Raw genomic sequence first — 57,671 nt, 5'->3', positions numbered from 1 at the left:
CCTCCTCGCCGAGACCAGATCGGCCCTGGCCGAGCTGGAGCGGGCCAACGAGATCATCAGGGATCACAGCGCGGTCCTGGAGCGCGCCTCCGAGGTCCACGACCGGCTCACCGAACTGGTGCTGCGCGGCGGCGGCGTCCACGACGTGGCGAGCGCGGTGTCCGAAGTCCTGGACGGCACGGTCGAGTTCGCGGACGCCGACTCACCGGCCTTCACCGCGCTCGACCTGACGGGCACGGACGGCCATGCGATACGCAACGGTCGGGACTGGGTGGCCACGGTCTCGGCCGGCGGCGAGTTGCTCGGCGCGCTCGTGCTGCGCGGCCACCCCGGGCTCGACCCGGTCGACCGCCGCACCCTGGAGCGGGCCGCGATGGTCACCTCGCTGCTGCTGCTCGCCCGGCGCTCGGCGGGCGAGGCCGAACAGCGCGTGCGCGGTGAGCTCCTGGACGACCTGCTGGACGCGCCCGGCCGCGACCCGCGTCTGCTGCGGGACCGCGCGGCACGGCTGCGAGCCGACCTGGACGCCCCGCACGTCGTCCTGGCCGCCCGCATGGAAGGGCCCGAGGACGGCACGGCGGAGCGGCAGACGGCCGACCGGCAGCGCATGGGCTCGGCCGCCGCGCATCTGGCGGCGACCCGGCACGGCCTGGCCGCCGCCCGCGACGGCGGCACCGTCCTGCTGCTGCCGCTCGGCCCGGGCGACACACCGGCCGAGGTCGCCCGTCAGCTGGCCAAGCAACTCGGCGCGGCCCTGCGCGAACCCGTCACGGTCGGCGCGTCGGCCCCGGTCGAAGCGCCCGCCGCGCACCCCGGCTCGGTGGCCGAGGGGTACGGGGAGGCGCGCCGGTGTCTGGAGGCGCTGCGGTTGCTCGGGCGGTCCGGCGAGGGCGCGGCCGCCCAGGACCTGGGCTTCCTCGGCCTGCTCCTCGCGGACACCCGCGACATCGACGGCTTCGTCGACCGCACCATCGGCGAGGTCGTGACGTACGACGAGAGGCGCGGCACCGACCTGGTGCGCACGCTCGACGCGTACTTCGCCAGCGGGATGAGCCCGGCGCGCACCAAGGACGACCTGCACGTCCATGTGAACACGGTGGCCCAACGCCTGGAGCGAATAGGCCGGTTGCTCGGGCCGGACTGGCAGTGTCCGGCCCGGGCGCTGGAGATCCAGCTGGCGCTGCGCCTGCACGCGATGTCGACGGCGGTCAGACGCTGACCGAGGCCTGGGCGCGGTCGGCGCGTTCGATGTCGTCCAGGTCGCGATGGCGGGTCTCGTGGGCGCACGCGACGGCGATCACCGTGAGGACGGCGGCCGCGATCACATACAGGGCGATGGGGGTGGAGCTGTCGTAGTCGGAGAGCAGGGCGGTGGCGATGAGCGGCGCGGGCGCTCCGGCGGCGACCGAGGCGAACTGGGCGCCGATGGACGCTCCCGAGTACCGCATCCGGGTCGCGAACATCTCGGTGAAGAAGGCCGCTTGGGGCGCGTACATGGCGCCGTGGAAGACCAGTCCGACGGTGACGGCGAGGACCAGGTTGCCGAAATCCGCCGTATCGATCAACGAGAAGAAGGGGAACATCCAGGCACCGACTCCGACCGCGCCGATCAGATAGACGGGCCGCCGCCCGATCCGGTCGGAGAGCGCACCCCACGCGGGGATCACGGCGAAGTGCACGGCGGAGGCGATGAGTACGGCGTTGAGCGCGGTCTGCTTCGCCATCCCGGCCGACGTCGTCGCGTACACGAGGATGAAGGCGGTGATCACGTAGTAGCTGATGTTCTCCGCCATGCGGGCGCCCATCGCGACCAGGACGTCGCGCCAGTGGTCGCGCAGGACGGCGACGAGGGGCAGCTTCTCGGCGCCGCCCCGCGACCTGTCCGCCGGGTCGGCCTCGCGTGCCTCGGCGCGCGCCAACGCGGCCTTGAACACAGGTGATTCATCGACAGAGAGACGTATCCACAGGCCGACCATCACCAGGACGCCGGACAGCAGGAACGGTACGCGCCACCCCCAGGAGAGGAAGGCGTCGTCGGAGAGGAGTGCGGTGAGCGCGGAGAGCACCCCGGTCGCGAGCAACTGTCCGGCCGGAGCGCCGGTCTGCGGCCACGAGGCCCAGAACCCGCGGCGCCGGGCGTCACCGTGCTCCGACACCAGCAGTACGGCCCCACCCCACTCGCCCCCGAGCGCAAACCCCTGCACCAGCCGCAACGCGGTGAGCAGAACGGGCGCGGCGGACCCGACCGTGGCGTGCGTCGGCAGCAGCCCGATCGCGAACGTCGCCCCGCCCATCATGACGAGACTGAGCACCAGCAGCTTCTTGCGTCCGATCCGGTCCCCGAAGTGCCCGAACACCAGGGCACCCAGCGGCCGGGCGGCGAACCCCACGGCGTAGGTGAGGAAGGACAGCAGCGTCCCGACGAGCGGATCGGACCCGGGAAAGAACAGCTTGTTGAAGACCAGCGCGGCGGCGGACCCGTACAAGAAGAAGTCGTACCACTCGATGGTCGTCCCGATGAGGCTGGCGGCGACGATGCGGGGGAGGTGGGAGGGGCGTGGGGGAGAGGTCGCGGGGGAGGACATCAGCACCACTTCCTGGCGGTCGGCGGGGACGGTTGTGTGTTGCCATACCGTAGGAATGTGCAGGTCAGGGGCGTATGTGGTGGGGCACCATAGTTCTGGGGGCGGGGGTGCGTGGTGCCACTATGAGACGGGCATCGGCGCTGGTTCGAGGGCTGTTTGGAGGTCGGCCTCGTGGTCGCTGGGCCAGCGGGCTCGGTTCCAAGGAGGGGATCGCGTCCCCTGGAGGGGGCAGGGGTGTCATGCCTCTGAAGGGCGCCACGATCCGTGGCCATCGTCGTGAGGGTGATCGATGTGCGACGTTATTGGATCGTTCGCTTCTGCATCTGACCGGGTGTGCGAAAACCGGGCTGTACTGGTGAGTTGGCAGAGGCGGGCGGGTTTGCGCGGCCGGGGTGGTCGTCTCCGGCCATAACGCTCCGTGCGCGTGGCGCTGCGCTGGGGAGCGAAGTAGTGTCCGGGTGCCGGTGCGGTGCGCCGGTGGAAAAGACAGTGACCCTGGCGGGGCCTACGAAACCGAGCCAGGGTCTGTCGCTCACACCATGCCGGTCCCCGGCACGAACGACTCCCTCGGAGAGGACTTCGCCATGTCCGTGAACCGTCCAGCCGACCAGAGGCCGTTAGGGCTCCCGGCGCGTGATGGCGAAGCTATCATCCCGCCCCTTCCGAGCCGGGAAACCCGTTGGGGCGATGACTTGACGGTCACCGCGGGCGGCAGCCTGTTCCGCGCGGTCCTGGTGCTGCCCGTCGTCGCCATCAGCGGGGTGCCGGGCGGGTGGAGCGTGCCGCGGGTGACGGCGTTCGTGACGGCTGCCGCACGTCGTACGCATGTCTCCTACCGGCGCGCTCGCCTGAACTGAGCCGATCCGCCGTCACCGTCGGGTGTGGGGCGCTGCCGAGCACGGGCCGGCACCCGACGGGGCGAAGTGACGTGGACGGCCGGCGAATTTGCTGCAAAACCGGCCGTGGACGACCAGCCGCGACCCGTAAACATCTACCCGCATTTCCCCCGGAAGGGGCTCAGTCATGGCAGTTGGCGCGTTCAGGAACGCGACGTGCCCGCAGTGCGGAACACCCTTTCGGCAGGAGCGCAGGCAGGGCCGCCCGTTCACCTACTGCTCCCCGGAGTGCAAGGCGTCGGCGAGCCGCCGGAACAAGGGGTCCGAAGGGCCCGGGAGCAGCCCGTACGACGACGATCTGCAGGCGGTCGGTGAGGACATCGACCAGCTCGCCAACAACCTGCTGGCCGCGATCCACAACGGTGACGGCCCGTATGAACTGCTGTGGATCGTGGCCGAGGTGCAGCGGAGCCTGCAGGACTTCACGGCGCTGAACATCGCACGGGGTCGGGCACGCGGCCAGACCTGGGACCAGCTCGGCGCACCTCTGGGGTTCAGTGGGGAGCGGCTGCGCAAGAAGTGGCCGATGAGCATGATCACGCGTCGGCTGGACAACTACCGGGCCAACCGGGCCGCTCGCCAGGCCGGTCAGCCCGCGGTCTCCCCGGCCGTTCCCTCGCAGCGCCGCCCGCCCGCCGAGGAGGCCGACACGGACAACGACACCGCGACCGCGGCCCCGTTCGCCACCCAGACCCCGCCGCAGCAGCTCGCCGGCGCTCTGTCCTTCCTGCAGCGCCGTACGGGCAAGCCGCTCAGGCAGACCGCCGCCGAGACCGGTATCTCCCCCTCCCACCTTTCCCGCCTGCTCGCCGGTACGCGCCGCCCGTCCTGGCCGGTCGTCAAGAACCTGGTCGCCGCATGCGACGGCAACCCGCACGAAGTTCGCCCCTTGTGGGAGAACGCCCATCGCCCCACCGGCCCCCTGTCCGCACCCACGCAACCAGACGTCGCCTCGGCCGGGGACCCCGGACAGGCCCGCGCCCAGCTGCGCGACGCGCTCCGCGGCCTCTACCTCGCCGCGGACCGGCCCGATCTGTGGCGCATCCGTGCCGCCACCGCCGACACACTGACCATCGGCCACATCGCCCGCGCGCTCACCAGCCCTCACCTGCTGGGCTGGTCCGTCACGAGCCGCCTCGTCTTCGCCCTCGGCGGCCGCCCCGCCGACCTGCGCCCGCTCTGGCACACCGCCACCCGCCCCACCCCGGTGATCCCGTCGTCTCCGCCGCCCACCACGCACCAGCACTTCATGGCCGACGCCTTCGGATAGCCCCGTCGCTCATCCGCGCCTGAAAGGGAGGAACCGTGGGCCTCACCCGCCCCAGCCTGCCGCCGCCCCCGCCCGTCGCCAGCACGCCGATGCTCACGCTCCCTCCCGCCTTCGAAGCCTTCTACGCCACCCACGTCCGCTGCTACCAGGTCTACGCCCGCGCCCACTTCGCCCGCCCCGACACCGCCGACGCCGTGGTCCGCACGGCCTTCGGCGACCTCCTCGCGCACTGGTCGGCCATCGTGGCCGCCCTCAACCCCACCGCCGAGGCGTGGGCCCGTTACACCGCCCACATCCGTCGCCACGCCCGTTCCCTGCCACTGCGGACCGATGCGCCCCTCCAATACCAGGCCATCGTCCTCCACCACATCGTCGGCTGCTCCGTCGACGACGTGGCCGCCACCACCGGCGAGGATCCCAGCAAGATCCGCCACATGCTCCAGACCTGGCCCGGCACCCTGAGCCAACCGCCGCGCGCTCTCGGTTCACCGGGGTGAGGATGGAGACGCGGGGCATTTCGTGTTGCTCGCCGTGCCCAGCCGTACGCAGTCGTGTTCCGCCGGGGCGAGGAGGCCGGACCGTGTACTTCGTGGATCGCCGAGATGCCGGCCGACAGCTGGCAGCCCGCCTGAAGCACCTCAAGGGTTCCGACGTCGTCGTGATCGGGCTGCCCCGCGGAGGGGTCCCGGTGGCCGCGGAGGTCGCCCGCGCCCTCGGCGCACCGCTGGATGTCTGCCTGGTACGCAAACTCGGCGTGCCGTTCCAGCCGGAACTGGGCATGGGTGCCATCGGTGAAGGCGGCGTCCGCGTGATCAACGACGAGGTGGTGCGTACCGCCCGGGTCACCCAGGACGAGCTGGCCGAGGTCGAGGCACGTGAGCGGGAGGTGCTGGAGAGCCGCGCCCGACGCTACCGGGGCGGGCGGGAACCACTCGGGCTGGAAGACCGCGTGGTGCTGGTCGTCGATGACGGGGTGGCCACCGGCTCGACCGCGCGGGCGGCCTGCCGGATCGCCCGCGCACGCGGGGCCGCACGGGTGGTGCTCGCGGTCCCCGTGGCGCCGCACGACTGGACCACACGACTCGGCGCGGACGCGGACGAGCTGGTGTGCCCGCACACTCCCTTGGCCTTCTACGCCGTCGGGCAGTTCTACACCGACTTCTCCCAGACCGAGGACGACGAGGTCGTCGCCTGCCTGGAGGAGGCGCTCGCCCGCCCGGCGAGCACCGGCCGGACCCCGCCGGGCCATGCCCTGCCCGAGGACCGGGAAGCCGATGTGCGAGCGGGTCCGCTGGTACTGCGGGGACAGCTCACCGTCCCCGAGGGCGCGCTCGGGATCGTGGTGTTCGCGCACGGCAGCGGCAGCAGCCGCCACAGCCCGCGCAACCGGTTCGTCGCGGCCGGCCTGAACCGAGCCGGTCTTGGCACCCTGCTGTTCGACCTCCTCACCGAGGAAGAGGGAACCGACCGGTCCAACGTCTTCGACACGGACCTGCTCGCCCACCGGCTCACAGGCGCCACCGCCTGGCTGCGCGAACAGCCCGAGGCCCAGGGGCTGGCCATCGGATACTTCGGCGCGAGCACCGGCGCGGCCGCCGCGTTGTGGTCCGCCGCCGAGCCCGGCACCCGGATCGCCGCGGTCGTCTCGCGCGGTGGCAGGCCCGATCTCGCCGGACCGCGGCTGCCGGCGGTGACGGCGCCCACGCTGCTGATCATCGGGGGCCACGACCACACCGTGCTCGGCCTCAACCGCGCCGCTCAGGCCCGGCTGCGCTGCGAGAACGAGCTCGCCGTCGTCCCCGGTGCCACGCACCTGTTCGAGGAACCAGGAACCCTGGAGAAGGTCACCGACCTGGCCCGCGGCTGGTTCACCGACCACATGGCCCCGGCCGCTCACACAACGGCCCGATTCTGAACGACGGCGTCCCGTCTGACGCGTCACCGCCGGCTTCGTCTGCCGTCACGTCGAGCAGGGTGATGTCCTCGTCCCGGCCCCCCGCCTGATCCGATTCAGCAGCGAACGGACCCTGGACAGCGGCGATGCGGCGGAATGCACCGTGCCCGCCGCCACAAGTGCACCGCGTCATGCGGGACCGGCTCACCGCGCCCGGTGCGCGCCGTGAGCCCTCTGAAGTGGCGTACGGGCGCCGAAGCCACCCATGTGTCGGTAGAGGTTTTCGCTCGGTGCGGTCAAGTTGACATCGGTGTCTGTCAAGAGACGGGAAAGCCGCTTTCCGTTGATTGACCGTGTCACCTCAACTCTGCTTGGCTTCCGCGCAGCGATCGGCGCATCACGTTCCGCATCACGATCCGCGTCACCTTCTGCGTCACTCTTCGCACCTCCGCACCATCCTCGTACCGCGCACAGCACGACGTACCACAGCCAACGCCCGTGCTGCAGCGTGCGGTTGGCTGCGCCGTCCCGTCGGAGTGGGGCGGAGAGGACTCGCGTGGCCGGTGCCGCGCGGGTATCCCCCCTCCCGCCCATGTCGTGCAACTCCGGCCGCTCTTCGCACCACTTGCAACCTGAGCCACCGCTCCGCCCGATGCGTCGCCTCGCTGCCCGCCATCAGGCCGCAGACCGCCCCGCCGAACCGGCATCCGGCGATCTGCACGAGAGAGGATCCCCCTACACATGGGTACCCCCTGCATACGCGGCACAGCACGAAGAGCCCTGACCGGTCTCGCCTCGCTGTCCCTCGTCACCGGCGCCATGGTCGCCGCCACCGCAACCCAGGCGACGGCCGCCCCGGCCCCGGATTCGGCCAACGGCCACTCCGTGTCCAACCCTTACAACCCCGCGTACGGGCACAGCTACCGGCACGGTGCCGTGCCGACCGCGCAGCAGCACGCCAAGATGAAGGCGTGGGACGCCGCCCACCCCACACCGAACGTGGCCACGGGACCGCAGACGCTGTCCTACGGCGGTGGCATCGACGGCATCGGCGTCCAGAGCGGTCACTCCAAGGTCTACCTGGTGTTCTACGGAAACCAGTGGGGCACGCAGAGCACCGACGGCAACGGGAACGCCAAGTTCTCGGGTGACTCGGCGGGCGCCGCCGGCGCCGCCCAACAGATGTTCAAGGGCATCGGCACCGGCAACGAGCTGTGGTCCGCGGACCTGACCCAGTGGTGCGACGGCCCCAACGTGGCCACGGGCGCGACGAGTTGTCCCTCGAACGCGAACTTCATCCCGTACCAGAGCGGCGGTGTGCTCTCCGGTGTGTGGTACGACAACGCGGCCGCGTCACCGAGCGCCGCGTCCGGGCACCAGCTCGGCCAGGAGGCCGTCAACGCGGCCGCCCACTTCGGCAACACCACGGCGGCCTCGAACCGCGACGCCTACTACGTGATCCTGTCGCCGCACGGCACCAACCCGGACAGCTACCAGGGCCAGTACTGCGCCTGGCACGACTACAACGGCGACAGCACGCTGACCGGCGGGGCGGTGAACTCCCCGTACGGCGACGTCGCGTTCAGCAACCAGCCGTACAACATCGACTCGGGCCAGGGCTGTGGCGTGGGCTTCGTCAACTCGCCCGGCACCCTCGACGGCTGGACCATGACGCTCGGCCACGAGTGGCACGAGATGATGTCGGACCAGAACCCGGCGGGCGGCTGGACCAACCACACCGGCAGTTCGTACAACGGCCAGGAGAACTCCGACGAGTGCGCCTGGCTCAACCCCGGCACCGCCGGTGGCGCGGCCAACGTCACCATGGGCACCGGCACCTTCGCCGAGCAGGCCAGCTGGTCCAATGACACCAACTCCTGCGCCATCTCGCACGCGATCGTCGGCGGAACGTCCGGCAACACCGTGACGGTCACCAACCCGGGCAGCCAGAGCACCACCGTCAACACGGCCGTCTCGCTGCAGATCAACGCCTCCGACTCGGCGAGCGGTCAGTCCCTGACCTACTCGGCCACCGGTCTGCCCGCGGGCCTTTCGATCAACTCCACCACCGGGCTGATCAGCGGTACGGTCACCACCACCGGGACCTCGTCGGTCAGCGTGACCGCCAAGGACAGCACCGGTGCCGCCGGCAGCACGTCGTTCGGCTGGACCGTCTCGCCCGCCGGCGCGGGCGGCGTCACCAACGGCGGCTTCGAGACCGGCAGTCTCTCCGGCTGGACCGCCGCCGGTACCGCCACCGCCGCCACCTCGGCCGCCCACAGCGGGAGTTACGGCGCGCTGGTCGGCTCTGCCAGCCCCAGTAACACGTCCTCGATCGCCCAGACCTTCACAGCGCCCAGCGGCAGCTCCAAGGTCTCCTTCTCGTACAACGTCACCTGCCCCGACACCGTGACGTACGACTGGGCGACGGCCACTCTCAAGGACAACACGTCGGGCACCACGACGACCGTCCTCGCCAAGACCTGCACCCAGGGCGCGGGCTGGAAGACGGCCTCCGGCACCCTGACGGCGGGCCACAGCTACACCCTCACGCTCATCAGCAAGGATGACAACTACGCTGGTGACGCCACGTACACCTACTATGACGACGTGACCGTCTCCTGACGCTCACTCACCACCGTGTGACCGCGGGGGCGGGGCCGTCCGGTCCGCCCCCGCGCTCCTCGTTCCCGGAGGCCCCATGGTTTCCCGGCAGGTTCGCCGACGCGGCGGGCGCGTCCTCGGGACGACTCTGGCCGTCATGCTGGGGCTGGTCGCCGCCAATGGGTGCTCCTCGTCCGACGGTTCACACCATCCAAGCGTCTCGCGCTCCGCCACCGTGCCCTCCAAGGCCGTCACCCTCGACGAGCACGCTCGCGGCAAAGTCGTCACAGTGAGCGTCGGCACCGCGGTCCTGGTCCGCCTGCACAGTACGTACTGGTCCGTGCCCGCCAGCTCCGACCCGCAGCTCCTGGCCCCCGTCGGCAAAGGCGGCAGCACGCCCGCGACGACGTGCGAGCCCGGCGCGGGCTGCGGATCGGCGGTCGCCGACTTCACCGCCCGCCGCCCCGGCATCGCGCGCCTGACCGCCCACCGCGACTCCTGCGGCGAGGCGATGCCGTGTCGGCCGGGCGACGGCAGCTATACCGTCACGGTGGAGATCACCTAGATCACCGGGATCACCCGAAGTTCGTCCCTCGCCCGGCAGAGAGTCGACTACCGCAGCCGCCCCGAGCTCTCTACGGTGGCATCCGGTGGCATCGGTGATTCACTCGGGCGTGGGGGAGCCATGGAAGCTGAGCTGACGGCGCTCGCGGTGTCGGGGGCGACCACGATGGTGACGCTCATGGTCTCGGACGCCTGGGCGCAGGCCCGGGGACGGCTGGCGCGGCTGTTCAGCCGCGGGGCCGGGGACGACGACACGGGGCGGCTGGTCGACGAGTTGCAGGCCTCGCGCGAGGAGTTGCTGGCCGCTCGTGCGGCGGGCGACGACGAGGGCGCGGCCGACATCGAGGAGCAGTGGCGGCTGCGCATCCGCCGGATGCTGCGGGCGGATCCCGCCGCCGCGCAGGAGCTGCGGGAGCTCCTGGACGACGTCGGTGCCCCGGCGGGCGGCGTGCGCAACGAGCTGTCGGGCGTGGTGCACGGGCCGAGCGTCCAGGCCGCGCAGATCCACGGCGGTATCACCTTCCACGTACAACCGCCGCCCCTGCCCGGCCGGGACGTCAAGCCGGACGAGGTCCCGCCCCTGGCCGTCGACTTCGTCAACCGTACGAAGGACATCGCGGCTCTCGACGAGTGGTTCGGGGCCCAGCGGAGCGACGCCTTGGCCACCGTGCGGTTGGGGCTCGTCTACGGGATGCGGGGCGTGGGCAAGACGTCGATGGTCTGCCACTGGGCGGAACGCGGACGGGACCTGTTCCCCGACGGCCAGATCTACGTCGACTTCGCGCCGCTGGGGGGACTGGCCGGTGGCGGGGACGTCTCCGACGCCGTGCGCACCTGCCTCATCTCGATCGGCGTCGACGAGTCCGCGATCCCGCAGTCCACGGACGCCCGGATCGCACGGTTCCGCACCCACTCGGCCGGCCGCCGGATGCTGGTCGTTCTCGACAATGTGAGCCACCCCGCCCAGGTCAGGTCGCTGATCCCCAAGGGGCGGGGGAGTGTGCTGCTGGCCACCAGCAATGCCCGGCTCGGCGAACTCGCCATGGCGGGCGCCAAGTTGCTGCCCCTTGAGCCGCTGGACAGGGACGGTGGACTGCATCTGCTCGCCGGGGCGTGCGGCGCCGAGGCGGTGGACGCGGAACGGCCGGCCGCCGAGCGGCTCGTCGAGCTGTGCGGCGGGCTGCCGGTGGCGCTGAGTGTGCTGACGGCCCGGCTGGTCACCACGCAGGGGCTGACCATGACCCGGCTCGCCCGTGAACTGGCTGAGGAGCCCGATCCGTTGGCGGGTATGGCCCTGGGGTCCGCGTTGTCCGTCGGGGAGGAGCGTTCGGTGGCCGCCGTCTTCGATCTCACCTACCGCGAGCTGCCGCCGGAGGCGGCCCGGATGTACCGCCTCCTTTCGCTGCTGCCCGGCCGTACCTTCGACGCGGGCACGGCGGCGGTCGCCGCCGACACCACCACGGCTGCCGCCCGCGCCTGGCTGACCGCCCTGGAGGAGCTGCGCCTGCTCGACGTGGAACCGAAGGACGGCCGGTACCGCTTCCACGCTCTCGTACGTCTGCACGCGCGCCGGTGTGCCGCGCTGGAGGAGGCGGAAGGCGCTCAACTTGCCGTTGTCCAGCGGGTGCTGACGCATTATCTGGCGCTCACCGCCTTCGCCGACCGGGCGATCCGGCAGGACCGGCTGCGGGTGGCCGAGCTCGGCACCCTGCTGCGTGACGCGCCCGATCCGTTCGCGGGCGACGATGGACCGGCGCCGCTGGACTGGCTGGAGGCCGAGCACCACAACATCCTCGACATGCTCCGGGCGGCGGCGCGGCACGGCCTCGCCGATCGGCTGTGGCCGCTGGCCGAGGCGTACACCGTACTGTTCCTGCACCACCGGCACCTGGCGCCCTGGAAGGAATCCCTGGAGCTGGGGGCCGAGGCGGCGGCCGCGTGCATGGAGCCCGCGGCCGAGGCCCGGCTGCGCAGTCTGCTGTCACGGCCGCTGATGGACCTCGGTGAGTACGACGCGGCGCGCGCCCAGCTGGAGGCGGCGGTCGCGTGTGCCGAGGTGTCGGGGCACGCGAAGGTGCGCGCCTCGGTGCAGGAGTTCCTGGGGCGGTACTGGGAGCACTTCGACCTCGACCGCGCCCTGGCGGCGTACCGACGCTCCATCGAACTCAACACGGGAGCACAGGAGTGGCGGGGTGCTGCCATCGCGTCGTACTTCCTCGGCTGCGCCCAGGACGCGCGCGGCGAGCACGCCTTGGCGCTTGACACCCTGAGCGGCGCGCACCGGGCGCTGCTCGACTGCGACGACGCGAGGATGGCGGCGCGCGCGACGATCGCTCTCGCCTTCACCCACGACCATCTCGGCGACACCGACCGGGCGATCGAGGCGCTGACCGAGGCGGCCGCCGCACTGCGCCAACAGCAGGCGGACCACTACGAGGCGCAGGCACTGGTGGCCCTGGCCGGGATCGAGGAGCGGACGGGCCTGGACCCCACGGCCGTCCGCGCCCATCTGACCAGGGCCCTGGAGATCTACGAGTCGCGCGGCAACCCGGAGGCGCCGGCGCTGCGGGAGCGGCTGGCGGGGCTCGACGAAGCAGGGTGAGCGGGGGCGGCGTGCGGCTCGGGTGCGTGAGCTGCTTTACGAGCCGTCGCCCTGGAGCCCCGGCCGCAGCCGCACCACCACGTCCTCCTCGCGTACGTCCCCGATCCGCAGGGTCGCCACCGTGTCGTCCAGGGCGAGCTCGGCCCGCAGGCAGCTGTAGACGACGGCGGCCGCCAGGCCGGGGTCGTCGCCGAGCGAACCGGTGGCCGTCGCCTCCACGACGCGCCCGTCCCGCAGCCCCACCACCGTGGTGCCGCCGCGCACCGGGGCCGCGGTCAACAGGCTGCCGGGGAAGCGGTCGAGGGTGTCGCGCACCCAGCGCACGGCGGCCGACGCGGTGTCCGGCGAGGTCCGCCGGACCAGGACCGACGCGCTCTGGGTGAGGCGTCCGTCGCGTTCCTGGATGTCACAGGCGAGATGGACGTACGTGTCCGGCGCCTCGTCGATGTCGGCGCAGGCGGCGGCGGGGCGCCGCCGCAGCGTCACGATGGGGTGCCCCGTGGCCGACTCGACCACCGAGGTGGTGACCACCCATGAGGTGACCGCCGCCCCCACCGGCTCCGGCAGGGGCGGGGCCAGCACCGGCGGCGGGGAGGCCGTGGGCTCCGGCTGCCCCATCAGCTGGTAGACACAGGCCCGCAGCCGGGTCAGCGCCTCGCCGGGGTCGGCGAACGCACGGTCGGCGATCTCCGCGTACCGGTGCGGTGTGTGCGTGCGCAGGGTCTCCTCGATCTGACCGCGCAGATCGCCGTGCGGATCGAGGTGGGGTGCGCTGCGGCCGAGGTCGGTGACGGCCGTGCCCGGCACGGCGTCGGCCCCGAACGCGCCCAGCAGCACCGGCTTGCCGAGCGCGGCCCCGTACAGCGTGACCGAGCCGTGGTCGCCGATCACCATCGACGCGGCGAGCAGCGCGGAGCGCCACGCGTGCACCGGGGGGATGAGCATCAGCCCGGCGTCGAGCGCGGCCGCCTGGAGCGTACGGATCTGCCAGGCGCCGTGGCCGGACCAGATGTTGGGGTGGAGGATCGCGGCCACGCGGTACTCGTCGCAGGGCAGTGCGGACAGGAGCCGGGCCGGGAGGTGGGGGAGCCGGCCGAGCAGTGAGGTGGCGCCCCAGGTGGAGCTGACCACCACCAGCCGCTGCTCGTCGCCGACGCCCAGCGCACGGCGGTACGCCTCGGCGTCGTCCGCGCCCGCGCGCAGTTCGTCGAAGCAGGGGTCGCCGACGAGCAGCGTGTGCCCGGACGCCTTCGGGTGCGCGGCGAGCAGCTGCTCCTCCTGGCCCGGGTGCGAGACGGTCAGCCAGGCGCGGCCCGCCTCAAGAAGCGGGTCCGGCACGAGCCCCGACAGCCGCTCGCGCGTGGAACGCGAATCCGGCACGAACTTCTGGAACCCGATGCCGTGCGGCAGCACGAGGACCGGGCAGTCGCCGTCCGGGACCTCGATGTTCTCGCTGGCGGAGACGATGAGGTCGGGCGAGATCCGGCTCAGCTGCGCCCAGGGCATGACCCGGCAGCCGGCGTCGTGCAGCAGGTCGAGGACGCCGTCGTTGAAGGCGGACGTGGGGTCGTACGCGAAGACGACGGTCACCTTCTCGTCGCCGCGCAGCAGGGCGGGCAGGCACTCCAGGACGCGTACGGTAGAAGTGACCGTGCGAGCGGCTACGACGAGCGTCTTCTCGCCGTGAAAGGTGCTCCACCGGGCGGCGTCGTGCCCGACCGGGACGCGCAGGGGCTGGCTAGCGTGCATGGCCACCCCGAAAAGCTACGCGCCGACCGCCCCGAAGCCCCTCGCGGCTCGCGGCTCGCGGCTCGCGGCTCGCGGCTCGCGGCTCGCGGCTCGCGGCTCGCGGCTCGCGGCTCGCGGCTCGCGGCTCGCGGCTCATCGTCGGCTTAGCGCACATCGGACGGGGTGACAACCCTTCACGGTTTCAGGAAAGCCAGGGACGGTTCGGTCGGGGGATCTACCGTACCGGGGTCCGCCCGGGCAGGCCGGGCGGACCCCGTCGCCGCGCTAGCGGTCCTGGGACAGCGCGTGCAACTCGCTGAACAGGCCGCCCGAGTGGAGCAGATCCTCGTACGTGCCCTGTTCGGTGATGCGGCCGCGCTCCATCACCACGATGCGGTCGGCCATCCGGGTGTTCTCGATGCGGTGCGTCACGACGATGGTGATGCGGTCGCGCGCGATGCCCTTGAGGACGCTGAACATCCGGTGCTCACCGCGCGCGTCCATCTCCGACGTCGGCTCGTCGAGGATCAGGACCGGCGGACGGCGGTAGAGCGCGCGCGAGCACGCGATGCGCTGCCACTGCCCGCCGGAGAGCTCGCTGCCGCCCCACAGCTCCCGGGCCAGCAACGTGTCCAGGCCGTGCGGCAGTTCCTCCACCGCCTCGCGCATCCCGACCGCGTCGACGGCGTCCCAGACCGGGTCGTCGTGCTGGGTGCGGGGCTGGCCGAGCGTGATGTTCTCCCGTACGGCCAGCGGCCACTGGCCGAAGAACTGCGGGACGAGCCCGGTGCGCCGCCACACCGTCTCCGGGTCGGCGGCGGCCACGTCGACCCCGTCCCAGACCACCCGGCCCTTGTCGGCGAGGTAGAGGCCGGTGATGAGCCGGGTCAGGGTGGACTTGCCCGAGCCGTTCTCGCCGACCACCGCGACGACCTCGCCGCGCCGCAGGGTGAGCGAGACCCGGTTCACGGCGGGCGTCGCCTTGTTCGGATACCGGTAGACGACCTCGTCGAGCCGGATCTCCTTCGGTTCCTCCGGTGCGGCCGACTCGCCGCGTTTCGGGGCGCGTTCGGTCGCGAAGTCCAGGAACGAGCGCATGTCGGCGAGGTACAGACTGGTGTGGAACATCGCCGCGCCGTAGGTGACGACCTGCGACAGCGCCGCGAGCGAGCTCTGTACGGCGACGACGGCGGTCGCGGCCACGCCGAGACCGACCCGGCCGGTCACCGCGAGCCAGGCGAGAGTGGCCCAGGTGGCGAGGAGGAAGGCGCCGCCGAGGACCGAGGTGGCCAGGGAGATGCGGAGCAGCCGGGGCGCCATGGCGAGGGTGCGGCGGTCGATGCGCTCGGACAGCGACCGGTACCAGAACATCAGATAGCCGGTCATCCCGTTCGCCCGCACCTCGTCGGCGAGTTTGGGCGTGGTCGCCCACCAGCGCATCATGCCGCGCACATTGCGGTCGCCGACGTTGGCGTAGTGCGTCTCGTAGTCGACCCGCGCCGACATGACCGCGCCCGCCCCGGCGGGCAGTACGGCGAGCACGAGCAGGCCCAGCATCAGGGGATGCAGCACCGTGAGGACGCCCGCCGCCGCGGTCATACGGATGAGGGCCGCCATGAAGTGCTGGGCGTCCTTCACCATCAAGTTGGTCCGCATCACGCCCATTTCGGCGGCCTCCTGCCGGTCGGCGAACCCTTCCTCGCCGTACGCGGCCGCCTCCACCCGGCACACCGCCTCGACCATGGCGGCGTCGGCGGCCGTCGTCAGCGGCGGGGTGATCCGACCGTCCGCGTACGAGGAGAGGGCGGAGGTCACGCGCGCGACGGCCACGGCGAGGGCGATGACGACCAGGGCCGGTAACGCGGCGTCGAGCCGGTCGGCCGCCCGGCCGTCGCCCAGGATCGGCCGCATCGCCCGCGCCGTCGCGCCGAGCAGCACCGCCGCCGCGATGCCCGTGACGGCCTGGCAGGCCACCAGCAGCACCACCGCGCCCCGGTCGATCCGCCACGCCATCCGGCACGTCTGCCCGAGGACGGACGGCAGCCGCGAACACATATGGCGGAACGACGCCTCCCCGAGCGGGTTCTTGCCGTACGAGCCCGAGAAGGTGATCTCGGTGGGCGGGGGCGGCTCCGGTGGTGCGCTGTTCGAACTGTGGTCGGTCTCGGCGGCGCTGTGGGACGGCTGCATGACGGCTCCTCGGTCGGCTCTCGCGGAACGTGACGTATACCTAACGCTGCTGATCAGCGCGGCGTAACGGCCAGTTCTCGATCGGAAGTTCGACTTTCGGGGCGCGATGCTTGGGGGGACTGGGCGGGGCGGCGGTGATCCGTAGTTCGAATCACTCGTGTGGGGTTGGGTACTCCGATCCGGGGATTGCCGGGCGGGCGTCTGAGGGTCAGTAACCTCCGGGCGCCGAAGCCGACGGCGGCGTCGCGGGCGCGTACGGCGTCGAGGCCCCCGACGGGGACGGCGGCGAGGGCGACGGGGCCTCGGTGGACGGGGAGCCGGCCGCCGAGGACGGCTGCGGTGTCACGGCCGTCGGCGGACAGAGCGGCGACGCCGAGGCGCCGGCCGGGGACGACGGATAGGGAGAGCAGGGCGGGGGAGCGCTCGGCGACTCGTACGACGGGGAGGGCGGAGCGGTCTTCTTGTCGTTGTCTCCCTTGTCGCCCCGGTGGCGCTGGAACCACTCGTCGTGGTCCGGGTCGAACATGACGAAGACGTCGACCACTTGGGCGGCGGGCGCGACCACGGCGACGTTCGACGGCCGGTACGCCGCCCAGGAGTCGCCCGTCGGCTTGGGCGTGCCCCGCTGTGCGACCGGCGGGGTCAGCGGGTTCCCGCAGGCGCAGCGCACCCGGGGCACGCCCCGGTCGTCCACGAGGACGGCCGTGCCCGCCTGGAGTACGGCCTGGTAGGAGGTGGGGGAGCCGTCGCGGTACCCGTGGTTGGTCACCCGGGTGTCGACGCGGAGCTGTACGGGGGTGAGCGCCCGGAGATGGCGGGGTACGTCGCCCGGGCCGATGCCGAGGACCGAGGCGAACGCCTTGGTCTTCGCCGGGTCCGCCCCGAGCGCGGTGATCTGCTTCTCGACGTCGCAGCTCGCCACGTTCCGGGTGCCGCCGTAGAGGCCGGGCGCCGCACCGTCCACGCCGCGCGTCACGTTGGCGGACGCCGACGTCGACGAGTTGGGCAGCGAGGGCGGGCTGGGCGGCGGTGAACCGGTCCGCGCCGTGGAGGGCGTGAAGGGCTCCGGGCCGTCCTTGCCCGCCGCCTGGAGGAAGACCTCGCTGTTGGCCCCCTTGCCGCCGCCGGAGCCGCCGGGGCGGGTGAAGACGATGATCAGGGCCACGGCGGCGACGACCGCGCCGGTCATCAGGGCGATGCGGGGGGCGGAGTGCCACCAGGGGCGGGCGGGGGTGCCGTCGCCCGCGCCCCGGTCCGGGGGGCCTTCGGGGCCGGTGGGGCCACCTGGGCCGGTGGGGCCACCGGGACCTCCTGGGCCACCGGGACCTCCTGGGCCGTCGGGGCCGCCCGGGCCGCCGCCCGAGCCCCGGTCCGGGCCGCCCGGGCCGCTGCCTGAGCCACCTGTTCCGCCCGGGCCGTACGCGCCGCCGCCCGTACCGACCGCGATCGTGTCGTCGTGGCCGCCCTCGGTGTGGGTGCCCCGGCCCGTGTCGCCCCCGCCGGTGCCGCTGGGTGGGCCGGTGGACGGGCTCGGGTGGGGCGGGCCCGAGAGGGGGCCGGACGGGGGGCCGGTGGGGCGGCCGGACGGGGGCGGTTCGTCGTCGCTCACGAGCTCTTCTTCCCGGGTCGGAGGCCCTGCGGGGACGCGGGGCGCGCCACCGGGGCGAACGGGACGCCTCCGTACGGCGACGGGGCGGGAATCACCCGTATCAGGGTGTTGCATCCGGTTCGTCCTCGGCCTGCCCATTGTGTGTGCGGGCCCTGGCTCGCCCGCAAGCCGACGCGGTCGGCCCTCCACGACGGGCGGTACTCCCCGGGGCTGCTTAGCGTGACAGGCGTGAGCCAGGAGACACCGCCGGACACCTCCGCGAAGCCAGGACGCCCCCGCCACGGCTGGGGCGAGGCTCTCGCGGCGGTGCTCGGCGGGCTGATCGCGATGGCCGTCGTCGCCGCGCTCGGCCTGCTCGCGGCCGGTGCGGGGGACCTGCCCGACAATGCGTTCCCGCAGGTCGTGGCCGCCGTCGTGGTGATGGCGGTCGGCGGTTGTGTCGCCGTCAAGGGCGACGCCGGGGTGCTCGCCGACACGAACGCCGGACTGACCGTCCTGCCGCTCTCGGTCACCCTCGTCGGAGCGCTGGTCGTCGCGGCCGGATTCCTGCGGCCCCTGCGCCACCGGGCCGTCGCGGGCGCCCGGGAACTGGCCCTGTGGGCCGCCCGGGTCGCCGTCCTGTGGCTCCTCGCGCTGCTCGGGCTCTCCTTCCTCGCCCGCCACCGGTTCGCCATCGGCATCGGCGGCACGATCGGTGACATCGGCGACCTGCTGGGCGCGACTCCCAAGGTCGGCTTCGAGGCCGAGGTGTGGCCCACGCTGCTGTTCGGGCTGTGCTGGCTCGCGGGCCTGCTCTTCCTGGCCCTGCTGGTCTCGCGCAAGGCCCCGCTCCCCGCCCGGCTGCTGGGCTTCCAGGAGTCGGTACGCCCGGCCGCCTTCGCGATGGTCGTGCTGCTCCTGGCCTACGTCCTGATCGGGGTCGTGGTCGGCCTCATCGTCGCCGTGGCCAGGGGGCACACCGCCGAGACGCTCGCGGTGATCCTGCTCGGCCTGCCGAACCTCGTCTGGCTCGGCCTCACCCTCGGGCTCGGCGCCTCGTGGGAGGGCCGGGTGGACGGGCCGTTCGGGCTGCCCATGCCGCACGTCCTGGACCAGGTGCTGCGTACGCCGGACCTCTCCACCCTGAACCTGCGCACCCTGTCCGACTACGACGGCCGGGTGTGGTGGCTGCTCGTGGTGGCCGCGCTGCTGGTCCTGGGCGCGGGGTTCCTGATGGCCGCCCGGTCCCCGGCCCGCGTACCTCCCTGGCACCACGCCGTGCACCTGGCCATCGCCCTCGCCCTCACGGTCCTGGCCGTGTGCCTGCTGTCCCGGATCTCCGCCCATTACGGCCTGTCGCTCCTGGGAATCGGCGACATCGGCGGCGGCCTTTCGGGCCAGGTGACCTTGCGGCCCCACCTGTGGCGAGCGGTGGGCCTGGCGGCGCTCTGGGGTCTGGTGGCGGGTTTCCTGGGAGGCCTGCTGGCCAGAGGCGTTCGGCGGAGAGGCGAGGTAGAGCCTGTGGTGGACCAGGCCCCTACGTCGGGCGATGTCCTCTAGGAGCGCGGCCGGGGCGCGGAAAACACGGCCCGAGCCCACTCCGGCGGCTCCGGCGGTGGCCCGGGCGCTTCGGCTGCGGCGACGACCCGCATATCGACCCGGGTCGGCGCGTGGCCCCCCGCCGCAGAGCCCACCGCCGCCCCCCGCAACGCGGAGACGAACGCGAGACACGACCCGTACCGGTCCTCCGGACTCTTGGCCAGCGCCTTGGCCATGACGCCGTCCACCGCCCCCGCGAGCCGAGGACGGCTCTCGCTCAGCGGCGGCGGCCGGTCGTACTGATGCGCCCACAGCAGCGCCATGTCGTCGTCCCGCCGGAACGGCGGCGCCCCTGCCAGCGTCTCGTACACCACGCACGCGAGGCTGTAGACATCGCAGCGGCCGTCCACCGGGCGGCCGGAGATCTGTTCCGGGGCCACGTAGTCGAGGGTGCCGACGAACTGGCCGACCGTGGTGAACCCCGTCAGCGACAGCGACTTCTTGGTCAGACCGAAGTCGGTGAGGTAGACGTGCTCGGGGTGCTCGCTGTCGATGCCAGGAGCCACCAGGATGTTGCCGGGTTTCACGTCCCGGTGGACGAGGTCGTGCTCGTGAGCCGCGTCGAGCGCGGACGCCACCTGGGTCGCGATGCGGGCCGCCGTCGGCAGCGGCAGCGGGCCCTCCTGGTCGAGCAGCGCGCGCAGGTCGCGCCCCGAGACGTAGCGCATGGCGATGTACAGCACGCCGTCGGTCTCGCCGGCCTCGAAGATCGGCACGATGTGCGGGTGGTCGATCGCGGCGGCCACGCGGGACTCATGCGTGAAGCGCTTGCGGAAGGTGTCGTTGCGGGCCAGTTCGGGCGCGAGCAGCTTCAGCGCGACCGTGCGGTCGAGCCGCAGGTCACGGGCCCGGTAGACCACGGCCATCCCGCCGCGTCCGATCTCCGCCTCGACCCGGTACCCGGCGATCTTCCGCCCGATGAGGTCGGAGGGCCGTCCGGTGTACACGCCGTCGGGAGCCATCAGATGTCACCGGACCTGTCACCGGACCTCTCACCCGGCGCGACGATCCGGGTGGCGTCCGCCGGACCCGCGGCCGGGCCGCCGCCGTCGGGAGCGAGCCCCGACGGCGGTCCCGTGGTCGCGTACGTACTGAGCCGTATCCCGTCGCAGTACACCCACCGCTCGTGCTCCGCGTCGTAGAGCCACACCGCCTCGCCGTCGACGATCATGCCGACCCGCAGCCCCTGGGTGTGCTGCCGGAACGTCTCGCCGTCGAGGCGGCCCGCGGCCAGCTCCTCCGCCGCGCTGCGGTAGCGGATCAGCATGTCCTGGGCCCGGGCGAGCAGGGGGCGCGGGTCCGCCGTACGGGCCAGGGGCGCGCCCGGCACCGGCGGGTCCTGGGGGACGGCGACCAGCAGGCGGCCGTCCACCCACGCCGACCAGTCGTTGGCGCACACGATGCGCGCCCAGTCGCCGTGCCGCTCGGCCAGCCGTACGGGCAGCAGCGCGTCCAACGGGACCGTCATGCGTTCGGTGTCCGGGCTCTCCCAGGCCGCCAGCCCGCCGGGCGGGACGACGTGGGTGGGGCGGAAGTCCACGGGAGCGGTCATCGCGGCCGCCTACTTCCGCATCACGGACGGCTCGTGGCGCCGCAGCAGCCGTGCGACCGCGAAGCCGAACAGCAGCGAAAGGGCCACCAGCATGCCCATATCGATCAGCCATACGCCCGTGTCGTGCCGGAACAGCGGGTCGCCGGTCAGATCGCCCGGCAGGATCCTGGCGAGCGAGATCGTGCCCGCCATCGCGCCCAGCGCCCAGCGCGACGGCACCAGCCACGCCAGCTGCTCGACGCCCGGTACGCCGTGGAGCTTCAACAGCGCGCCGCAGAAGACCACTTGGACGATGGCGAGCAGTACGAGCAGCGGCATCGTGACCTCCTCCTTGCGCACCAGCGCGGAGACGAGCAGGCCGAGCATCATCGCGGTGAACGCCAGCAGCGCCACCGCCGCCGTGATCTCCACCAGCGGCGGCATGAGCACGCCCTTGCCGCCGGGCGCGTTCAGGCGCACGCCGAACAGGCCGACCAGGGTCAGGACGACGGCCTGGAGCACGGTGACCGCCCCCAGGACCACCACCTTGGACATCAGATACGCGGATCTGGACAGGCCGACCGCCCGTTCGCGCTGATAGATCACCCGCTCCTTGACCAGCTCCCGTACCGCGTTGGCGGCTCCCGTGAGCACGCCGCCGACACACAGGATGAGCAGCGCGTTCATCGCCGTCTCCCGGGTCAGCTCGCCGCCCGCGAGCGCTCGTGCCATGGCGCCCATCACGAACGGCAGCGCGATCATGATGGCGAGGAACGTCCGGTCGGCGCCGAGCGCGGCCGCGTACCGCCGCACCAGGGTGCGCAGCTGGGACCCCCAGCTCTGGGCCTTCGGCGGAGCACCCACGGTCCGGGCGGCCACGGCCCCGCCGAGGTGCGGCTGGGCGCTGGAGGCGACGACATAGCGCTGGTGGAGCGGCGAGCGGCCGTACTCGCCCGCCCAGTCGCGCTCCTGGTCCCGCTCGAAGGCCTCGAACGCCTCCGGCCACTCGGCGAAGCCGAAGAACGGCAGGGTCTCGCGCGGCGGCCCGTAGTACGCGATCCGGCCGCCGGGGGCGAGGACGAGCAGCCGGTCGCAGACGTCGAGGCTGAGCACACTGTGCGTGACCACGATGACGGTGCGGCCGTCGTCGGCCAGGCCCCGCAGCATGTGCATCACCGAGCGGTCCATGCCGGGGTCGAGCCCGGAGGTGGGTTCGTCGAGGAAGAGCAGCGACGGCTTGGTGAGCAGTTCGAGGGCGACGCTGACGCGTTTGCGCTGGCCGCCGGAGAGGCTGTGGATGGGCTGGTTCGCGCGCTGTTCCAGGCCGAGTTCGCCGATCACCTCGTCGACCCGGGCGCGGCGCTCGGCCTTGGCGGTGTCCTGGGGGAAGCGCAGTTCGGCGGCGTAGCCGAGGGCCCGGCGGACGGTCAGCTGGGCGTGCAGGATGTCGTCCTGGGGGACGAGGCCGATGCGCTGGCGCAGCTCGGCGTAGTCCCGGTAGAGGTCGCGGCCGTCGTAGAGGACCGTGCCCCGGTCGGCGGGGCGCTGGCCGGTCAGGGCGTTGAGCAGGGTCGACTTTCCGGCGCCGCTGGGGCCGACGACGGCGAGCAGGCACTTCTCGCCGACCGGGAACGACACGTCGTCGAGCAGCGTCTTGCGGCCCCGGTCCACGGCGACCGTCAGATCCTGTACGTCGAGGGAGACCTCACCGGTGTCGACGTACTCCTGGAGCTCGTCGCCGACCAGGCAGAACGCCGAGTGGCCGACGCCGACGATGTCGCCCGGCGCGACCCGGGCGCGGGCGACGGACTGGCCGTTGAGGAAGGTGCCGTTGTGGCTGCCGAGGTCGACGATCTCGTAGCCGCCGTCCGGGTGCGCGCGCAGTTCGGCGTGGCGGCGCGAGACCACCAGGTCGTCGACGACGAGGTCGTTGTCGGCGGCGCGGCCGATCCGTACGGTCTTCGCGGGCAGCGGGCGCACCGACGTGGGCTGGCGGAAGGCGCCCGTCGCGGACGGCATGGAGACGGCCGAAAGGCGTTCCGGGGCGCGGACGGGCGGGGGCGCGCGGCTCACCAGGACGGCGCGCGGGCCGTCGGCGGGGCTGCCGAACCGGATCTCGCTGCCGGGGCCGACGTCCCACTCGTGGACGCGCCGGCCGTCGGCGTACGTCCCGTTGGTGCTGTCCTCGTCCTCGACGGTCCAGTGGCCGGCCTCGGCGCGCAGCACGGCGTGGTGCCACGACACACGCGCGTCGTCGATGACGATCTCGCTGAGGGGGTCGCGCCCGACGTGGTAGTCCCGGCTCGGACTCATCACCGTGGAGCCGGTGTCGGTCTCCAGGACGAGTTCCGGCGCCGTCGGTACGGCCGACCGCTCTCCCATGGGGTGACCCATGGGGTGAATTCTACCGATCCACACCTTTTCGCGCCTTGCGGTGGCGTGGTCATGGCAGCCCGTGCGCCGCCCTGTACCGCCAGGGTTTACCGGCGGCCGCCTCCCGTCATCCGCCCGCTGGATGTGCGGCCGAAACCCCCGGCCCTAGATTGCGACGCGGACCGCGGCACCGTACCGAATCCGCAAATCGCCAAGACGCCAAATCGCCAAGACGCCAAGAGGGGACCTGAGCATGTTACGGATCCACAGAAAGAGCAGAAGGAGAAGACCCGGCGCGATGCGCGCCCGTGCGGTGGCTCTGGCGACCGTGTTCGCCACCGCGTGCGGCGCGCTCGCCCTGGCGCCGCAGCCCGCCTCGGCCGCGCCCCCCAACTACACCGGCGACCCCGTGCAGTACTGGAACGACGTGCTGCTCGGCGCCATCCGCACCGCCGGTGGCGCCCCCGGGCCGATCTCCCGGGCCGCCGCCATGATGAACACCGCGATCTACGACGCGGAGAGCTCGTACCAGCTGCGCTGGCACACCATGACCTCCGACCCGTATCTCCAGGCGATCGACTATTCGAAGGGCTGGGGGTTCGAGGGGCCGGGCGAGGAGGAGCGGGCGATCGGGCGGACCGCCTACAACGTCCTGCTCAAGCTGTTCCCCGACCAGGCCACCTATCTGGACAACAAGTTCAAGGAGCGGTTCGGCACCAACTCCACGGACTTCGACATCATCGACCTGACGCTGGTCGGCACGATCGTCAAGAACATCCAGAACTTCCGCACGGCCGACGGCTCGGACGACAAGAGCGTGTACACGCCGGACGGCAAGCCGGGCGCCTGGCAGCCCACGAGCTACCCGGACCTGCCGGACCCGGGCTGCGGCCAGGGCAGCCAGGCGGTCACCCCCACCTGGGGCCTGGTCAAGCCGTGGGCGATGACCTCCGGCTCCCAGTTCCGGCCCTCGACCCCGGGGACGTACGCCTCGTACGAGAGCCTGCTGGCGAGTCCCGCCTACGCGAGCCAGGTCGACGCGGTGCGCACGCTCGGTGCCGCCGGATCCACCGCGCGTACGACGGACCAGACCGCGGCCGCGTGGTTCTGGGCCAATGACGCCAACGGCACCTTCAAGCCGCCGGGGCAGCTTCTCGACACGACCGCGCGCGTCGCCAGGGACCACGGTCTGACGCCGTATCAGAACGCCCGGCTCTTCGCGCTGGTGTCGGTCGCCATGGCGGACGCGGCCATCGGGGAGTGGGACGTCAAGTACCGTACGCCCATCGATCTGTGGCGTCCGGTGTCGGCGATCCGCGAGGGCGGCCTCGACGCCGGCTGGAAGCCGCTGTCGGGCACCTCGCCGTGCTTCCCGGCGTGGGCCTCGGGCCACGCCGCCTTCGGCGCCGCCTGGGCGGGGGTCATGCGGCAGTACTTCACCAGCGACAACGTGAGCTTCACCGTGACCACGGACGACCCGAAGTCACCGGTGCGCACGCGCTCGTTCACCAGCTTCAGCCAGGCCGCGCACGAGGACGGCGACAGCAGGGTCTGGCTCGGCGTCCACTACCCGTGGGACGCGAGCGACGGCTACACCCTGGGCGACTCCATCGCCACCTGGGTGTTCACCCACAAGATGAGGGCCGCCGGATCCTGACCCGGTGGCAGCGGGCGGCGCCCGCCCCGAACCGCCGGGGCGGGCGCCGCTCGCACACGAACCGCTTGCGTACCGCGGATCAGTCCTCCGGCGGCAGCTGCGAGGTCGGCCGGTCGGCGGCCGACGGGTCGAGGATGCGGTTGAGGAAGTTCCTCGTCCGCTCCTCCCGAGGGGCGCCGACCACCTGCGCCGCCGGGCCCTGCTCGACGATCACGCCGCCGTCCATGAACACCACCCGGTCGGCGACCTCGCGGGCGAAGCTCATCTCATGGGTGACGACCATCATCGTCATGCCCTCGCCCGCCAGTACCCGCATGACCGCGAGGACGTCCCCGACGAGCTCGGGGTCGAGCGCCGAGGTCGGCTCGTCGAAGAGCATCACCTCGGGGCCCATGGCGAGCGCCCGGGCGATGGCGACCCGCTGCTGCTGGCCGCCGGAGAGCTGGGCCGGGTACGCGTCGGCCTTCTCGGCGAGCCCCACCCGGTCCAGGTTCTCCCGCGCCACGGCCGCCGCCGTCTCCTTGCCCCGCCGCAGCACCCGGCGCTGCGGCAGGATCAGGTTCTCGGTGACCGTGATGTGCGGGAACAGGTTGAACTGCTGGAAGACCATGCCGATACGGCGGCGCACCGCGTCGATGTCGACGTCCAGGTCGGTGACCTCGGTGCCGCCCACGTACACCTGGCCCGCGCTCGGCTCCTCCAGCAGGTTGACGCACCGCAGCAGTGTCGACTTGCCCGAACCGGAGGGGCCGATGACGCACACCACCTCGCCCCGGGCGACCTCCAGGTCGATGCCGCGCAGCACCTCGTTGTCGCCGAACGACTTGCGCAGCCCGCGGATCTCGATCTCGTTCTGTGGCATCGCTTCCTCACCTCGCCTTGTCGGCGCGGGCTTCAAGGCGGCGCACCACGAAGCTCAGGGGCACGGTCACTATCAGGTAGCACAGCCCCGCGACCAGGATCGGCGTGGAGTTGGCGCTCTCGCTGGCCAGGTCCCGGCCGTACTTGGTGAGCTCCCGCTCCTCCAGGGTGACACCCAGGAACAGCACGAGCGAGGAGTCCTTGAAGAGCAGCACCAGTTCGTTGGTCAGCGGCGGGATGACGATACGGAACGCCTGCGGGATGATCACCGAGACCATGGCCCGCGCGTGCGAGAACCCCAGCGAGCGGGCCGCCTCCATCTGGCCCTTGGGCACCGCCTGGATCCCGGCCCGGATCGTCTCGGCCATATAGGCGGCGGCGACCAGACCGAGTCCGAGGGCGACCTTTCCGTACGTGCCGCCCGGGATCTCCGTGCCGGGGAACGCCAGCGGGACCGCCACCCCCACGAAGATGAAGATCAGCAGGGCGGGCAGTCCCCGGAACAGCTCGATGTAGATGCCGGCGACCCAGCGGTAGGGCGCCACCGAGGACAGCCGCATCAGCGCGACGATCAGACCGAGCACCAGGCCGAAGACGAAGCCGGAAAGGGTGTAGACGACGGTGTTGCGCAGGGCGGTGGTGATGATGTCCGGGAAGAGCTTGCGGACGAGGTCCGGCTGCGCGAACTGGTTCTGCAGCCTGCCCCAGTCGGCGAGCACGCCGATGGTGATCAGCACGCCCAGGAAGACCGCGTACTGGATGCCCTGCGAGACGCGCCTGCGCTGACGCCTCGTCAGGCGGGAGGTCACGAGTGGGCCTTGGGAAGCGGGCCGATCCACTCCTCGTACAGCTTGTTGTACGTGCCGTCCGCCTTGGCGTCCGTGATGGCTTTGTTGATGGCGTCGAGCAGCTTGGTGTTGCCCTTCTTGACCGAGAAGCCGTACTGCTCGCCGGTCGAGATGTTCTCGCCGAGCGCGAACTCGTCGGCGTTGGCCTTGTTCTTGAGCCAGCCCTGGACGACCGGGTAGTCGATGATGACGGCGTCGACCTGGCCGGTGCGCAGCCCGTTGAGCACCGCGTCCGAGCTCTCGAAGGCGACCGGGTTGAAGCCCTGGCCCTTGGCGTAGCTCTCGCCGGTGGTCTCCGCCTGGGCACCGAGCTTCTTGCCCTTGGCCTTGAGGTCGGCGAGCGAGGTGACGCCGCTCTTCTTGGTGGCGAGCAGCGCCTGGGTGGCGTCGAAGTAGGGCATCGAGAAGTCGACGTTCTTCTTGCGCTCGTCGGTGATGGTCATACCGGCGGCGGCGAGGTCGCACTGGCCCGAGTTGAGGAAGGCGCCGGTCTTGAAGTTTTCGAACGGAGTGTCGAGGATCTTCTGTTCGACCTTGAGGTTCTTGGCCACGAGGTCGATGAGGGACACGTCGAAACCCACGACCTTGCCGTTCTGCTCCGACTGGAAGGGCGGATACGGCAGATGGGTGCAGGTGGTCAGCTTGCCCTTCTTGACCACCGGAACTCCGCCCGCTGCCTCGCCGGAGCCGCCGCCCGACGACGAGCAGCCGGCGACCGCGAACAGCACGGCCGCGGCTGCTGTGGCGGTGGCGGATGTACGGATACGGTGAGCCGTCCTGGTCACGGTTGACCTCCATGGATACGGGGGTGGCTGAGGAGCGGAACCGTTCAGCCATGATCGTATGAGACTGGGGGTGACTTCGCCCGGGAACCCGGCAGGCGCGCCGATGACGTCATCCGTACACCCGGAGTCCGTGCGGCCCGGGGACGGGTTCGGCGACACAGTTCAACTTGGCCATCTAGGCTGATCATTGACAGTCCACCAGGCCCCCAGGAGACGACGCCCGTGACCGACAACCCGGCACACCTCGATGCTCCCGAGCACATTCGGAGCAGGATCAACACCGCCCAGCCGCACACCGCCCGGATCTGGAACTACTGGCTCGGCGGCAAGGACAACTACGAGGTCGACCGGGCGGTCGGCGACCAGATCCGCCAGCTGCACCCGGGCATCGGCGACTACGCGCAGGCGGACCGGCTCTTCCTCGGCCGCGCCGTGCGCCACCTCGTCGCCGACCGGGGCATCCGCCAGTTCCTCGACGTCGGCACCGGCCTGCCCACCGCCGACAACACCCACGAGGTGGCCCAGCGGATCGCGCCGGAGTCCCGGATCGTCTACGTCGACAACGACCCGCTGGTGCTCGCGCACGCCCGCGCCCTGCTGACCAGCACGCCCGAGGGCCGCACCGACTACCTGGACGCGGATCTGCGCGATGTGGACTCCATCCTGGAACACGCCGCCAAGACGCTGGACTTGAGTCGGCCCGTGGCCCTGATGCTGCTCGGCGTCGTCATCTTCATCGGGGACGACGAGCAGGCGTACGGCCTGGTGCGCAGGCTGATGGACGCGCTCGCCCCGGGCAGCTTCCTGGTGCTCTCGCACACCGTCACCCACCCGGACATGCCGGACGTGGACGAGGCCGTGGCGTTCTGGAACGAGCACGGCACGCCCAAGCTCACCCAGCGCACCCCGGAGCAGACCGCCCGCTTCTTCGACGGCCTGGAGATCCTGGAGCCGGGCGTCGTCTCGTGCTCGCGGTGGCGGCCCGAGGACACGTCGGCGCCGGAGCCGGACGAGGTCGCCATGTTCGGCGGCGTCGGCCGCAAGGCCTGACCCTCCCGACTCGCGCCGGGCCCGCTCCCGGCGGGCAATTGGTGCTGCCTTTGCCATTGCGGGGATCTCCCATGGGGAAGTCCCCGCAATGCGCCATTCGTCACGGGAAGCACTTCGCCGTCCCTTGACGCAAGGTTGACCAAGTCGCGGACGGCGACCGGCGGTTACGCCAGTAGGTTCGGCCGCATGCCCCCCAATCCCGCACTCCCGGTGCTCCCGTACCGCAAACCCACGCCAGGCCGGGACTACTGGGTCCTCGATGACGTCCTGCCCAATGTCGACGAGGTCCGCGCGCGCTGTCTGGCCAAGGGCGACTGGATCGAGGGATACCCCCGCAAGCCCGAGACCTGGCCCGGCCTGCGCACCATGCCCGGCCTTGAACCCGCCGAACTCGGCCGGGTGGAGCGGCTGGTGAGGAAGGCGACCGGGGCCCGCGAGCTCTGGCTCCAGAAGGCACCGGGCGGCGCCACCCTCAACCACAACTGCGTCCAGGTCGTCGGCAAGGACGAGAGCGAGCAGCGCCCGCACACCGACTCACGGGCGCTGTGCCGGTACGCCGCCGTGCTCTATCTCAACCCGGACGTGCCCAAGGACTGCGGTACGAGCTTCTTCCGGCAGAGCCTGCCCGGCGGTGTCCTCGGAGGCAACATCGTGGCGGCCCCGCACACCAACCTGGTCGAGGCGCTGGGCACCCGGTTCGTGCCGCCGAACTCCTTCACCGAGGACGTCCGCGTCCCGCACAAGTACAACCGGCTGCTCCTGTACAACGCCAACATGATCCACAGCGCCACGGGTTACTGGGGGAGCACGGTGGAGGACGGCCGGATGACGGCGGTCTTCTTCTGGATGGCGTAAGCCTCGTCGTTCAATGCGCCGGGGCGGGCCTGGTCGCGACGACGACCGTGGCGTACAGCTCGTCGCAGGTCGTCACGCGCGGCACCAGGCCGCCCCGGAGCACCGTCTCGACGGCGGTGGGCACCTGGCGCTCGCTGGTCTCGAAGAGCAGACAGCCGCCGGGCGCGAGCCACTCGGCCGCCTCGGCGGTGACCCGGCGCAGCACGTCGAGCCCGTCGCTGCCGCCGTCGAGCGCCACCCGCGCCTCATGGACGCGTGCCTCCGAGGGGAGCAGGGCGATCTCCTCGGTCGGTACGTACGGCACATTGGCGAGCAGGATGTCCACCCGGCCGCGCAGCGCGGCGGGCAGCGGCTCGAAGAGGTCGCCCTGGTAGACCCGGCCCCCGGCGGCGGCCACATTGCGCCGGGCGCAGGCCACGGCGGCCGGGTCGATGTCCGCCGCGTACAGCTCGGCCCGCCCGATCCCCGCGACGAGCGCCGCGCCCAACGCACCCGAGCCGCAGCACAGATCCACCACGACCGCGCCGGGACCTGCGAGCGCCACGGCCTGCTCGACCAGGAACTCCGTGCGGCGCCGGGGCACGAACACGGTCGGGTCCACCTCGACGCGTACCCCGCGGAACTCCGCCCAGCCCAGCACGTGTTCGAGCGGCAGCCCCTCGGCCCTGCGCCGCACCATGGCGTCCAGCTCGGTCGGGGTACGGGCGGTCGCGAGCAGCAGCTCCGCCTCGTCCTCGGCGAAGACGCAGCCGGCGGCGCGGAGTCGGGTGACCACGGTGGAGTGGGGGAGTGCGGTAATGGGTCTCACCTGGGATTCGGCGGGCGGAGGACTGCTTGGCGGCGGCAACAGTACCCCCGGCCACCGCGCACCACCGAGTGATGGAGCACGGCACCGCCAGTGGCCGGATCGGGCGGAGCCGTGCTTAGAATGCCTGAATGATCTTTATTGTCGTCAAGTTCGCCGTTAAGCCCGAGTACGCCGAGGAGTGGCCCCAGCACGTCGCGGACTTCACCAGCGCGACCCGGGCCGAGCCGGGCAACCTCTGGTACGAGTGGTCCCGCAGTCTGGAGGACCCGAACACGTACGTCCTCGTCGAGGCGTTCCAGGACGGCGCGGGCGAGGCCCATGTGAACTCCGACCACTTCCGCGCCGCCATGGAGACGATGCGCCCGCTCCTGCGCCGCACTCCCGACATCGTCAGCACGACGATCGAGGGTGCGGCGGGATGGAGCGAGATGGGCGAGCTGAGGATCGGCTAGCTCCGGCGCGCCGTCACCGGCGCGACGGAGGCGTCAGGTTCCCGTGGTGGCCGTCACTTGACGTTGACGGTCACCGACGGGGACGTGGTCTGGCCGTCCATCACCCGCAGTTCTTCCTTGGCCTTGGCGGTGAACTTGTGGTCAAGTGAGTAACTGCTGCCCTGCTTGATGGTGGTGCTGGGCTGCAGGGTCGTCCACTTGCCCTTGTTCTTGTGCTGAAGCACGACCTTGCTGCCTATGGACAGGCCCTTCGACCGGCCGGTGAAGGTGACCGTGTCGCCCACCTTGACGTCGGTCTTGCTGGCCTTGATGGTCAGCGAACCCGTCGCCGCCGAGGCGTGCTTGCTGCCGCTCGGCGTCGGTTTGGGGGTGGCGGCGGTCGCGATCGAGGTGGCCCCACCGGCCACCAGGGCGAAGGACAGGGCGCCCACTGCTGCCATCCGGGCACAGCGGTTGCTCAGAGTGGATTTCACGATGGTCTCTCCCGTCTCGGCCGACCCCCCAATAGGCCAATTCGTAACCCTTTCCGAGGTTATCCATGGATATGGGAATTCGGCGACCGGTGGCGCCGCGCCCCCGTGCTGACCAGGCCGGACCGCCCCTGCGCCGGATTCCGCCCCCTATGCTGAGGGCGATGTTCGCTCCCCAGGGCCCCACCTTCCGTGAACTCGCCGTTCAGGCACTGTCGTCGGTCGAGCACGGCTACGACCTGCTCGCGCCGAAGTTCGACCTCACCCCGTACCGCACGCCCGATGTCGTCCTGGACGCCGTCGCCCGGGTGCTGCGCGAGCTCGGCCCCGTCGGCCACGGGCTCGACCTGTGCTGCGGCACCGGCGCGGGCCTGGATGTGCTGCGGCAGGTGTGCCGCGAGCGGGTCGTGGGGCTCGATTTCAGCGCGGGGATGCTGACGGTGGGCCGGGCGCGTAGGGATGCCCGGGCCCCTGCGGACGCCGGGCGTGCGGACTCGGTCGGGGCGGATGCCGGGCGCATGGACTGGGTGCGGGCCGATGCCCGGGCGCTGCCGTTCGCGGCGGCCTTCGACCTCGTCGTCAGCTTCGGCGCGTTCGGGCACTTCCTGCCCAGGGAGCGGCCCGGTCTGTTCGCGCAGGTCCGCTCGGTGCTGCGGCCCGGCGGCCGGTTCGCCTTCCCCATCGCGGCCCCGCCCCGCCCCGGCTCGGCAGGCTACTGGGCCCTGCTCGCCTTCGACTCGGCGATGCGGGTGCGCAACGCGGTGTGGCGGCCCCGATTCGTCATGTACTACCGGGACTTCACGCTCTCGGAGGTGCGCGAGGAGCTGATCCGCGCCGGGTTCACGGTCGAACTGCGCGAGCTGCCGGAGGTGGGCCGACGCGCGGACGGTACGCCCCGCTGCCGCCTCGTGGTCGCCACGGCCGTCTGAAGAACGGGTGCCACCTGCGGGGATGACACCCGGTGACCATGCGGGTGGCGACGGGTGAGCATCGGTCGTAGCGTGACGGAGGTGCTTTCCACCGGGCCGCCGCCGCACGGCGCCGGCCCGGTGCTCGACAGACTCGGGGTCACGAGGTGAACACCCTTGCCCTCCGTGCACTTTCCTCTGATGCTGCCGCTCGCCGCGGCCGCCTTCTTCCTCTGGCGCAAAGGCGGCACCAAGCTCTCCCACGCGCTGGTCTGCGCGGGATTCGGCTTCTACTTCGCCGACACCGCCGCCGCGCCGTCGCTGCACAGCGCGGTCAACTCCGTCGTCGGCATGCTGAGCCAGCTGGGCTGAGCATGCCGACGGCTCTCGCGGCTCAGGCGTCGGGGACCCAGCTGCCGTGGAATCCCAGCGGTACGCGCCCGGGCAGGTGGATACGGGCGAGCGGCCGCCCGGTGAAGTCCTGCGCCGCCAGGATCAGCAGGTCGGCGGCACCGCGCTCGGGGTTGTGGACATAGGCGAGCGTATAGCCGTCGTCTTCGGCGGCCGTCGAGCCGCCGTCCGCCGGGACGAAGACGGCCTCGCCGGCGGCGGCGTCACGCGGCAGCCGGTGCACCTGTGAGGTGCCGCGCAGCAGATCGTGTTTGACCAGGGCGTTGCCGAAGGAACGGTCCGGGGGCACGCCGTCCGCCGTCAGATACGCCGTGGACATCGCGGCGGCGGCCGCCGTGTACCCGTACCGGTGGCGCCGGGACACCAGGGCCTCGTTGACGCGGGGGAACTCCTGCGGCCGGTCGTCCAGGCACCGGGTGCGGACCCTGCCGTCGGCCAGGTCGACCGTCCAGCGGTCCAAGGAGGCGGTCCCGAGCGCGGTGGGCCCGTCGGAGCCCTTCCCGGCGACGAAGAACGGCGCCGGGAAGGCGGTGAGGTCGACGACGACCGTGTCCCCTTCGTCGTACGCGTTGAGCGTGTGCGAGTAGAACGCGGGCCCGACCTCGAACCAGCGCACGCTGCCGCCCGCGCGCGGCAGCACACCGACCCGCGCAGGGTGCCGGTCGTTCCACACATACGGCACGGGCGCGCCCGACGCGGCCGCCGCCGCGTCGAAGGTGACCGGGAAGTCGAAGACGACCACATGCCGTTCGGTCAACGCGAAGTCGTGCATCATCGGGCTGTCGGCCACCGGGATCCGGGTGGTCCGGGCGACCCGGCCGGTCCGGTCGACGACCAGATGACGCACGTGGTCCCAGGTGGGGTAGTAGGCGATGGCGTGCAGTTCGTCGGCGCGCGCGTCGTACTTGGTGTGCGCGGTGAAGGCGCCGCGCAGACTGGAGCCGAAGTCGTACGGGCGCACGGTGTTGAGCTCGCCGTCGAGCTCGTACGGCAGCGGCCCGCTCTCCTGAAGTGCGAGGATGCGCCCCTTGTACGGGATGACGTGCGTGTTGCAGGCGAAGTCGTCCTCGGGGACGGGCCCTTGGCGGGTCTCGCCGAGCTTCCTGGCCACGGCGGCCGACCGCACCCAGCGGTTGCGGTACCACTCGGCCCGCCCGTCGCGCAGCCGCACCCCGTGGACCATGCCGTCGCCGAGCATCCAGTGGTGCGCCCGGGGGTCCTCCAGGCCGAGCACATTGGGGCCGGTCCGCAGGTAACGCCCGTTGAGCGAGCGGGGGATGCGGCCGGTGACGGGGAGGCCGAACGCGGTGAGCTCCTCGGTGACGGGGGTGAAGGCTCCGTGCAGGAAGGGCTGGGAGGCGGCGCCCGAACCGGAGGGCCCGGTTCGTCGCCCGAGCGGCGCCGCGCCCGCCACACCGCCCCGGGCGGCCAGGAAGCCCCCTGCGGCCGCGCCCGCCGCGCCGCGCAATACGTTCCGCCGACTGTGCTCACCCATGCCGGGCCCCCTGCTCCGTCGTCCGTGCCGGTCCGTGACCTCTGTCGCCGACGATCGTCCGCCGGGGACGGGGTGCGGGTCAGGAGGTCTGGGCCCCGGACGGGGGTGGTGCCAGCCCCCGAAGCGGCGCGCCCGCTCCGGAATCCGTCCAGGTTTTCCGCACGAATTCCAAGGCCAGGTGTTGAATGTGTGACTATTGAGATGATGTGATGCGAGTCACAGATCGGGAAGCCGGGGTCCGTCCCACGGGCCGTCTGCCGAGGCCGTACGGGCGAAGGAGCCGGAACCGCAGCGCCGGTCAGCAAGGAGCGAGCCGATGTCACCCACCGTCGAACAGTCCGTCCTGGCCCGCCTCGTCACCGATGCGTCCCACTCGGTCACCATCTCGGTGACCCTCGGCTACAGCGCCGCCGACCCACTGGCGGTCGCGATGGCGTTCCCGCCCGAGGTCTCGCTCCACGACGAGGGCGTGACCTGGGTCTTCGCCCGCAATCTGCTCGACGGGGGCCTGCGCGCCGAGGTCGGCGCGGGCGACGTCCACCTGTGGCCGACCGGCCGCACGCACACCATGGTCGAACTGAGCTCCCCGGACGGCCGCGCGCTCCTGGAATTCAAAACGGCGGCGCTGCGGAGCTTCCTGTTCCTCACGTACGCGGCGGTCCCGGCCGACGTGGAGGACCAGGACCTGGACATGGACAGCGCCCTTGCGGAACTGCTGCGAGAGAGTCACTGAGCCCCGGGCTCGGCGACGCTTTGTGTGGTGCCGTGCCCCGTAAGGGGCGCGGGAACCGCGCGACCAGCCCCGACGGTCCCCACCCGAACGGCGAAGCGCCTACCGCCCGCCACCGAGCAGCCCGGGCCCGGCGTGATCCAGGACCGAGGCGATCCGCGACCACGTCTGCGTATCCCGCGCCACCGGGGCAAGCGCGCGCCCCGACCCCGCACCCCACTGCGCCGCCGCACCCACCGCGTCCCCACCCGTCGCCGCCGCCAAGGCCAGCGCGGCGGCCCCGAGCGCGACCGGCTCGGCGACCCGGGGGACGATCACCGGGCGCCCTGAGAGCCGCCGCGCGGTCTCGACCCATGTACGCCCCCGCGCGCCCCCGCCGATCAGCCGCAGCGGACGGTCCGCGACGCCGGGGGCGGACGGGTCGAGCCCGCACGCGCGCAGCACGTCGTCGAGGGCGCGCAGCGCGGTGAACACGGCGCCCTCGTACGCCGCGCCGAGCAGCTGACGTCCCGAGGTGGCGTGCCGCAACCCCGTGAGCAGTCCGGCGGCGGTGGGCAGATCGGGGGTGCGCTCGCCGTCGAGATACGGCAGGAACACCGCCTCGCCACCGGGCGCCGCGTCCTCGCGGTCGAGGCCGAGCAGGGCCGCCACCTTGTCGACGGCGAGAGTGCAGTTCAGGGTGCAGGCGAGCGGCAGGAAGGCGCCGTCGGTGGCGGCGAAACCGGACAGCGCGGGCGAGACGGGCCGCGTACGCGTCGCGGCGAACACCGTCGCGGAGGTGCCGAGGCTGAGGACGGGGTGGTCGAGCAGTCCGCTGCCGCCCAGACCGAGCCCCACCGCGGCGGCCATGTTGTCCCCGGTCCCGGCGGCGACCGCGATCCCGGCCGGCAGTCCGAGCGCCTCGGCGGCGGTGGCGGTCAGGGATCCTGCGCGAACGGCTCCGCCAGGCGCGACCTGCGGCAGCAAGTCGACCTCCAGCCCGATGAGTTGAAGCAGCTCGGGGTCATAGGTGCCGGTCGCCGTCGCGTACCAGCCGGTGCCCGAGGCGTCCCCGGGGTCGGTGACGGCGACGCCCGCCAGCCGCTCGGTGAGGAAGTCGTGGGGGAGCCGGACCCCGGCCGCCGCGGCGGCGGTCGCGGGCTCGTTCTCGTACAGCCAACGCCACTTCGCGGCGGTCACGGCGGCGACCGGGACCGAACCGGTGCGGGCCGTCCACGCCGAGGGGCCGCCGAGTGCTTCGGTGAGGGCGGCGGCCTGCGGGGCGGAGCGGGTGTCGTTCCAGAGCAGGGCGGGGCGCAGCGGGCGCCCGGCCCGGTCGAGGACGACCAGGCCGTGCTGCTGTCCGGCGACCGCGATGCCGACGACGGCCGAGGCGGGCACGCCCGACTCCTTCAGTCCGGCCGCGACGGCCTCGCCCAGCGCGCGCCACCACTGATCGGGGTCGCTCTCGCGGGCCCCGGCCGTGCCCTCGACCCGGTGCGGGGCGCGGCCCACGGCGAGCGTGTGCCCGGTGTCCGCGTCGACGAACAGCGCTTTGGTGGACTGCGTGGAGCTGTCCACCCCGATGACGACCGGGCCCGGCGGCATAGGGACACCCCTTCTTCGACTCTTCGACGGAACGCGCACCGCGCCCCCGAACGGCGCTCGGATCCTGATTTGCACGCGGCAGGAACAAATTAGGCGAACGCCCGGGGTTCCGGAAGCCGCCGCGATCATGCCATATTCGTCATGTCAGAAAACAAATAGCGTACCGAGGTGACAGGACGATGACGGAACGCTTCACCCCCACCCCCGAGGACAAGTTCACCTTCGGCCTGTGGACCGTGGGCTGGCAGGGGCGCGACCCGTTCGGCGACGCGACCCGCGCGCCCCTCGACCCGGTGGAGACGGTCCATCGGCTCGCGGACCTCGGGGCGTACGGCGTGACCTTCCACGACGACGACCTGATCCCGTTCGGCGCGTCCGAGGTCGAGCGGGAGGCGCGCGTCAAGCGCTTCCGGCAGGCGCTCGACGCCACCGGGCTCGCGGTCCCGATGGCCACCACCAACCTGTTCACGCACCCCGTCTTCAAGGACGGCGCCTTCACCGCCAACGACCGTGACGTACGCCGGTTCGCGCTGCGCAAGACGCTGCGCAACATCGACCTCGCCGTGGAGCTGGGCGCGCGGGTGTACGTGGCGTGGGGCGGCCGGGAGGGCGCGGAGTCCGGGGCGGCGAAGGACGTGCGGGTGGCGTTCGACCGGCTGAAGGAGGCGTTCGACCTGCTGGGCGAGTACGTGCTGAGCCAGGGGTACGACCTGCGGTTCGCCGTCGAGCCCAAACCGAACGAGCCGCGCGGGGACATCCTGCTGCCGACCGTCGGGCACGCCCTCGCCTTCATCGAGCGCCTTGAGCACCCCGAACTCGTCGGCGTGAACCCGGAGACGGGGCACGAGCAGATGGCCGGGCTCAACTTCACCCACGGCATCGCCCAGGCGCTGTGGGCGGGCAAGCTCTTCCACATCGACCTCAACGGCCAGTCCGGCATCAAGTACGACCAGGACCTGCGGTTCGGGGCGGGGAACGTGCGCGACGCGTTCTGGGTGGTCGACCTGCTGGAGTCGGCGGGCTACGAAGGCCCGCGCCACTTCGACTTCAAGCCGCCGCGCACGGAGGACGCCGCCGGGGTGTGGGCGTCGGCGGCGGGCAACATGCGCACGTATCTGATCCTGCGCGAGCGTGCCGCCGCGTTCCGCGCCGACCCGGTGGTGCGGGAGGCGCTGCGCGCTGCGCGGCTCGACGACCTCGCCCGGCCGACGGCGCCGGACGGCCTCGCCGGGCTGCTCGCGGACCGGTCGGCCTTCGAGGAGTTCGACCCGGAGGCGGCGGGGGCGCGCGGCATGGCGTTCGAGCGCCTCGACCAGCTGGCGATGGACCACTTGCTGGGGGTGCGCTGAGGCGTATCGAGCAGTGACGCTCGCGAGTGCTGGGCGCGTGCCGACGCGTGTCCGGGGATCAGCGCGGCTCGTCCGGAGCCGACGTGGCCGACGCGGCCGGCTCGTCCCGTGCCCAGCCCGCCGGGTCGTCCAGGACGTCCTCGACCACCAGCGCCGCCGCGCCGCGCGCCGCGTCGCCCGCCGCCGACGAGGCGCGTAGCCGCCCGCTGCCCCCGGACCACAGGCCCGACACCACGCGTTCGGCGAGTTCCGCGTCGGCCGGGGGCGACAGCCAGGGCAGCAGCGCGCGGTAGATCCCGCCCAGGACGACGGCCTGCGGGTCGAGGAGGTTGACCGCGCCGGAGAGCACCCGTCCCAGCATCAGCCCGGCCGTGCCGATGACGGTGACCGCCCGCTCGTCGCCCGCGCGGGCCCGGCGCTCCAGCTCGGCGACGCCCGCCGCACCGGAGTCCTCGTCGATGCCCGCCGCGCGCAGCAGCGCGAGCTGGCCCGCGTACTGCTCCAGGCAGCCGCGCGCGCCGCAGCGGCACGGGGGACCGGCCGGGTCGAGCGGCACATGGCCGATCTCCCCGGCGAAGCCATGGGCGCCGCGCAGGAGTTCACCGTCGAGCACCAGCGCGCCGCCGACCCCGATCTCGCCGGAGACGTACAGGAACGTACGGGCCTCGTCCCGGCCGCCGAACCAGAGCTCCGCGAGGGCCGCCAGGTTGGCCTCGTTCTCCGAACGGACCGCCAGCGCGCCCGTGCCGGGGCGCAGTTCGCCGAGGGAGCGCGCGAACAGGTCCTGCGCGGGAACCCGGTTCCAGCCCAGGTTGGGTGCCTGGCGGACCTTGCCCGCGGCGACCAGGCCCGGCAGCGCGAGCGTCACACCGGCCGGGCGCAGCTCCTGCTCCTGGGCCGAGTCCAGGGCCCGCGCGGCGATCCGGGCCGCGCGGGCCAGCACGTCGGCGGGCGCGGCGCCCCGGTTGTCCACGTGCTCGGTGAGCCGCACCCGGTCGGTTCCGGCCAAGTCGACGACGCACACGGTGACATAGTCGACGTTGATCTCGACCCCGGCTCCGGCGGGTCCGGTCCGCGCGGGCTTGAGCACGGTGCCCGGCCGCCCGGCCTGCCCGCTGAACGTCTTGCCCGACTCGGTCAGGCACCCGCTCTCCAGCAACTGCTCCACCAGCGACGACACGGCGGCCCGGGTCAGCCCCACCCGCGCCGCGACGGCGGCCCGGGTCGTCTCGCCCTCGTCGTGGACCGCCCGGAGCACCAGGCTGAGGTTGTGCCGGCGCACGGTGTCCTTGTCGGCCTTGGGCGCCAGCGGAGTGGGGTTGCTCTTCATCTCGTGGCCGAGCCTATGCGATCGGACGGGCGCCGCAGTTGACCGATCCGGGGTCGCTCGAAACGCGATGCGCGTCCCGGCGCTAGTTTTTGCTGCGGAGTCCGATCGAGACGTCGGACACGGGGCCGCCCGGCGCGACGGGTGCGCGGGGCGGCGATATCTCTTGTGAAGGGCATGACCATGAGTGAGAAGACCATCGAGACGCTGCCGGCCGACGAGACGTTCGCGGTCGCGGCGAGCGCCGAGAGTGTCGAGCGGGCGGCCGAAGCCCTGCGCGGCAACGGCTTTGTGGTGCACATAGTGGACACGGCGGCCGACGCCCGCAAGCTGGTGACCGAGGCGCTGCCCACCGACAAGGCGGTCTTCGCGGCGACGAGCGAGACCCTGCGGCTCTCCGGCATCCAGGCGGACATCGACGAGTCGGGCCGCTTCAAGAGCGTGCGCGCCGAGCAGGCCGACTGGGACCAGCGCGGCGCCCGCCGCGACGACGTGCGCACCTCGCGCTCCGCGCCCGACGTGGTGGTGGGCAGCGTGCACGCCGTCACCGAGGACGGGCGCCTGGTCACCGGCTCGGCCAGCGGCAGCCAGCTCGCCGCCTATGTGTTCGGCGCGGGCAGGACGATCTGGGTGGTCGGCGCCCAGAAGGTCGTCGCCGACCTGGACACCGCGCTGCGCCGCCTGGAGACGTACTCGCTGCCCAAGGAGGACGTCCGCGCCCAGACGGTGATGGGCCAGCGCAGCGTCCTCGCCAAGATCCTCATCAACGGCCGCGAGGTCATACCGTTCCGCAGCACGGTCGTCCTCGTCCGCGAGGCGATCGGCTTCTGACCCACATGGATATCGGCTTCTGACCCGCACAGATACGGAAGTCGTTCTCCGGGCCGCCGCATCGGCCGGCTCCGGGCACCCGGTCCTCGCGCCGGACGTGCCCGGACCGGCGTGGTGCGGCGGCCCGCGTGCGTACGGGGCCAGTGGGGGAACGTAACACCGTCACGACCCCGCGTGAAAGATCTTGCGGAGAGAAAGCGGCGAGATTTCCCCCATGTAGCGGCGTGGTGTCCGAAGGGTTGACCGGGGCGCGTCACCCGCCTACGGTCTCGAACCGCAACCTGTTTCTGCTTCTTGCAGCAAGAACATTCAAAGCCATTCAGAGACCTCCTGGGACGGCCGGGCCGCGTCGCCCCCGGAGGCCGCTCCGTCACCCCGTACCCCCGCACGGAGGATCCCCCCATGGACGGTCGGACCCGCAGCACCCCCCGCACCCGCAGATCTCTCGCCGCCGCTCTCGCCCTGGTCGGGGCGGCGGGCGGGCTCGTCGTCGGCTCTCCCGGGGCCGAGGCCGCGGCGCCCGGCCCCAAGGACGTGACCGCCGTCCTGTTCGAGTGGAACTTCGCCTCCGTGGCCAAGGCGTGCACCACTGAACTCGGCCCGGACGGCTATGGATACGTCCAGGTCTCGCCGCCCCAGGAACGTATACAGGGCGACCCGTGGTGGACCGCGTACCAGCCCGTCAGCTACAAGATCGGCAGTCGGCTCGGCGACCGGGCCGCGTTCCAGGCCATGGTGAACACCTGCCACGCGGCGGGCGTCAAGGTGGTCGTCGACTCGGTGATCAACCACATGACCAACGCGTCGGGCACCGGCTCGGCAGGCTCGTCCTTCACCAAGTACGACTACCCGGGCACCTACTCGGCGGCGGACATGGACGACTGCACCTCGCCGGTCACCAACTACCAGGACCGCTGGAACGTCCAGCACTGCGAGCTGGTGAACCTGGCGGACCTCGACACCGGCGAGGAGTACGTGCGCAAGACCATCGCCGGGTACCTCAACGACCTGCTCTCGCTCGGCGTCGACGGATTCCGCATCGACGCGGCCAAGCACATCCCCGCCGACGACCTCGCCAACATCAAGTCCCGGCTGAGCAACCCGGGCGTCTACTGGAAGCAGGAGACGATCTACGGCGCGGGCGAGGCCGTGCAGCCGACCGAGTACCTCGGGACCGGCGACGCCCAGGAGTTCCGCTACTCCTGGGACCTCAAGCGGGTGTTCAACAACGAGAAGCTCGCCTATCTGAAGAACTACGGCGAGGGCTGGGGCTATATGCCCAGCGGTCAGTCGTCGGTGTTCGTCGACAACCACGACACCGAGCGCGGCGGCCAGACCCTGAACTACAGGGACGGCGCCAGGTACACGCTCGCGCATGTCTTCATGCTGGCCTGGCCCTACGGCTCGCCCGACGTCCACTCCGGCTACGAGTTCAGCAGCACGGACGCCGGACCGCCCAACAGCGGCCAGGTGAACGCCTGTTACCAGGACGGCTGGAAGTGCCAGCACGCCTGGCCCGAGATCCGCTCCATGGTGAAGTTCCGCAACAGCGCGAGCGGCGCGGCCGTGAGCAACTGGTGGGACGACGGCAACAACGCCATCGCGTTCGGCCGGGGCGACAAGGCGTTCGTGGCGATCAACCACGAGGGCTCGTCGCTCACCCGGACCTTCCAGACCTCGCTCGCGGCGGGCGGCTACTGCGACGTCCAGAGCGGCAGGCCGGTCACCGTCGACGGCTCCGGGCAGTTCACCGCGACCCTCGCCCCGGACACCGCGCTCGCGCTGCACGTGGGCGCGAGGTCCTGTTAGGGACCACGGACACCGCGACCCGGCGCCACGAACACCCGCGAGGAAACCGCCCCGGGCGCCTCGCGCGGCTGATCCCCCACGGCCGGGCCGCCCGGCGCCGTCCACTCGGCGCCGGGCGGCCCAACGGCCCCCGCACCCATCCACGTACGACCGAGGAGTCCCCGGTGATCCCCCTGCGCAGAACCGCGGTCGCGCTCGCGGCCGCCCTGTGCGCGGCGCTCGTTCCCGCGCTGCCCGTCGCTGCCGCGCCACGGCCACCGGCGCCGCCCGGCGACGCACGGCTGGCCGCCGAGCCCGCCCGCCATGACGCGACGCGGGAGCAGTTCTACTTCCTGCTGCCGGACCGGTTCGCCAACGGGGACACCTCCAACGACCGCGGCGGTCTGGCCGGTTCGCGGCTGAGCACCGGGTACGACCCCACCGACAAGGGCTTCTACCAGGGCGGGGACCTCAAGGGGGTCACCCAGAAGCTCGACTACATCAAGGGGCTCGGGACGACGGCCATCTGGCTCGCCCCGATCTTCAAGAACAAGCCGGTGCAGGGCACGGGCAAGGACGCCTCGGCCGGCTACCACGGCTACTGGATCACCGACTTCACCCAGGTCGACCCGCACTTCGGCACCAACGCCGAGCTCGCCCACCTGATCGACCAGGCGCACGCCAAGGGCATGAAGGTCTTCTTCGACGTCATCACCAACCACACGGCGGACACCGTCGACTACGCCGAGAAGCAGTACGGCTACCGCTCCAAGGGCGCCTACCCCTATCTGGACACCCAGGGCCGCCCCTTCGACGACCGCGCGGGCGTCCCGAAGGTGAACGCGGCCTCCTTCCCGTACACCCCGGTGGTCCCGGCCGCCGAGAAGAACGCGAAGGTGCCGGCCTGGCTGAACGACCCGACGATGTACCACAACCGGGGCGACTCGACGTTCGCGGGCGAGAGCGCGGAGTACGGCGACTTCGCCGGACTCGACGACCTGTGGACCGAACGGCCCGAGGTCGTCGCGGGCATGGAGCGGATCTACGAGAAGTGGGTCGGCGAGTTCGGCGTCGACGGGTTCCGGGTGGACACGGTCAAGCACGTCGACATGGACTTCTGGACGCAGTGGGCGACGGCCCTCGACGCGTACGCGGCCCGGCACGGGCGCCCGAACTTCTTCCTCTACGGCGAGGTGTACTCCGGGGACCCGGCCATCACCTCCCCGTACGTCACCAAGGGCAGGCTGGACGCGACGCTGGACTTCCCGCTCCAGCAGGCGATGCGCGGCTACGCCTCGCAGGGCGGCTCGGCGGGGGACCTGTCGGCGGTCCTCGGCCAGGACTACCGCTACACCACCGACAAGGCCAACGCCTATGAGCAGGTGACCTTCCTCGGCAACCACGACATGGGCCGCATCGGCTCGTTCCTGCTCCAGGACAACCCCAAGGCCGACGGCGCGGAGCTGCTGCGGCGCGACGAGCTGGCCCATGAGCTGATGTTCCTCAGCCGGGGCAACCCGGTCGTCTACTACGGCGACGAGCAGGGCTTCACGGGCGCGGGCGGCGACAAGGACGCCCGCCAGACCATGTTCGCCTCCAAGGTCGCCGACTACCTGGACGACACCGAGATCGGTACGACCCGTACGCACGCGAGCAGTGCTTTCGACCCGGAGCACCCGCTCTACAAGGAGATCGCCGCTCTCTCCAGGCTCCGCAAGCAGAACCCGGCGCTCGCCGACGGGGTGCAGACCGAGCGGTACGCGGCGGCGGGCAAGGGCGTCTACGCCTTCTCCCGCACCGACGCCAAGAGCGGCACCGAATACGTGGTCGCGGTCAACAACGCGACCGAGGCGAAGAGCGCCGAGTTCGTGACCGGCTCCGCGAACACCGCCTTCCACGGCATCTACGGCGCGTCCGACACCGCCACCACCTCCGCCGACCGGCGCATCTCCGTAAAGGTGCCCGCGCTCTCCGCCGTCGTCTACAAGGCGGCCAAGCCGCTCGGCGCCCCCGCCACCAAGCCCTCCCTCACGCTGCGGGCCCCGGCCGCCGGTGCCACCGGCGACGTCGAGGTCGCGGCGGACGTCGACGGCGGGCAGCTGAACCGGGTGGTGTTCGCCGCCCAGGTCGGCAACGCCAAGTGGCAGGTCCTCGGCTCCGCCGACCACGCCCCGTACAAGGTGACGCAGAATCTTCCCGGCACGATTGCCGCCGGAACTCCCGTGCGTTACAAGGCAGTTGTGGTCGATTCGGCCGGGCACACCGCGAGCGCCACCGCCGCGACGACCAGCGGTACGCCCGTGGCCGACCCCGTCCCCACCGCCACCAGCCGTGACTACGCGATCGTCCACTACAAGCGCCCCGCCGGCGAGTACGCCGACTGGCGGCTGTACGCCTGGGGCGACCTCGCCGACGGCGAGTCCACCACCTGGCCCGCCGGCCACGACTTCGTGGGCCGGGACGCCTACGGTGCCTTCGCGTACGTCAGGCTGAAGCCGGGCGCGTCGAGTGTCGGCTTCCTCGTGGTCGACAAGAACGGCACCAAGGACGTCGCCGCCGACCGCACCATCGACCTGTCGAGGACCGGCGAGGTCTGGGTCGAGCAGGGCAAGGACGGTCTGTCCACCACGCCGCCCGCCGGGGCCCGCCCGCCGCAGGACACCACCAAGGCCGTCGTCCACTACCACCGCGCGGACGGCGACTACTCCGGCTGGGGCATGCACACCTGGACCGGCGCCGCCTCGCCGACCGACTGGTCCAGCCCGCTGAAGCCGGTGCGCACCGACGCCTTCGGCGCGGTCTTCGAGGTGCCGCTCAAGGACGCGGCGAGCAGCCTGAGTTACATCGTCCACAAGGGCGACACCAAGGAGTTCGCCACCGACCGGTCGCTGGACTTCTCGGCGTACGGACACGAGGTGTGGCTCCTGGACGGGGTGGAGAAGTACCTGCTGCCCTCGGTCGCGGGCTCGGCCGCCGACCTCGACCTGAACAAAGCCAAGGCGCAGTGGATCGACCGCGACACCGTCGCCTGGGACACCGGGGCCACGGCGGCCAGCTACCAACTGGTGTACGCGCCGGACGGCGGCCTCGCCGTCAAGGACGGCGTCCTCACCGGCGACGGCCGCTGGCTGCGGCTCAGCCCCGTCAAGGGCGGGCTCACCGACGCCCAGAAGGCCAAGTTCCCGCACCTGAAGAAGTACGCGGCCTTCACGGTCGACCCGCGCGACCGTGCCCGGGTGACTCAGGCCCTGACCGGCCAGATCGTCGCCACCCAGCGCCTCGACAACGGCGCGCTGCTCGCCGCCACCGGCGTCCAGACCCAGGGCGTCCTCGACGACGTGTACAGCCCGGCGGCGACCCGGGCCGCGCTCGGCCCGGTGTTCCGCGCGGGCCGTCCCACCCTTTCGCTGTGGGCCCCCACCGCCCAGCGGGTCGCGCTCGAACTGGACGGCCGCACGATCGCGATGCACCGCGACGCGGCCTCCGGTGTCTGGTCGGTCACCGGCCCCAGGGGCTGGGCGGGCAAGCCGTACCGGTACGCCGTGACGGTGTGGGCGCCCAGCGTCCAGAAGGTCGTCACCAACCTGGTCACCGACCCGTACGCGACCGCGCTCACCACCGATTCGGCCCGCAGCCTGGTGGTCGACCTCGCCGACCCGAAGCTCGCGCCCAAGGGGTGGGCGGCCCTGCGCAAGCCCGCCGCCGTGCCGCTGCGCGCCGCGCAGATCCAGGAGCTGCACATCCGCGACTTCTCCATCGCGGACCCCACCTCCCGCCACCCGGGCCAGTACCTGGCGTTCACGGACACCGGCTCGGACGGCATGAAGCACCTGACCCAACTCGCCCGCTCGGGCACCTCGTATGTGCATCTCCTGCCCGCCTTCGACATCGCCACGATCCCGGAGAAGAAGTCCGACCAGGCCGTGCCGGCCTGTGACCTGAAGGTGTACGCGCCGGACTCGGCCGAGCAGCAGGCGTGTGTGGCGAAGAGCGCCGCGAAGGACGCGTACAACTGGGGCTACGACCCGCTGCACTACACCGTGCCCGAGGGCTCGTACGCGAGCGACCCGGAGGGGACCCGGCGCACGGTCGAGTTCCGGCAGATGGTGCAGGGCCTGAACAGGGCCGGGCTGCGCACGGTGATGGACGTGGTCTACAACCACACCACCGCCAGTGGCCAGGCCGACCATTCGATCCTCGACAAGATCGTGCCCGGCTACTACCAGCGGCTGCTCGCGGACGGCACGGTGGCCACCTCCACCTGCTGCGCCAACACCGCGCCCGAGAACGCCATGATGGGCAAGCTCGTCGTGGACTCGGTGGTCACCTGGGCCAAGCAGTACAAGGTCGACGGCTTCCGCTTCGATCTGATGGGCCATCACCCCAAGGCCAACATCCTGGCCGTCCGTACGGCGCTCGACGCGCTGACCATGGCCAAGGACGGCGTGGACGGCAAGAAGATCGTGCTGTACGGGGAGGGCTGGAACTTCGGGGAGGTCGCCGACGACGCGCGGTTCGTCCAGGCCACCCAGAAGAACATGGCGGGCACCGGCATCGCGACCTTCTCGGACCGGGCGCGCGACGCGGTGCGCGGCGGCGGCCCCTTCGACGAGGACCCGGGCGTCCAGGGCTTCGCCTCGGGTCTGTACACCGACCCCAACGCGTCGACGGCCAACGGAACTCGGGCCGAGCAGCGCGCCCGGCTGCTGCACTACCAGGACCTGATCAAGGTCGGCCTCTCCGGCAACCTGGCCGCGTACACCTTCACCGACACCTCGGGCCGCACCGTCAAGGGCTCGGACGTCGACTACAACGGCGCACCGGCCGGATACGCCGCCGCCCCCGGCGACGCGCTCGCCTACACCGACGCGCACGACAACGAGTCGCTGTACGACGCGCTCGCCTTCAAGCTGCCGCAGGCGACCTCGGCGGCCGACCGGGCCCGGATGCAGGTGCTCGCGCTGGCGACCGCCACGCTCTCGCAGGGCCCGGCGCTCTCCCAGGCCGGTACGGATCTGCTGCGCTCCAAGTCCCTGGACCGCAACTCCTTCGACAGCGGCGACTGGTTCAACGCGATCCACTGGAACTGCGCGGACGGCAACGGCTTCGGCCGGGGGCTGCCGCAGGCGGCGGACAACAAGTCCAAGTGGCCTTACGCCAAGCCCCTGTTGACCGCCGCCACGCTCACAGTCGGCTGCCCGCAGATCAACGGCGCCTCCGCCGCGTACCAGGATCTGCTCAGGATCCGTACGACCGATCCGGCGTTCCGCCTCGCCACCGCCGCCGAGGTGCAGAGCGCGCTCTCGTTCCCGCTCTCGGGCCGGGACGAGACCCCGGGCGTGATCACCATGCGGCTCGGCGGCCTGGCCGTCGTCTTCAACGCGAGTCCGGACCGGCAGACCCAGCGGGTCCCGGCCCTGGCGGGCACGGCGTACGCCCTGCACCCGGTCCAGGCGTCCGGCGCCGACGCGACCGTCAAGTCCTCGGCGTACGAGGCGAGTTCGGGAACGTTCACCGTCCCCGGGCGCACGGTCGCGGTGTTCGCGCGGCGGTAGAGAGGGGACGGGCCGTCCGCGCGGGCGGCCCGTCTCACCCCTCCGCGACCCGGACCATCACACCCCGCTCGTCGCGTTCGTAGCGTCGGCGGCGGTTCTTCTCCAGCTTGCGGGCGACCTCGTCGTCGAGGTCGACGCCGTTCATCTCGGCCAGCGCCACCAGATAGAGGAAGACGTCGGCCAGCTCCTCGCCGAAGTCGGGCAGCCGCTTGCGCCAGGCGGTGAACGCCTCGCCCACCTCGGCGCTCAGCAGACCGAACTCCAGCGGCACGTCCGTGACGTTGAACCCCTTCTCCAGCTTGTTCTCCCAGGCCTGCTCCTGAGCGTTCCGGATCTCCAAGCTTCCCCTCCGTACCCGCGGCCCCGCCCGGCCAGCCTAACCCCGTTCAACACCGCGCCCCGAGCCGCCGATAGGAGAGGGACGGCGCGACGGCGAGGGGTACGGAACATGCTCAACGAGTGGCAAACGGCGGCCAATATCGGAGCCGGTCTGGGCTACGGCGGGATCATCGGCCTGGAGCGCCAGTGGCGGGCCCGGATGGCGGGGCTGCGGACCAACGCGCTGGTGGCTGCCGGTTCCGCGCTCTTCGTGCTGCTCTCGATCTACGGCTTCACGGGCGCGACCAGCACCTCGGGCTACGACGGCTCGCGGGTCGCCGCGCAGATCGTCTCCGGCATCGGCTTCCTGGGCGCCGGTGTGATCATGCGCGACGGCTTGAGCGTACGCGGCCTGAACACCGCCGCCACTCTCTGGTGTTCGGCGGCGGTCGGCTCGCTCGCGGGGGCCGGGCTTTACGGGGTGGCCGCGCTCGGGACGACCGGTGTGGTCGGGGCGAACCTGCTGCTGCGGCCGCTGGGCCGACGGCTCGACCGTGAGCCGCACGGCGGTGTCGAGGTCGGTACGGACTATCTGTTCGAGGTGGTGTGCGCCGAGCCGGAGGAGGCGCATGTGCGCACCCTCGCCGTCCAGGCCCTGAGCCGGCCGGGCTTTCGGCTGCGCTCGGTGCTCAGCCAGGACGCCGACACCCCGGGCAAGGTCACGGTGGCCGCCGAGCTCACCACCGAGCGCCGCGACGACAGCATGCTCGAAGAGGCGGTGAGCAGGCTGTCGTTGGAACCGGCGGTCTCGGCGGTGAGCTGGACGGTCCTCCACCACCCGGACGACAACGACGACGAGGAGTACCCCGGCGAGTCCCGGCGCCGCCGCTACCGCGTCCGGAACTTCTTCAACCACCCCTAACGGACAGAATCGGACCCCCGCGTTCAGCTTTCGAACCGATCTTCATGTAAAACAGTGCGGGACCGGTCAATGACAGTGTGTACTGGGCATGTTCGCCTCCCCGGGGCGCGCGTGCGCATGCCCTCCTTCTGATCCCCCTGAAGGTCCATTAGATGATTGAGATACCGGACCTGGCCGCCGGAGGCCTGGCGGCCGGGACCCTGTCCGCGTTCGTTCTGGGGGGCGGGCTGCTGCGCTCCCGGCGCCGGGTGGCCCGCCAGCAGGAGGAGATGGCCTCGCTGTGCTCCCAGGTGGACGGCGCGCGTGGCGAAGTGGGCCGGGTCTCCCGGGCGTACGCCGCCGAGGTCGCGCATCTCGCCGAGCGGCGTGTGGCGGCCGAGGCGACGCGGGCCGCGCATCCGCATGTGCAGGTGCCGGGCCCGCTCCACCCCGATGTGGCGGGCACCGAACTGGGCGCGGGCCTGGACGGCGTCCTCGAAGGCGTCCTCGCCGCCGTCACCCAGGAGCGCAAGCGCGTCGACGCCGCCGCCCGCGCGGGCATGCGCGGCGCCACCCGTGAGATCCAGGCCGGTCTCTACCGCCTCCAGGACCAGCTGCGCGGGCTCCAGCGGCGCTACGACGACCCCGAACTCGCCCAGACGCTCTTCGAACTCGACCATGAGAACGAGCAGTCGCTGCGCCGCGCCCAGGTCACCGCCGTCGTCTGCGGCGCCTGGGTCGGGCTCGCCCGCGAGGAGTCGCACCTGGTCGACGCGGTGACCGGCGGCCAGTCCCGGCTCGTCGGCTACCACCGGGTCCGGGTCCACAACCATCTGGAGCCGGGCACCGCGCTCGTCTCGCACGCCGTGGAGCCCGTGGCGATCATCGTCGCCGAACTGCTCGACAACGCGCTGCGCCACTCCGCGCCGGACACCGAGGTCGTGGTGAACCTGGAGCGCGCCCACCACGGCGTCTCGGTCACCATCGACGACGCCGGGGTCGGGATGAACGCCGACGAACGCGCCTACGCGCAGCGGATGGTGGCCGGGACCGACCCGATCCTGCTGTCCGAGCTGGGCGATCCGCCCCGGATGGGCCTGGCCGCGATCGGCCAGCTGACCCGGCAGTTCGACCTCTCGGTGGACCTGTCCTCGCCCTCGCCGTACGGCGGGGTGCGCGCGGTGCTCCTCGTCAAGAACCATCTGCTGAGCCGGCTCGATCCGGCCGCGCGCCCGCCCGCCGCGGCCGCCCCGCGCTCGACGCGCCAGGCCGAGGCGCAGCCCGCGTCGCACCCCGCACTGCCGCCCGCCCCGGCCCACGCGGCCCCGTACCCGCCCGAACTCGCCCCGTACGCGAGCGGCGCGATCACCCACGAGAGCGCGCCCGACGGCGACGCGCTGCCCCAGCGCCGGCGCCGCAGCCGGGCCGTCGCGCTGCCCGCCGAGGCCGCCCCGGCCCCCGCCCGCACCCCCGAGGAGTCCGCCGCCGCGCTCGGCGCGCTGCAGTCCGGCACCGCCGCGGCCCGCTCCGCCGCCCCCACCGAAGGGAACGAACCGCGATGAACAGCGGAACCACCGGCGAGACGGCGTGGGTGCTCGACGCGATCCTGGAGATCCCGCATGTACGCGCCGCCGTCCTGCTCACCCGGGACGGCCTGGTCTCCGGCTACACCAAGGCGCTCTCCCAGGCGTCCGCCGAGCGCACCGCCGCCATCATGAGCACCGTGCAGGGCGCCTGCCGCACCGCCGCGGCCGCCTTTGCCGACCAGGACGACGCCCGGATCCGCCAGGTCGTCATCGAGTCCGACCACGGCTACATCCTTCTCGCGCCCACCGCGCACGGCACCTGTGTGGCCGCCTACGGCGACCCGGAGGTCCGGCTCGACCTGCTCGCCCACCGCGTCCACTCCCAGGTGGCCCGGCTCGGCGAGAAGACCATGGCGGCCGCGCCCCGCGGAGCCGACGGCGCCGTCCAGGCATGACCGCCCGTCGCGGCGGCCGTCCGCTGGTCCCCGCCTATCTCTCCACCGGCGGCGTCGCCCGGCCGAGCCGCAACAGCCTGGAGCGCCTGTCGGTGCTGACCGGCGGGGGCGGCCCGGAGCCCGCCGGGCTGCCCGCCGCCCAGCACGCCCTGCTCGACGTCCTGGACGGCGGGTCGCTCACCGTGGTGGAGACCGCGGCCCTGCTTGAGCTGCCGGTCTCCGCCGTGCGCGTGCTCGCCGCCGACCTCGTCGACCAGGGTCTGGTGAGCGCCCGCCCGCCGGTCCCCGTCGCCGCCCTGCCCGCCCCCGACCTCTTGAAGAGAGTGGCCGATGGCCTCCGCGCCCTCAAGCAGTAGTCCCGGCTCCACCGGCGCGACCGGGGCCGCCGGGATCCATCTGCCCGACACCGCCCGCGAATTGGTGAAGATCCTCGTCGCGGGCCCCTTCGGGGTGGGCAAGACCACGCTGATCGACTCGGTCTCCGAGATCCGTCCGCTGCACACCGAGGAGCATCTGAGCGAGGCGTCGGTCGCGGTGGACGACCTGGCCGGCGTACGGGACAAGACCACCACCACCGTCGCCATCGACTTCGGCCGGATCAGCCTGGGCGGGGGAGTGGTGCTCTATCTCTTCGGCACCCCCGGGCAGGAACGATTCCGCTCGCTGTGGGCGGACATCGCCTACGGGGCGCTGGGCGCGCTCGTGCTGGTCGACACCCGCCGCATCGACGACTCCTTCGACGTGCTCGGCCTGGTCGAGGAGACCGGACTGCCGTACGCGGTCGCCCTCAACACCTTCCCCGACTCCCGCCCGTACACCGAGGAACAGCTGCGCCGCTCGCTCGACCTGGAGCCCGGCACCCCGATGGTGATCTGCGACGCCCGCGACACCAACTCCTCCATCGACGCGCTGCTCGCCCTCGTCCAGCACCTGATCGCCCGCAACCGCCCGGAGACCCGGTGAACCCGCACCCCGCATACCCCGCCCCCGCAGCCGCCTTCTCGCTCTCCGCGCCGGTGCGGCTGTGGGAGGAGGGCTTCGCCGTCGACCCGCACGCCTACTACGCGGCGCTGCGGGCCCAGGGCCCGATCGGCTGGGCCGAACTCGCCCCGGGCGTCCCCGCGTACGTGGTCACCGACCGGCGCGCCGCCCTCGACCTGCTGCACGACCCGGACACCTTCTCGCACGACCCCAGGCCCTGGGAGTCCACGGTCGCCCAGGACTCGCCGATCCTCGGCATGATGCGCTGGCGGCCCAACGCGCTGTTCGCCGACGGCGACGCGCACATCCGCTACCGGCGCACCCTGCTCGACGCCTTCGACCTGGTGGAGCCGCACGACCTGCGCGAGCGGGTGCACCGCGCGGTGGACATCCTGGTCGGCCGGTTCGGCCCGGCCGGGCAGGCGGACCTGGTGACGGAGTTCGCCCGCCCCCTGATGGCGCTGATCTTCAACAACCTCTTCGGCCTGCCCGACAGCGAGAGCGGCCGTCTGGACGCCGCGCTCGGCCAGATGATGGAGGGCGGCGACCGGGCGGCGCAGGGCGAGCAGGAGTACGGCCGCTACGTCCTCGAACTCGTCGCCGCCAAGAGTGCCCAGCGCGGCGAGGACCTGACCAGCCGGCTCCTCGACCACCCGGCGGCCCTCACCCCCGAGGAGGTCACCTGGCAGGTGTTCCTCACCCTCGGCGCGGGCCACGAGCCGACCGCCAACCTCGTCTCCAACGCCCTCTCGCGCATCCTCGGCAACCCCGCCTACTACTCCACCCTCACCAGCGGCTCGCGCCCGGTCGCGGACGCCGTCGCCGAGGTGCTGCGCTACGAGACCCCGCTGTCCAACTACGGGATCCACTTCGCCCGCGAGTCGCTGAGCTTCCACGGCGTCTGGATCCAGGCCGCCGTGCCCGTGGTCGTCTCCTACGGCGCGCTCGGCCACTTCGCCGAGCGCGAGTTCGCCGGGTCCCACCACCGCCACGACGCCTCGCATCTGTCCTGGTCGGCCGGGAACCACGGCTGCCCGGTCAAGCAGCACACCCTGCTGATCGCGACCGAGGCCATCGAACGCCTCACCCAGTGGCTCCCGGACCTCGACCCCACCACCGAGCGCGAGCGCCTGACCTGGCGCCCGGGCCCGTTCCACCGCTCCCTGACGGCGCTGCCCGTCCGCTTCACCCCGCGCACCCCCGACCAGCCAGGAGACCGAGCATGACCTCGTCCACGCGTGTGCAACTCGACCCGTTCGGCGCCGACATCCCGGCCGAGAGCGCGCGGCTGCGCGCCCTGGGCCCGGTGGTGGCCGTCGAGCTGCCGGGGGGCATCCCCGCCTGGGCGCCCACGCGGTACGACACCCTCAAGAAGCTGATCCTCGACCCCCAGGTCAGCAAGGACCCGAGGCGCCACTGGGCGCTCTGGCCCGAGCTCGGCGAGCACCCGGACTGGGGCTGGATCCTGGGCTGGGTCGGCGTGATCAACATGCTCTCGACGTACGGCGCCGACCACACCCGGCTGCGCAGGCTCGTCGCGCCCAGCTTCACGGCCCGGCGCACCGAGGCGATGCGCGCCCGGGTGGAGCAGATCACCGCCGAACTCCTCGACAGCCTGGCCCAGGAGGCCGACTCCGGGCACCCGGTCGACCTCAAGGCCGGGTACGCCCACCCGCTGCCGATGCGGCTGATCTGCGAACTCTTCGGTGTGCCGGGCTACTTGGTCAAGGACATGGCCAAGCTGATCGCCGACATCATGGACACCACCGATCCCAGCCCCGAGCACGCCGCATCCGTCCAGCAGCAGATCGCCACGGTGCTGCCCTCGCTCATCGCGTTCAAGAGCGAGGTGCCCGGCGACGACATGACCACCGAGCTGATCAAGGTACGGGACGAGGACGGCGACCGGCTCAGCAACGAGGAACTGGTCTACACGCTGCTGCTCGTCATCGGCGCGGGCTTCGAGACGACGGTCAACCTCATCGGCAACGCCGTCGTCGACCTGCTGGAGCACCCCGACCAGCTCGCCGCCGTACGCGCCGGTGAGATCACCTGGGACCAGGTCGTCGACGAGGTGCTGCGGGTCCACCCGTCGATCGCCACGCTGCCGCTGCGGTTCGCCGTCACCGACATCACGATCGACGGGGTCACCATCCCGGCGGGCGACGCCATCGTCACCACCTACGCCGCCGCCGGTCACGACCCGGCCCACTACGGCGAGGACGCCGGCGCCTTCGACGCGACCCGCGCCGCCGACGACCATCTGGCCTTCGGTATCGGCGTGCACCGCTGCATCGGCGCCCCGCTGGCGCGGATGGAGGCGCTGACCGCCCTGCCGGCCCTCTTCGACCGCTACCCGGACCTCCGACTCGCCGCGAAGACGGACGAGTTGAACCAGGTCCCGTCGTTCATCGCGTACGGCTACCAGGAGATCCCGGTACACCTGGGCGACTGACGGGTGCGCGAACGGCTCGGCGCCGCCGCCCGGCGGCGCACCACCGACACGTTTCGGACGATCTGAGGCCACGGCACTCGGCACCGTCCGGACGGACCTGGTGATCGGACGGCGTGTCCGGGACCGCCGCGGGTCGGCGGTCCCGGACACGCAAGGGTGCCGCTCGCCGCTACTGCACGCGGACCTCGCCGCCCTCGGACCCGCCGTCGTCCGGGAGATGGACGTCGTCGACCGAGATGTTGACCTCGACGACCTCAAGGCCGGTCATCCGCTCCACCGCCGCGATCACGTTCTCCCGCACCTCCGCCGCGACCGCGGTGATGCTCACGCCGTACTCCACCACGACGTCCAGGTCGATGGCGGTCTGCCGCTCGCCGACCTCGACCTTCACGCCCCGGCTCACCGCGGCCCGCGAGCGCGGCACCCGGTCGCGCATCGCACCGATCGTGCGGGCGAATCCGCCGCCCAGTGCGTGGATGCCCGGCACCTCGCGCGCCGCGAGCCCGGCGATCTTCTCCACCACGCCGCCCGCGATCGTCGTGCGGCCCCGGGTCGCGGGTGGCTGACCGGCACCGCTGCGCGCGTTCTGCAGGGTGGTGCCGCTTGTGTCCGTGCGGTATTCGTCAGTGTCGGGTTTCTCGACGGTCGGGCTGATCGACTCCGTCATACGAAGCCACCTCCTGGGCGCATGAGTGCGAATGGGCCGGGCGCGCGATCCGCGCGTTCTTGTTCTGCAAGTACCGTGCGCGCGGCGCGTCATGCGGGCAAGGGGGCGTTCCTTTGTGCAACCTGCGTCAAGACGGGCGCCGTCAGCCGCACCAGCCGGGTTCTCCTGCTGTACAAGAACACGCGAGACGGTAGTGCTCGCACGAGCCGCCGTGGCAACTGATGCCCCGTCAAGAGGGGGCGCCGCAGGCGCCTTCCCGACTGGAGGAAGACATGAGACGTATCCGGTTGGCCAGCTCTCTCCTCGCACTCGTCGGCGCGTTCTCCCTGGCGGCGCTGCCCGCGGGCCCCTCGGCCGCGACACAGAAGGGCACTCCCGTACTGCGTGTGATGCCGCTCGGCGACTCGATCACCTGGGGCGGCGGCAGCCCCACCCTCTCCTCGTACCGGCGTCCGCTGTACAAGATCATGGGCCTCGAAAAGCGGTACTCCGTACGGTTCGTCGGCTCCAAGGCGTCCGGCAGCTTCGCCGACTTCTCCAACGAGGGCCACAGCGGCTACGTCATCGACCAGCTCACCGCCGGTATCGACGGCTGGATGGCCGGCGCCCGGCCCGACGTCGTGCTCCTGCACATCGGGATCAACGACATCGCCCGCGGCATCGACCTGCCGCACGCGTCCGACCGGCTCGCCGCCCTGGTCGACCGCATCTACGCGGACAAGCCGGGCGTCACCGTCCTGGTGATGGGCCTCATCCCGACCACCAGTGGCCTGGAGGAGCCCGCCAAGGCGTTCAACGTACGGGCGAAGGAACTGGAGGAGACGGAGCGGCAGGCGGGGCAGAAGTTCCGCTATGTGGAGCCGCCCGCGCTCACCCAGGCCCAGTTCGTCGACCAGCTGCACCCCAACGACGCCGGGTTCCTGCGGATGGCCTGGGCGTTCTACAAGCCGCTCGAATCCGTGTGGCGCGACGGCTGGGAGACCGGCGGACCCGCGCTCGGCGCCGGCACCGAGGCGGGCGGCGCGGGCAAGGTGCGCTGGGCGGACTTCGACGGCGACCGGCGGATGGACTACGTGAGCGTCGACTCCAAGGGCTCCGTCGCCGTACGCCTCAACCGGGGCGGCGACGGCCGGGGCGGCTGGAAGGAGCTCGGCCGGGTCCTGCACGGCGTCACCGCCGACCCGGCCCGGCTGCGGTTCGCCGACTTCGACGGCGACGGACGCGCCGACGCCATCGTCCTGGACGCGAGCGGTGCCGTGCGGGTCTACCTCAACCGGGGCGGCGACGGCCACGGCGGCTGGAAGCCGCTGGGCAAGGTGACCGCCGGGACGACCGCCGACGCGAGCCATGTGGTGTTCGCGGACTTCGACGGCGACGGCCGCGCCGACTATGTGACGCTGGGCGCCACCGGCGAGGTACGGGTCAGGCTCAACCGGGGCGGCGACGGCCACGGCGGCTGGCTGGACTGGGGCCGGGTCGCCACCGGTGTGACCTCCGACGCGAGCCGGGTGCGCTTCGCGGACCTGGATGACGACGGCCGCCCCGACTACAGCGTGATCACGGCGAGCGGCGCCGTCCGCAGCTTCCTCAACCGGGGCGGCGACGGCCGGGGCAGCTGGGTCGACCTGGGCAACACCACCACCGGCCGCACCACCGACACCGCGCGCGTCTCCCTCACCGATGTCACCGGCGACGGCAACGCCGACTACGTCCTCGCCGACCCGGCGACCAACGCCGCCTCCGTCCACGCCTGGGCGGGCGGCGACGGCCACGGCGGCTGGGTCGACCGGGGCCGGGTCATCGGGCCCGTACGCATCCCCTGACGCCCCCATCCCGCCACACCAAGTGAACACAACACGCCACCCAACTCCCCATCTCCCTCAAGGAATTTGACGCACGCTCATTGACACACCCCCTCCCGGCCACGATTCTGAGAGCGCTCTCACGGGTCGGAGGGGGTGATTCCTCCTTACGGTGCCTCCCCCACGGAACCCACCGAATCTGATGAGGAGTTGGAGCGTGTCTCCACAGAAGAAGCTGCTGGCGCCCCTGGCCGCCGCGTTGCTCGTCGCGGCGGGCCTCACGGCCACCGCCGCCGCCACCCCCGCCACGGCCGCGGTGCCCTCGACCGTCCCGCTCACCTTCACCAACAACTCCGGGCGCGGCGAACCGGTCTACCTCTACAACCTCGGAACGCTGCTCTCGACCGGACAGCAGGGCTGGGCCGACGCGAACGGCACCTTCCACCCCTGGCCCGCCGGCGGCAACCCGCCCACCCCGGCCCCCGACGCCTCGATCGCCGGACCGGCCGCCGGCCACTCGACGACGATCCGGATACCCAAGTTCTCGGGCCGGATCTACTTCAGCTATGGCCAGAAGCTGGTCTTCAAGCTGACCACCGGCGGTCTCGTGCAGCCGGCGGTGCAGAACCCGAGCGACCCCAACCGGAACATCCTGTTCAACTGGTCCGAGTACACACTCAACGACGCCGGACTGTGGCTCAACAGCACACAGGTCGATATGTTCTCGGCCCCCTACGCCGTGGGCGTCAAGCGCGCCGACGGCACCACCGCGTCCACCGGTCACCTCAAACCGGGCGGCTACAGCGGTCTGTTCACCGCGCTCAAGTCGAAGCCCGGCGGGTGGGGCAACCTGATCCAGACCCGGTCCGACGGAACGATCCTGCGCGCGCTGTCCCCGGGCCACGGGATCGAGACCGGCGCCCTGGCGAAGACCGTCATGGACGACTACATCAACCGGGTCTGGCGGAAGTACAGCACCTCGACGCTGACCGTCACGCCCTTCGCGGACCAGCCGAACACCAAGTACTTCGGCCGTGTCTCGGGCACCGCCATGAACTTCACCAACAGCGCGGGCGCGGTCGTCACCAGCTTCCAGAGGCCCGACGCCGACAGTGTCTTCGGCTGCTACAAACTCCTCGACGCGCCGAACGACCTCGTACGCGGACCGATCTCGCGCACGCTCTGCGCCGGATACAACCGCTCCACGCTGCTGGTCAACCCGAACCAGCCGGACACGGGCGCCGCGAACTTCTACCAGGACGCGGTGACCAACCAGTACGCCCGGGAGATCCATGCGCGGATGGCCGACTCGAAGGCGTACGCGTTCGCCTTCGACGATGTCGGCCACCACGAGTCGCTGGTCAACGACGGCAAT

45 protein-coding genes and 1 pseudogene (2 of these 46 running past the window's edge) are annotated in these 57,671 nt (G+C 71.9%); 29 read left to right on the top strand and 17 right to left on the bottom strand.

Annotation, left to right across the window (positions count from 1 at the left end):
* Positions 1–1,219, top strand: the 3' portion of a protein-coding gene (locus ACGFRG_RS04565; RefSeq protein ID WP_361423647.1) for a GAF domain-containing protein. 698 nt of this gene lie to the left of the window's left edge; 1,219 of the gene's 1,917 nt are visible here — the last part of the coding sequence; its start codon lies beyond the left edge, outside the window; the stop codon is at positions 1,217–1,219.
* On the opposite strand, the gene ACGFRG_RS04560 is transcribed toward ACGFRG_RS04565, so the two are convergent.
* Positions 1,209–2,585 (bottom strand): MFS transporter, encoded by a 1,377-nt coding sequence (locus tag ACGFRG_RS04560; protein ID WP_393261261.1) that lies wholly within the window; start codon positions 2,583–2,585, stop codon positions 1,209–1,211. The two genes, ACGFRG_RS04565 and ACGFRG_RS04560, sit on opposite strands and share 11 nt — an antisense overlap.
* A 692-nt stretch (positions 2,586–3,277) precedes the next feature.
* Between ACGFRG_RS04560 and ACGFRG_RS04555 the strand changes: the two genes are divergently transcribed.
* From ACGFRG_RS04555 to ACGFRG_RS04525, 7 genes are all read left to right on the top strand, one after another.
* Positions 3,278–3,442 (top strand): hypothetical protein, encoded by a 165-nt coding sequence (locus ACGFRG_RS04555; RefSeq protein ID WP_361423653.1) that lies wholly within the window; start codon positions 3,278–3,280, stop codon positions 3,440–3,442.
* Between the two features lie 166 nt (positions 3,443–3,608).
* Positions 3,609–4,751 (top strand): helix-turn-helix domain-containing protein, encoded by a 1,143-nt coding sequence (locus tag ACGFRG_RS04550; RefSeq protein WP_393261259.1) that lies wholly within the window; start codon positions 3,609–3,611, stop codon positions 4,749–4,751.
* 35 nt (positions 4,752–4,786) lie between these two features.
* Entirely contained in the window at positions 4,787–5,248 is a 462-nt protein-coding gene (locus ACGFRG_RS04545; protein ID WP_393261256.1) for a hypothetical protein, read from the top strand.
* An 83-nt stretch (positions 5,249–5,331) separates the two neighbouring features.
* Complete coding sequence (locus tag ACGFRG_RS04540; RefSeq protein WP_393261253.1) at positions 5,332–6,666, top strand: phosphoribosyltransferase family protein; 1,335 nt, start codon at positions 5,332–5,334, stop codon at positions 6,664–6,666.
* A gap of 720 nt (positions 6,667–7,386) precedes the next feature.
* The gene (locus ACGFRG_RS04535) at positions 7,387–9,270 is read left to right on the top strand and encodes a putative Ig domain-containing protein (RefSeq protein WP_361423665.1); all 1,884 of its coding nucleotides are present in this window, start codon (positions 7,387–7,389) and stop codon (positions 9,268–9,270) included.
* Between the two features lie 76 nt (positions 9,271–9,346).
* A complete protein-coding gene (locus ACGFRG_RS04530; protein ID WP_393261251.1) occupies positions 9,347–9,814 on the top strand; it encodes a hypothetical protein in 468 nt (155 codons plus the stop codon).
* A gap of 120 nt (positions 9,815–9,934) precedes the next feature.
* Positions 9,935–12,415 (top strand): NB-ARC domain-containing protein, encoded by a 2,481-nt coding sequence (locus tag ACGFRG_RS04525; RefSeq protein WP_393261249.1) that lies wholly within the window; start codon positions 9,935–9,937, stop codon positions 12,413–12,415.
* Between the two features lie 36 nt (positions 12,416–12,451).
* On the opposite strand, the gene ACGFRG_RS04520 is transcribed toward ACGFRG_RS04525, so the two are convergent.
* The 3 genes from ACGFRG_RS04520 to ACGFRG_RS04510 all read right to left on the bottom strand — a co-directional run bounded on the left by ACGFRG_RS04520 (position 12,452) and on the right by ACGFRG_RS04510 (position 17,942).
* The gene (locus ACGFRG_RS04520) at positions 12,452–14,164 is read right to left on the bottom strand and encodes a hypothetical protein (RefSeq protein WP_393261831.1); all 1,713 of its coding nucleotides are present in this window, start codon (positions 14,162–14,164) and stop codon (positions 12,452–12,454) included.
* A gap of 264 nt (positions 14,165–14,428) precedes the next feature.
* On the bottom strand, positions 14,429–16,333 hold the full coding sequence (locus ACGFRG_RS04515) for an ABC transporter ATP-binding protein (RefSeq protein WP_393261247.1): 1,905 nt from the start codon (positions 16,331–16,333) through the stop codon (positions 14,429–14,431).
* Positions 16,334–16,541: 208 nt separating this feature from the next.
* On the bottom strand, positions 16,542–17,942 hold the full coding sequence (locus ACGFRG_RS04510) for a DUF6777 domain-containing protein (protein ID WP_393261245.1): 1,401 nt from the start codon (positions 17,940–17,942) through the stop codon (positions 16,542–16,544).
* A gap of 228 nt (positions 17,943–18,170) precedes the next feature.
* Here ACGFRG_RS04510 and ACGFRG_RS04505 point away from each other — a divergent pair, with 228 nt between their 5' ends.
* Complete coding sequence (locus ACGFRG_RS04505; protein ID WP_393261243.1) at positions 18,171–19,481, top strand: streptophobe family protein; 1,311 nt, start codon at positions 18,171–18,173, stop codon at positions 19,479–19,481.
* On the opposite strand, the gene ACGFRG_RS04500 is transcribed toward ACGFRG_RS04505, so the two are convergent.
* The 3 genes from ACGFRG_RS04500 to ACGFRG_RS04490 are packed head-to-tail and all read right to left on the bottom strand — an operon-like array spanning position 19,478 to position 23,433.
* Positions 19,478–20,482, bottom strand: coding sequence for a serine/threonine-protein kinase (locus ACGFRG_RS04500; RefSeq protein ID WP_393261240.1), 1,005 nt, complete (start codon positions 20,480–20,482; stop codon positions 19,478–19,480). The two genes, ACGFRG_RS04505 and ACGFRG_RS04500, sit on opposite strands and share 4 nt — an antisense overlap.
* Entirely contained in the window at positions 20,482–21,072 is a 591-nt protein-coding gene (locus ACGFRG_RS04495; protein WP_393261237.1) for a hypothetical protein, read from the bottom strand. Before ACGFRG_RS04495 ends, ACGFRG_RS04500 begins: the two co-directional genes overlap by 1 nt.
* 9 nt (positions 21,073–21,081) lie before the next feature.
* Positions 21,082–23,433, bottom strand: a complete 2,352-nt coding sequence (locus tag ACGFRG_RS04490; protein ID WP_393261829.1) for an FHA domain-containing protein — start codon at positions 23,431–23,433, stop codon at positions 21,082–21,084.
* Between the two features lie 289 nt (positions 23,434–23,722).
* On the opposite strand from ACGFRG_RS04490, the gene ACGFRG_RS04485 reads away from it, so the two are divergent.
* Entirely contained in the window at positions 23,723–25,081 is a 1,359-nt protein-coding gene (locus ACGFRG_RS04485) for a vanadium-dependent haloperoxidase (protein WP_393261234.1), read from the top strand.
* Between the two features lie 79 nt (positions 25,082–25,160).
* On the opposite strand, the gene ACGFRG_RS04480 is transcribed toward ACGFRG_RS04485, so the two are convergent.
* From ACGFRG_RS04480 to ACGFRG_RS04470, 3 genes are read right to left on the bottom strand one after another with little or no spacing between them, the layout of a single operon-like run.
* The gene (locus ACGFRG_RS04480) at positions 25,161–25,943 is read right to left on the bottom strand and encodes an amino acid ABC transporter ATP-binding protein (RefSeq protein WP_361423689.1); all 783 of its coding nucleotides are present in this window, start codon (positions 25,941–25,943) and stop codon (positions 25,161–25,163) included.
* 7 nt (positions 25,944–25,950) lie between these two features.
* Positions 25,951–26,751: an amino acid ABC transporter permease gene (locus tag ACGFRG_RS04475; protein WP_393261231.1), complete on the bottom strand. Its 801-nt coding sequence runs from the start codon at positions 26,749–26,751 to the stop codon at positions 25,951–25,953.
* Complete coding sequence (locus ACGFRG_RS04470) at positions 26,748–27,575, bottom strand: transporter substrate-binding domain-containing protein (protein ID WP_393261229.1); 828 nt, start codon at positions 27,573–27,575, stop codon at positions 26,748–26,750. Before ACGFRG_RS04470 ends, ACGFRG_RS04475 begins: the two co-directional genes overlap by 4 nt.
* A 222-nt stretch (positions 27,576–27,797) precedes the next feature.
* On the opposite strand from ACGFRG_RS04470, the gene ACGFRG_RS04465 reads away from it, so the two are divergent.
* Positions 27,798–28,625, top strand: coding sequence for an SAM-dependent methyltransferase (locus ACGFRG_RS04465; protein WP_361423695.1), 828 nt, complete (start codon positions 27,798–27,800; stop codon positions 28,623–28,625).
* Positions 28,626–28,811: 186 nt separating this feature from the next.
* Entirely contained in the window at positions 28,812–29,480 is a 669-nt protein-coding gene (locus ACGFRG_RS04460) for a DUF6445 family protein (protein WP_361423697.1), read from the top strand.
* A 10-nt stretch (positions 29,481–29,490) separates the two neighbouring features.
* Here the strand turns inward: ACGFRG_RS04460 and ACGFRG_RS04455 are convergent, their stop codons facing one another.
* On the bottom strand, positions 29,491–30,279 hold the full coding sequence (locus ACGFRG_RS04455; RefSeq protein ID WP_393261826.1) for a putative protein N(5)-glutamine methyltransferase: 789 nt from the start codon (positions 30,277–30,279) through the stop codon (positions 29,491–29,493).
* Positions 30,280–30,416: 137 nt separating this feature from the next.
* Here ACGFRG_RS04455 and ACGFRG_RS04450 point away from each other — a divergent pair, with 137 nt between their 5' ends.
* Entirely contained in the window at positions 30,417–30,740 is a 324-nt protein-coding gene (locus ACGFRG_RS04450; RefSeq protein ID WP_361423700.1) for a putative quinol monooxygenase, read from the top strand.
* A gap of 53 nt (positions 30,741–30,793) precedes the next feature.
* On the opposite strand, the gene ACGFRG_RS04445 is transcribed toward ACGFRG_RS04450, so the two are convergent.
* Positions 30,794–31,213 (bottom strand): hypothetical protein, encoded by a 420-nt coding sequence (locus ACGFRG_RS04445; RefSeq protein WP_361423703.1) that lies wholly within the window; start codon positions 31,211–31,213, stop codon positions 30,794–30,796.
* 161 nt (positions 31,214–31,374) lie between these two features.
* Here ACGFRG_RS04445 and ACGFRG_RS04440 point away from each other — a divergent pair, with 161 nt between their 5' ends.
* Together ACGFRG_RS04440 and ACGFRG_RS04435 are read left to right on the top strand one after the other, a co-directional pair.
* On the top strand, positions 31,375–32,139 hold the full coding sequence (locus ACGFRG_RS04440; RefSeq protein WP_361423706.1) for a class I SAM-dependent methyltransferase: 765 nt from the start codon (positions 31,375–31,377) through the stop codon (positions 32,137–32,139).
* Positions 32,140–32,304: 165 nt separating this feature from the next.
* A complete protein-coding gene (locus ACGFRG_RS04435) occupies positions 32,305–32,490 on the top strand; it encodes a hypothetical protein (protein WP_393261225.1) in 186 nt (61 codons plus the stop codon).
* 22 nt (positions 32,491–32,512) lie between these two features.
* On the opposite strand, the gene ACGFRG_RS04430 is transcribed toward ACGFRG_RS04435, so the two are convergent.
* Positions 32,513–34,024, bottom strand: coding sequence for a carotenoid oxygenase family protein (locus tag ACGFRG_RS04430; RefSeq protein WP_393261223.1), 1,512 nt, complete (start codon positions 34,022–34,024; stop codon positions 32,513–32,515).
* A gap of 316 nt (positions 34,025–34,340) precedes the next feature.
* Here ACGFRG_RS04430 and ACGFRG_RS04425 point away from each other — a divergent pair, with 316 nt between their 5' ends.
* Positions 34,341–34,757, top strand: a complete 417-nt coding sequence (locus ACGFRG_RS04425) for an SsgA family sporulation/cell division regulator (RefSeq protein WP_393261220.1) — start codon at positions 34,341–34,343, stop codon at positions 34,755–34,757.
* Between the two features lie 99 nt (positions 34,758–34,856).
* Here ACGFRG_RS04425 and xylB read toward each other — a convergent pair whose 3' ends face one another.
* Positions 34,857–36,341 (bottom strand): xylulokinase, encoded by a 1,485-nt coding sequence (gene xylB, locus ACGFRG_RS04420; RefSeq protein WP_393261217.1) that lies wholly within the window; start codon positions 36,339–36,341, stop codon positions 34,857–34,859.
* A 179-nt stretch (positions 36,342–36,520) separates the two neighbouring features.
* Between xylB and xylA the strand changes: the two genes are divergently transcribed.
* Complete coding sequence (gene xylA / locus ACGFRG_RS04415; protein ID WP_393261215.1) at positions 36,521–37,690, top strand: xylose isomerase; 1,170 nt, start codon at positions 36,521–36,523, stop codon at positions 37,688–37,690.
* Positions 37,691–37,748: 58 nt separating this feature from the next.
* Here the strand turns inward: xylA and ACGFRG_RS04410 are convergent, their stop codons facing one another.
* A complete protein-coding gene (locus ACGFRG_RS04410) occupies positions 37,749–39,020 on the bottom strand; it encodes an ROK family protein (protein WP_393261212.1) in 1,272 nt (423 codons plus the stop codon).
* Positions 39,021–39,200: 180 nt separating this feature from the next.
* Between ACGFRG_RS04410 and ACGFRG_RS04405 the strand changes: the two genes are divergently transcribed.
* The 3 genes and pseudogenes from ACGFRG_RS04405 (at position 39,201) to pulA (ending at position 47,191) form a co-directional block, all read left to right on the top strand.
* On the top strand, positions 39,201–39,848 hold the full coding sequence (locus ACGFRG_RS04405) for an LUD domain-containing protein (protein ID WP_361423724.1): 648 nt from the start codon (positions 39,201–39,203) through the stop codon (positions 39,846–39,848).
* 402 nt (positions 39,849–40,250) lie between these two features.
* Positions 40,251–41,654, top strand: a pseudogene (locus ACGFRG_RS04400) (alpha-amylase family protein); the annotation flags it as partial.
* A gap of 167 nt (positions 41,655–41,821) precedes the next feature.
* Complete coding sequence (gene pulA / locus ACGFRG_RS04395) at positions 41,822–47,191, top strand: pullulanase-type alpha-1,6-glucosidase (RefSeq protein ID WP_393261209.1); 5,370 nt, start codon at positions 41,822–41,824, stop codon at positions 47,189–47,191.
* Between the two features lie 34 nt (positions 47,192–47,225).
* Here the strand turns inward: pulA and ACGFRG_RS04390 are convergent, their stop codons facing one another.
* On the bottom strand, positions 47,226–47,531 hold the full coding sequence (locus tag ACGFRG_RS04390) for a MazG-like family protein (RefSeq protein ID WP_361423730.1): 306 nt from the start codon (positions 47,529–47,531) through the stop codon (positions 47,226–47,228).
* 108 nt (positions 47,532–47,639) lie between these two features.
* Here ACGFRG_RS04390 and ACGFRG_RS04385 point away from each other — a divergent pair, with 108 nt between their 5' ends.
* From ACGFRG_RS04385 to ACGFRG_RS04355, 7 genes are all read left to right on the top strand, one after another.
* Positions 47,640–48,431: an MgtC/SapB family protein gene (locus ACGFRG_RS04385; RefSeq protein WP_361423733.1), complete on the top strand. Its 792-nt coding sequence runs from the start codon at positions 47,640–47,642 to the stop codon at positions 48,429–48,431.
* 152 nt (positions 48,432–48,583) lie between these two features.
* The gene (locus tag ACGFRG_RS04380; RefSeq protein ID WP_393261206.1) at positions 48,584–49,972 is read left to right on the top strand and encodes an ATP-binding protein; all 1,389 of its coding nucleotides are present in this window, start codon (positions 48,584–48,586) and stop codon (positions 49,970–49,972) included.
* A complete protein-coding gene (locus tag ACGFRG_RS04375) occupies positions 49,969–50,391 on the top strand; it encodes a roadblock/LC7 domain-containing protein (RefSeq protein WP_361423739.1) in 423 nt (140 codons plus the stop codon). Before ACGFRG_RS04380 ends, ACGFRG_RS04375 begins: the two co-directional genes overlap by 4 nt.
* Positions 50,388–50,747 carry a DUF742 domain-containing protein gene (locus tag ACGFRG_RS04370; RefSeq protein ID WP_361423742.1) on the top strand — a complete coding sequence of 120 codons (360 nt, stop codon included), beginning with the start codon at positions 50,388–50,390 and terminating at the stop codon, positions 50,745–50,747. The genes ACGFRG_RS04375 and ACGFRG_RS04370 overlap by 4 nt, the downstream gene beginning before the upstream one ends.
* Positions 50,722–51,354, top strand: a complete 633-nt coding sequence (locus ACGFRG_RS04365) for an ATP/GTP-binding protein (RefSeq protein WP_361423745.1) — start codon at positions 50,722–50,724, stop codon at positions 51,352–51,354. Before ACGFRG_RS04370 ends, ACGFRG_RS04365 begins: the two co-directional genes overlap by 26 nt.
* On the top strand, positions 51,351–52,598 hold the full coding sequence (locus tag ACGFRG_RS04360) for a cytochrome P450 (RefSeq protein ID WP_393261202.1): 1,248 nt from the start codon (positions 51,351–51,353) through the stop codon (positions 52,596–52,598). Before ACGFRG_RS04365 ends, ACGFRG_RS04360 begins: the two co-directional genes overlap by 4 nt.
* Entirely contained in the window at positions 52,595–53,827 is a 1,233-nt protein-coding gene (locus ACGFRG_RS04355) for a cytochrome P450 (RefSeq protein ID WP_361423751.1), read from the top strand. Before ACGFRG_RS04360 ends, ACGFRG_RS04355 begins: the two co-directional genes overlap by 4 nt.
* Positions 53,828–53,996: 169 nt before the next feature.
* On the opposite strand, the gene ACGFRG_RS04350 is transcribed toward ACGFRG_RS04355, so the two are convergent.
* Positions 53,997–54,494, bottom strand: coding sequence for an Asp23/Gls24 family envelope stress response protein (locus ACGFRG_RS04350; protein WP_361423754.1), 498 nt, complete (start codon positions 54,492–54,494; stop codon positions 53,997–53,999).
* 272 nt (positions 54,495–54,766) lie between these two features.
* Here ACGFRG_RS04350 and ACGFRG_RS04345 point away from each other — a divergent pair, with 272 nt between their 5' ends.
* Together ACGFRG_RS04345 and ACGFRG_RS04340 are read left to right on the top strand one after the other, a co-directional pair.
* On the top strand, positions 54,767–56,317 hold the full coding sequence (locus tag ACGFRG_RS04345) for an FG-GAP-like repeat-containing protein (RefSeq protein WP_393261198.1): 1,551 nt from the start codon (positions 54,767–54,769) through the stop codon (positions 56,315–56,317).
* A 196-nt stretch (positions 56,318–56,513) separates the two neighbouring features.
* On the top strand, positions 56,514–57,671 hold the 5' portion of the coding sequence (locus ACGFRG_RS04340; RefSeq protein ID WP_393261196.1) for a glycoside hydrolase family 64 protein. It continues 39 nt past the right edge of the window; 1,158 of the gene's 1,197 nt are visible here — the first part of the coding sequence; the start codon lies at positions 56,514–56,516; its stop codon lies beyond the right edge, outside the window.

The sequence above is a fragment of the Streptomyces sp. NPDC048696 genome, from assembly GCF_043198895.1.
Lineage (GTDB): Bacteria > Actinomycetota > Actinomycetes > Streptomycetales > Streptomycetaceae > Streptomyces.
Note: the sequence above shows the minus strand (reverse complement) of the source record. Positions and strands in the feature narration are given on the sequence as shown.

What these genes read in the sequence shown, in the direction of transcription:
- ACGFRG_RS04440 (WP_361423706.1), top strand. Translation starts at nt 31,375, where the DNA reads ATGTTCGCTCCCCAGGGCCCCACCTTCCGTGAACTCGCCGTTCAGGCA.
- ACGFRG_RS04345 (WP_393261198.1), top strand. Translation starts at nt 54,767, where the DNA reads ATGAGACGTATCCGGTTGGCCAGCTCTCTCCTCGCACTCGTCGGCGCG.
- ACGFRG_RS04385 (WP_361423733.1), top strand. Translation starts at nt 47,640, where the DNA reads ATGCTCAACGAGTGGCAAACGGCGGCCAATATCGGAGCCGGTCTGGGC.
- ACGFRG_RS04520 (WP_393261831.1), bottom strand. Translation starts at nt 14,164, where the DNA reads ATGCACGCTAGCCAGCCCCTGCGCGTCCCGGTCGGGCACGACGCCGCC.
- ACGFRG_RS04350 (WP_361423754.1), bottom strand. Translation starts at nt 54,494, where the DNA reads ATGACGGAGTCGATCAGCCCGACCGTCGAGAAACCCGACACTGACGAA.
- ACGFRG_RS04430 (WP_393261223.1), bottom strand. Translation starts at nt 34,024, where the DNA reads ATGGGTGAGCACAGTCGGCGGAACGTATTGCGCGGCGCGGCGGGCGCG.
- ACGFRG_RS04535 (WP_361423665.1), top strand. Translation starts at nt 7,387, where the DNA reads ATGGGTACCCCCTGCATACGCGGCACAGCACGAAGAGCCCTGACCGGT.
- ACGFRG_RS04460 (WP_361423697.1), top strand. Translation starts at nt 28,812, where the DNA reads ATGCCCCCCAATCCCGCACTCCCGGTGCTCCCGTACCGCAAACCCACG.
- ACGFRG_RS04380 (WP_393261206.1), top strand. Translation starts at nt 48,584, where the DNA reads ATGATTGAGATACCGGACCTGGCCGCCGGAGGCCTGGCGGCCGGGACC.
- ACGFRG_RS04425 (WP_393261220.1), top strand. Translation starts at nt 34,341, where the DNA reads ATGTCACCCACCGTCGAACAGTCCGTCCTGGCCCGCCTCGTCACCGAT.
- ACGFRG_RS04370 (WP_361423742.1), top strand. Translation starts at nt 50,388, where the DNA reads ATGACCGCCCGTCGCGGCGGCCGTCCGCTGGTCCCCGCCTATCTCTCC.
- ACGFRG_RS04410 (WP_393261212.1), bottom strand. Translation starts at nt 39,020, where the DNA reads ATGAAGAGCAACCCCACTCCGCTGGCGCCCAAGGCCGACAAGGACACC.
- ACGFRG_RS04485 (WP_393261234.1), top strand. Translation starts at nt 23,723, where the DNA reads ATGCGCGCCCGTGCGGTGGCTCTGGCGACCGTGTTCGCCACCGCGTGC.
- ACGFRG_RS04490 (WP_393261829.1), bottom strand. Translation starts at nt 23,433, where the DNA reads ATGGGAGAGCGGTCGGCCGTACCGACGGCGCCGGAACTCGTCCTGGAG.
- ACGFRG_RS04550 (WP_393261259.1), top strand. Translation starts at nt 3,609, where the DNA reads ATGGCAGTTGGCGCGTTCAGGAACGCGACGTGCCCGCAGTGCGGAACA.
- ACGFRG_RS04560 (WP_393261261.1), bottom strand. Translation starts at nt 2,585, where the DNA reads ATGTCCTCCCCCGCGACCTCTCCCCCACGCCCCTCCCACCTCCCCCGC.
- ACGFRG_RS04500 (WP_393261240.1), bottom strand. Translation starts at nt 20,482, where the DNA reads ATGGCTCCCGACGGCGTGTACACCGGACGGCCCTCCGACCTCATCGGG.
- ACGFRG_RS04480 (WP_361423689.1), bottom strand. Translation starts at nt 25,943, where the DNA reads ATGCCACAGAACGAGATCGAGATCCGCGGGCTGCGCAAGTCGTTCGGC.
- ACGFRG_RS04355 (WP_361423751.1), top strand. Translation starts at nt 52,595, where the DNA reads ATGACCTCGTCCACGCGTGTGCAACTCGACCCGTTCGGCGCCGACATC.
- ACGFRG_RS04405 (WP_361423724.1), top strand. Translation starts at nt 39,201, where the DNA reads ATGAGTGAGAAGACCATCGAGACGCTGCCGGCCGACGAGACGTTCGCG.
- ACGFRG_RS04525 (WP_393261249.1), top strand. Translation starts at nt 9,935, where the DNA reads ATGGAAGCTGAGCTGACGGCGCTCGCGGTGTCGGGGGCGACCACGATG.
- ACGFRG_RS04365 (WP_361423745.1), top strand. Translation starts at nt 50,722, where the DNA reads ATGGCCTCCGCGCCCTCAAGCAGTAGTCCCGGCTCCACCGGCGCGACC.
- ACGFRG_RS04450 (WP_361423700.1), top strand. Translation starts at nt 30,417, where the DNA reads ATGATCTTTATTGTCGTCAAGTTCGCCGTTAAGCCCGAGTACGCCGAG.
- ACGFRG_RS04530 (WP_393261251.1), top strand. Translation starts at nt 9,347, where the DNA reads ATGGTTTCCCGGCAGGTTCGCCGACGCGGCGGGCGCGTCCTCGGGACG.
- xylB (WP_393261217.1), bottom strand. Translation starts at nt 36,341, where the DNA reads ATGCCGCCGGGCCCGGTCGTCATCGGGGTGGACAGCTCCACGCAGTCC.
- xylA (WP_393261215.1), top strand. Translation starts at nt 36,521, where the DNA reads ATGACGGAACGCTTCACCCCCACCCCCGAGGACAAGTTCACCTTCGGC.
- ACGFRG_RS04515 (WP_393261247.1), bottom strand. Translation starts at nt 16,333, where the DNA reads ATGCAGCCGTCCCACAGCGCCGCCGAGACCGACCACAGTTCGAACAGC.
- ACGFRG_RS04495 (WP_393261237.1), bottom strand. Translation starts at nt 21,072, where the DNA reads ATGACCGCTCCCGTGGACTTCCGCCCCACCCACGTCGTCCCGCCCGGC.
- ACGFRG_RS04375 (WP_361423739.1), top strand. Translation starts at nt 49,969, where the DNA reads ATGAACAGCGGAACCACCGGCGAGACGGCGTGGGTGCTCGACGCGATC.